The organism is Denitromonas ohlonensis, from assembly GCF_007625205.1.
Lineage (GTDB): Bacteria > Pseudomonadota > Gammaproteobacteria > Burkholderiales > Rhodocyclaceae > Nitrogeniibacter > Nitrogeniibacter ohlonensis.
The window spans coordinates 114,284-171,954 of the sequence record NZ_VMNI01000005.1 but is presented as its reverse complement, the minus strand read 5'-3'; the positions used below and the strand labels follow the sequence as shown (position 1 = coordinate 171,954).

At 66.1% G+C, this 57,671-nt stretch carries 43 protein-coding genes and 1 tRNA gene (1 of these 44 cut by a window edge); 10 read left to right on the top strand and 34 right to left on the bottom strand.

The window, feature by feature from the left end; translation table 11 throughout:
* Positions 1-117: 117 nt before the first annotated feature.
* On the bottom strand, positions 118-2,079 hold the full coding sequence (gene acs / locus FHP89_RS05485) for an acetate--CoA ligase (RefSeq protein ID WP_144179574.1): 1,962 nt from the start codon (positions 2,077-2,079) through the stop codon (positions 118-120).
* Between the two features lie 309 nt (positions 2,080-2,388).
* Here acs and FHP89_RS05480 point away from each other — a divergent pair, with 309 nt between their 5' ends.
* Positions 2,389-3,921 (top strand): fumarate hydratase, encoded by a 1,533-nt coding sequence (locus FHP89_RS05480; RefSeq protein WP_144179573.1) that lies wholly within the window; start codon positions 2,389-2,391, stop codon positions 3,919-3,921.
* A 93-nt stretch (positions 3,922-4,014) separates the two neighbouring features.
* Here FHP89_RS05480 and FHP89_RS05475 read toward each other — a convergent pair whose 3' ends face one another.
* The 23 genes from FHP89_RS05475 to gspG form a co-directional block, all read right to left on the bottom strand.
* Entirely contained in the window at positions 4,015-4,611 is a 597-nt protein-coding gene (locus FHP89_RS05475; protein ID WP_144224965.1) for a hypothetical protein, read from the bottom strand.
* A 47-nt stretch (positions 4,612-4,658) separates the two neighbouring features.
* Positions 4,659-6,353: a putative porin gene (locus tag FHP89_RS05470; RefSeq protein WP_222105319.1), complete on the bottom strand. Its 1,695-nt coding sequence runs from the start codon at positions 6,351-6,353 to the stop codon at positions 4,659-4,661.
* 18 nt (positions 6,354-6,371) lie between these two features.
* Positions 6,372-7,064: an energy transducer TonB family protein gene (locus FHP89_RS05465; protein WP_144179571.1), complete on the bottom strand. Its 693-nt coding sequence runs from the start codon at positions 7,062-7,064 to the stop codon at positions 6,372-6,374.
* On the bottom strand, positions 7,061-7,465 hold the full coding sequence (locus FHP89_RS05460; protein ID WP_144179570.1) for an ExbD/TolR family protein: 405 nt from the start codon (positions 7,463-7,465) through the stop codon (positions 7,061-7,063). Before FHP89_RS05460 ends, FHP89_RS05465 begins: the two co-directional genes overlap by 4 nt.
* On the bottom strand, positions 7,466-7,873 hold the full coding sequence (locus FHP89_RS05455) for an ExbD/TolR family protein (protein WP_144179569.1): 408 nt from the start codon (positions 7,871-7,873) through the stop codon (positions 7,466-7,468).
* A gap of 6 nt (positions 7,874-7,879) precedes the next feature.
* Positions 7,880-9,562, bottom strand: coding sequence for a DUF2341 domain-containing protein (locus tag FHP89_RS05450; protein WP_144179568.1), 1,683 nt, complete (start codon positions 9,560-9,562; stop codon positions 7,880-7,882).
* Positions 9,563-9,698: 136 nt separating this feature from the next.
* Positions 9,699-20,969 (bottom strand): two-partner secretion domain-containing protein, encoded by an 11,271-nt coding sequence (locus FHP89_RS05445; protein WP_144179567.1) that lies wholly within the window; start codon positions 20,967-20,969, stop codon positions 9,699-9,701.
* 50 nt (positions 20,970-21,019) lie between these two features.
* The gene (locus FHP89_RS05440; protein WP_186300397.1) at positions 21,020-22,624 is read right to left on the bottom strand and encodes a ShlB/FhaC/HecB family hemolysin secretion/activation protein; all 1,605 of its coding nucleotides are present in this window, start codon (positions 22,622-22,624) and stop codon (positions 21,020-21,022) included.
* Between the two features lie 134 nt (positions 22,625-22,758).
* A complete protein-coding gene (locus tag FHP89_RS05435) occupies positions 22,759-24,189 on the bottom strand; it encodes a hypothetical protein (protein ID WP_144179565.1) in 1,431 nt (476 codons plus the stop codon).
* A 28-nt stretch (positions 24,190-24,217) separates the two neighbouring features.
* Entirely contained in the window at positions 24,218-25,087 is an 870-nt protein-coding gene (locus tag FHP89_RS21150) for a PEP-CTERM sorting domain-containing protein (RefSeq protein ID WP_260851482.1), read from the bottom strand.
* Between the two features lie 266 nt (positions 25,088-25,353).
* Positions 25,354-26,130, bottom strand: a complete 777-nt coding sequence (epsA, locus tag FHP89_RS05425) for an XrtB/PEP-CTERM-associated transcriptional regulator EpsA (RefSeq protein ID WP_222105318.1) — start codon at positions 26,128-26,130, stop codon at positions 25,354-25,356.
* Between the two features lie 88 nt (positions 26,131-26,218).
* Entirely contained in the window at positions 26,219-27,010 is a 792-nt protein-coding gene (locus FHP89_RS05420) for an ankyrin repeat domain-containing protein (RefSeq protein ID WP_186300396.1), read from the bottom strand.
* A 102-nt stretch (positions 27,011-27,112) separates the two neighbouring features.
* Positions 27,113-27,667: a type II secretion system protein gene (locus FHP89_RS05415; protein WP_186300395.1), complete on the bottom strand. Its 555-nt coding sequence runs from the start codon at positions 27,665-27,667 to the stop codon at positions 27,113-27,115.
* On the bottom strand, positions 27,667-28,032 hold the full coding sequence (locus FHP89_RS05410) for a type II secretion system protein (protein WP_144179562.1): 366 nt from the start codon (positions 28,030-28,032) through the stop codon (positions 27,667-27,669). The genes FHP89_RS05415 and FHP89_RS05410 overlap by 1 nt, the downstream gene beginning before the upstream one ends.
* A gap of 5 nt (positions 28,033-28,037) precedes the next feature.
* Positions 28,038-28,625: a type II secretion system protein gene (locus FHP89_RS21145; RefSeq protein ID WP_313792204.1), complete on the bottom strand. Its 588-nt coding sequence runs from the start codon at positions 28,623-28,625 to the stop codon at positions 28,038-28,040.
* 422 nt (positions 28,626-29,047) lie between these two features.
* Entirely contained in the window at positions 29,048-31,369 is a 2,322-nt protein-coding gene (locus FHP89_RS05395) for a secretin N-terminal domain-containing protein (RefSeq protein ID WP_144179559.1), read from the bottom strand.
* Positions 31,366-31,860, bottom strand: coding sequence for a hypothetical protein (locus FHP89_RS05390; protein WP_144179558.1), 495 nt, complete (start codon positions 31,858-31,860; stop codon positions 31,366-31,368). Before FHP89_RS05390 ends, FHP89_RS05395 begins: the two co-directional genes overlap by 4 nt.
* A complete protein-coding gene (locus FHP89_RS05385; protein WP_144179557.1) occupies positions 31,857-32,420 on the bottom strand; it encodes a hypothetical protein in 564 nt (187 codons plus the stop codon). The genes FHP89_RS05390 and FHP89_RS05385 overlap by 4 nt, the downstream gene beginning before the upstream one ends.
* Positions 32,417-32,941: a hypothetical protein gene (locus tag FHP89_RS05380; RefSeq protein ID WP_144179556.1), complete on the bottom strand. Its 525-nt coding sequence runs from the start codon at positions 32,939-32,941 to the stop codon at positions 32,417-32,419. Before FHP89_RS05380 ends, FHP89_RS05385 begins: the two co-directional genes overlap by 4 nt.
* Positions 32,938-33,642 carry a hypothetical protein gene (locus tag FHP89_RS05375; protein WP_144179555.1) on the bottom strand — a complete coding sequence of 235 codons (705 nt, stop codon included), beginning with the start codon at positions 33,640-33,642 and terminating at the stop codon, positions 32,938-32,940. The genes FHP89_RS05380 and FHP89_RS05375 overlap by 4 nt, the downstream gene beginning before the upstream one ends.
* The gene (locus tag FHP89_RS05370; RefSeq protein ID WP_144179554.1) at positions 33,623-35,281 is read right to left on the bottom strand and encodes a GspE/PulE family protein; all 1,659 of its coding nucleotides are present in this window, start codon (positions 35,279-35,281) and stop codon (positions 33,623-33,625) included. The genes FHP89_RS05375 and FHP89_RS05370 overlap by 20 nt, the downstream gene beginning before the upstream one ends.
* Positions 35,278-36,453, bottom strand: coding sequence for a type II secretion system F family protein (locus FHP89_RS05365; protein ID WP_144179553.1), 1,176 nt, complete (start codon positions 36,451-36,453; stop codon positions 35,278-35,280). Before FHP89_RS05365 ends, FHP89_RS05370 begins: the two co-directional genes overlap by 4 nt.
* On the bottom strand, positions 36,453-36,869 hold the full coding sequence (gene gspG / locus FHP89_RS05360) for a type II secretion system major pseudopilin GspG (RefSeq protein WP_260851489.1): 417 nt from the start codon (positions 36,867-36,869) through the stop codon (positions 36,453-36,455). The genes FHP89_RS05365 and gspG overlap by 1 nt, the downstream gene beginning before the upstream one ends.
* A gap of 413 nt (positions 36,870-37,282) precedes the next feature.
* Here gspG and FHP89_RS20910 point away from each other — a divergent pair, with 413 nt between their 5' ends.
* The 5 genes from FHP89_RS20910 (at position 37,283) to ggt (ending at position 42,066) form a co-directional block, all read left to right on the top strand.
* Complete coding sequence (locus FHP89_RS20910; protein WP_186300394.1) at positions 37,283-37,456, top strand: hypothetical protein; 174 nt, start codon at positions 37,283-37,285, stop codon at positions 37,454-37,456.
* Positions 37,440-38,048, top strand: a complete 609-nt coding sequence (locus FHP89_RS05355) for a lytic transglycosylase domain-containing protein (RefSeq protein WP_260851481.1) — start codon at positions 37,440-37,442, stop codon at positions 38,046-38,048. Before FHP89_RS20910 ends, FHP89_RS05355 begins: the two co-directional genes overlap by 17 nt.
* A gap of 286 nt (positions 38,049-38,334) precedes the next feature.
* Positions 38,335-39,654: a permease gene (locus FHP89_RS05350; protein WP_144179551.1), complete on the top strand. Its 1,320-nt coding sequence runs from the start codon at positions 38,335-38,337 to the stop codon at positions 39,652-39,654.
* 39 nt (positions 39,655-39,693) lie between these two features.
* Positions 39,694-39,924 (top strand): thioredoxin family protein, encoded by a 231-nt coding sequence (locus FHP89_RS05345; protein ID WP_144179550.1) that lies wholly within the window; start codon positions 39,694-39,696, stop codon positions 39,922-39,924.
* 270 nt (positions 39,925-40,194) lie between these two features.
* Complete coding sequence (gene ggt / locus FHP89_RS05340) at positions 40,195-42,066, top strand: gamma-glutamyltransferase (RefSeq protein ID WP_144179549.1); 1,872 nt, start codon at positions 40,195-40,197, stop codon at positions 42,064-42,066.
* A 197-nt stretch (positions 42,067-42,263) separates the two neighbouring features.
* Here ggt and FHP89_RS05335 read toward each other — a convergent pair whose 3' ends face one another.
* Positions 42,264-43,166: an NAD(P)-dependent oxidoreductase gene (locus tag FHP89_RS05335; protein ID WP_144179548.1), complete on the bottom strand. Its 903-nt coding sequence runs from the start codon at positions 43,164-43,166 to the stop codon at positions 42,264-42,266.
* Positions 43,167-43,317: 151 nt separating this feature from the next.
* Positions 43,318-44,151, bottom strand: coding sequence for a PhzF family phenazine biosynthesis protein (locus tag FHP89_RS05330; RefSeq protein ID WP_144179547.1), 834 nt, complete (start codon positions 44,149-44,151; stop codon positions 43,318-43,320).
* Positions 44,152-44,400: 249 nt separating this feature from the next.
* Between FHP89_RS05330 and FHP89_RS05325 the strand changes: the two genes are divergently transcribed.
* Positions 44,401-46,293 (top strand): PhoX family protein, encoded by a 1,893-nt coding sequence (locus FHP89_RS05325; protein WP_144179546.1) that lies wholly within the window; start codon positions 44,401-44,403, stop codon positions 46,291-46,293.
* Between the two features lie 64 nt (positions 46,294-46,357).
* Here the strand turns inward: FHP89_RS05325 and FHP89_RS05320 are convergent, their stop codons facing one another.
* Complete coding sequence (locus FHP89_RS05320; RefSeq protein ID WP_186300393.1) at positions 46,358-47,071, bottom strand: helix-turn-helix transcriptional regulator; 714 nt, start codon at positions 47,069-47,071, stop codon at positions 46,358-46,360.
* 197 nt (positions 47,072-47,268) lie between these two features.
* Between FHP89_RS05320 and FHP89_RS05315 the strand changes: the two genes are divergently transcribed.
* Positions 47,269-49,335: a 3-hydroxybutyrate oligomer hydrolase family protein gene (locus FHP89_RS05315; RefSeq protein ID WP_144179544.1), complete on the top strand. Its 2,067-nt coding sequence runs from the start codon at positions 47,269-47,271 to the stop codon at positions 49,333-49,335.
* Positions 49,336-49,400: 65 nt separating this feature from the next.
* On the opposite strand, the gene FHP89_RS05310 is transcribed toward FHP89_RS05315, so the two are convergent.
* Positions 49,401-49,490: transfer RNA gene (locus tag FHP89_RS05310), tRNA-Ser, on the bottom strand.
* A gap of 55 nt (positions 49,491-49,545) precedes the next feature.
* Positions 49,546-49,896 carry a carboxymuconolactone decarboxylase family protein gene (locus FHP89_RS05305; protein ID WP_186300392.1) on the bottom strand — a complete coding sequence of 117 codons (351 nt, stop codon included), beginning with the start codon at positions 49,894-49,896 and terminating at the stop codon, positions 49,546-49,548.
* Between the two features lie 147 nt (positions 49,897-50,043).
* On the opposite strand from FHP89_RS05305, the gene mltF reads away from it, so the two are divergent.
* On the top strand, positions 50,044-51,483 hold the full coding sequence (gene mltF / locus FHP89_RS05300) for a membrane-bound lytic murein transglycosylase MltF (protein ID WP_144179542.1): 1,440 nt from the start codon (positions 50,044-50,046) through the stop codon (positions 51,481-51,483).
* On the opposite strand, the gene serS is transcribed toward mltF, so the two are convergent.
* Positions 51,444-52,730 carry a serine--tRNA ligase gene (gene serS, locus FHP89_RS05295; protein WP_144179541.1) on the bottom strand — a complete coding sequence of 429 codons (1,287 nt, stop codon included), beginning with the start codon at positions 52,728-52,730 and terminating at the stop codon, positions 51,444-51,446. The genes mltF and serS overlap by 40 nt on opposite strands.
* Before the next feature lie 211 nt (positions 52,731-52,941).
* On the opposite strand from serS, the gene FHP89_RS05290 reads away from it, so the two are divergent.
* Positions 52,942-53,205 (top strand): hypothetical protein, encoded by a 264-nt coding sequence (locus tag FHP89_RS05290; RefSeq protein WP_144179540.1) that lies wholly within the window; start codon positions 52,942-52,944, stop codon positions 53,203-53,205.
* 21 nt (positions 53,206-53,226) lie between these two features.
* Here the strand turns inward: FHP89_RS05290 and FHP89_RS05285 are convergent, their stop codons facing one another.
* The 4 genes from FHP89_RS05285 to FHP89_RS05270 form a co-directional block, all read right to left on the bottom strand.
* Positions 53,227-54,534 carry a replication-associated recombination protein A gene (locus FHP89_RS05285; protein WP_144179539.1) on the bottom strand — a complete coding sequence of 436 codons (1,308 nt, stop codon included), beginning with the start codon at positions 54,532-54,534 and terminating at the stop codon, positions 53,227-53,229.
* A 48-nt stretch (positions 54,535-54,582) separates the two neighbouring features.
* Entirely contained in the window at positions 54,583-55,209 is a 627-nt protein-coding gene (lolA, locus tag FHP89_RS05280; RefSeq protein ID WP_313792205.1) for an outer membrane lipoprotein chaperone LolA, read from the bottom strand.
* A gap of 9 nt (positions 55,210-55,218) precedes the next feature.
* On the bottom strand, positions 55,219-57,510 hold the full coding sequence (locus tag FHP89_RS05275; RefSeq protein WP_144179538.1) for a DNA translocase FtsK: 2,292 nt from the start codon (positions 57,508-57,510) through the stop codon (positions 55,219-55,221).
* Positions 57,511-57,642: 132 nt separating this feature from the next.
* A protein-coding gene (locus tag FHP89_RS05270; protein ID WP_144179537.1) for a Crp/Fnr family transcriptional regulator crosses the window boundary here: on the bottom strand, positions 57,643-57,671 show its 3' end. 643 nt of this gene lie beyond the right edge of the window; only the last 29 of its 672 coding nucleotides appear in the window; its start codon lies beyond the right edge, outside the window; it ends in the stop codon at positions 57,643-57,645.

Sequence of the window (57,671 nt, the reverse complement as noted above, 5' to 3'; positions counted from 1 at the left end):
GAAGGCGCGTTACCGCGCCTTCGTCTCCTCGTATATTGGCCCGCTCTATGGCAGGCTCCCCTCGTTATTCTTTTTGCGGGGCGCCGTCAGTGCGGCGCCTCCGCGGAGGTCAGGCGCTTATCCCTTGAGCTGATCCAGAATGGCCGGATTCTCGAGGGTGGAGGTGTCTTGCGTGATCTCCTCGCCCTTGGCCAGCTGACGCAGCAGACGGCGCATGATCTTGCCCGAACGCGTCTTGGGCAGGTTCTCGCCAAAACGGATGTCTTTCGGCTTGGCGATCGGGCCGATTTCCTTGGCCACCCAGGCAGACAACTCTTTGATAACCGCCGGTGCATCCGCTTCGGACGGACGCGGACCCTTGAGCACCACGAAGGCCACAATCGCCTCACCCGTGGTGTCGTCAGGACGACCCACCACCGCCGCTTCGGCGACTTTCTCGTGAGCGACCAGCGCGGATTCGATTTCCATCGTGCCCATACGGTGACCGGAGACGTTCAGCACGTCATCGATACGACCGGTAATGGTGAAATAGCCGGTGTCGATATCGCGGATCGCGCCATCGCCTGCCAGGTAGTACTTGCCCTGGAAGTCAGCCGGGTAGTAAGACGTCTTGAAGCGCTCGGGGTCACCCCACACGGTGCGGATCATGGACGGCCACGGACGCTTGACGACCAGAATACCGCCTTGGCCCCACGGCTGCTCAAGACCGGTTTCATCGACCACGGCGGCCTGAATGCCCGGGAACGGCAGCGTGCACGAACCCGGCACCATCGGCGTCGCGCCCGGCAGCGGGGTGATCATGTGACCACCGGTTTCGGTCTGCCAGAAGGTATCGACGATCGGGCAACGGCTGCCGCCGATGTTCTCGTAGTACCACTCCCAGGCCGCCGGATTGATCGGCTCACCGACCGAACCCAGAATGCGCAGGCTCGACATGTCGTAACGATCCGGATGCACGGCTTCGTTGGCATCGGCCGCCTTGATCAGCGAACGGATGGCCGTCGGCGCGGTGTAGAAAACACTGACCTTGTGGTTCTGGATCATCTTCCAGAAACGGCCGGCGTCCGGATAGGTCGGCACGCCTTCGAACACCACCTGGGTCGCGCCGCAAGCCAGCGGGCCGTAGGCGATATAGGTGTGACCCGTGACCCAGCCGATGTCGGCCGTGCACCAGAACACGTCGTCCGGCTTGATATCGAAGGTGTATTGCATGGTCAGCATGGCGTGCAGCAGGTAGCCGCCGCTCGAATGCTGAACGCCTTTCGGCTTGCCGGTCGAACCCGAGGTGTAGAGCAGGAACAGCGGGTGCTCGGCACCCACCCACTCCGGCTCGCAGGTCTCGGGCTGCTCGGCAAGAATGTCATTCAGCCACACATCACGGCCCGCCGTCATGTTGACCTCAGTGCCGGTGCGCTTGACCACCAGGACTTTCTTGATCGACTCGCAGCCGCCCATGGCCAGCGCTTCATCGGCGATCGGCTTGAGCGGGAGCGCCTTGCCACCACGGAACTGGCCGTCGGAGGTAATCAGGGCTGCCGCGCTGGAGCTTTCGATACGATCACGCAGGGATTGCGCAGAAAAACCGCCGAACACCACCGAGTGGGTTGCGCCGATGCGGGCGCAGGCCTGCATGGCCACGATGCCTTCGATCGACATCGGCAGATAGATCACCACGCGGTCGCCCTTGGCGACGCCGACGCTCTTGAGCGCGTTGGCCATCTTGCTGACGCGGGAGAGCAGATCCTTGTAGGTCACCTTGGTGACCTGGCCGTCATCGGCTTCAAAAATGATCGCGACCTTGTCGCCCAGACCATTGTTAACCTGACGGTCAATACAGTTGTACGAAACGTTCAGCTCGCCGTCGTCGAACCACTTGAAGAACGGGGCGTTGGACTCGTCGAGCACCTTGGTGAAAGGCTTCTTCCAGTCGAGCAGATTGCGGGCGTGGTTCGCCCAGTAACCTTCGTAATCGGTTTCAGCCTGCTTGACCAGGGCCTGATAGGCCTCCATGCCGGGAACAGCAGCATTCTTGGCCAGCGACTCGGGGGGGTAGTACAGCTTCTGGGCGTTGTCGGACATCTCTCACCTCTCCTCAATTCACGGAATCGAAATTCGGTTACTTGCTCCAGTCTGCGCCGGAACAATCAACAGACATTACCATCAGCGGCGACACTCAATAAACCCGGCCACTGAGAACAGACCGCATTAAATGAAATCTATCTTACACAGGACTTACACCTTCGTGGCACTGCAACACAAAGTAGTAGCTCACGCCGCGGTGTTAGAATCTCGCCCGACGCCACGACGCCAGTCAAGCGATTCGTGGACGCATCATGGCAGGGGCTGCTTTGCCCGCGGCGCCTGCCTTTCTCTGTGAGGGAGCCCACCATGAGCACAATCAAGCAGGAAGACTTCATCCAGTCCATCGCGGACGCATTCCAGTTCATCAGCTACTACCATCCGCTGGACTACATCCAGGCGCTGGGCGAAGCCTATGAGCGCGAAGAATCGCCCGCCGCGAAAGACGCCATCGCGCAGATTCTCACTAACAGCCGCATGTGCGCCGAAGGGCATCGCCCCATCTGCCAGGACACCGGTATCGCGGTGGTCTTTCTCAAAGTGGGCATGAATGTGCGCTGGGACAGCACGCTGAGCGTCCAGGAGATGGTCAACGAAGGCGTGCGTCGCGCCTACACCGACCCCGACAACAAGCTGCGCGCCTCGGTCCTGCTCGACCCCGCCGGTGCCCGCAAGAACAGCAAGGACAACACCCCGGCCGTGGTGCACTACGAAATCGTGCCGGGCGACACCGTCGACATCACCTGTGCGGCCAAGGGCGGCGGCTCGGAGAACAAATCGAAGCTGGTCATGCTCAACCCCTCCGACTCCATCGTCGACTGGGTCCTCAAGACGCTCCCGACCATGGGCGCCGGCTGGTGCCCGCCGGGCATCCTCGGCATCGGCATTGGCGGCACGCCTGAAAAAGCCATGCTGCTGGCCAAAGAATCGCTGATGGGCCATGTCGATATTCAAGAACTCCAGGCCCGCGCCGCCAAGGGCGACACCCTGAGCCGCGTCGAAGAGCTGCGCCTCGAGCTCTTCGACAAGGTTAACGCGCTGGGCATCGGCGCCCAGGGCCTGGGCGGCCTCACCACCGTGCTCGACGTCAAGATTCTCGACTACCCGACCCACGCCGCCTCGCTACCGGTTGCGATGATCCCCAACTGTGCCGCCACCCGTCATGTGCATTTCGAGCTCGACGGCTCCGGCCCCGCCCACCTGCAGGCACCCCGCCTCGAAGACTGGCCGGCCGTCACCTGGCAGGCGGATACCGAAGTCGCCACCCGCGTCGACCTCAACAGCCTCACCACCGAACAAGTATCTTCGTGGAAGCCGGGTCAGGTCCTGCTGCTCAACGGCAAGATGCTCACCGGCCGCGACGCCGCCCACAAGCGCATCGCCGACATGCTCGCCAAGGGCGAGAAGCTGCCGGTCGACTTCACCAACCGCGTCATCTACTACGTCGGCCCGGTCGACCCGGTGCGCGACGAAGTCGTCGGCCCGGCCGGCCCCACCACCGCCACGCGCATGGACGGCTTCACCCGCATGATGCTCGAAAAAACCGGCCTCATCGCCATGGTCGGCAAAGCCGAACGCGGCCCCGTGGCCATCGAAGCCATCAAGGACAACAAGGCCGCTTACCTCATGGCCGTCGGCGGCTCCGCCTACCTCGTCTCCAAGGCCATCAAGGCCTCCAAGGTCGTAGGCTTTGCGGACCTCGGCATGGAAGCCATCTACGAGTTCGACGTGGTCGATATGCCGGTCACCGTCGCGGTCGATGCCTCGGGCGAGTCGGTTCACAAAACCGGCCCGAAGCTGTGGCAGGCCAAGATCGGCAAAATCCCGGTCGTGACCAGCTGATCGCCACAGACGACACGCAGACAAAAATGCCCGGCATATGCCGGGCATTTTTCTTGAGCCGCGCGCCGCGCGCGCCCAACCACGCTGGCATGGTCAGCGCCCCGCCGGGGCCGACTCCGCCACGCGCTCCGCGGCTGCATCCACCTTGTCGCGATAGGTTTCCAGCAGGTTTTCCAGGCGCACCCGACCAATGCCGGTAAAGGGCTCGCCCTCCCCCAATATATCGAACACGCCCTTGTGCTGGTAAGCGATGAGCAGCTCATCCGCGACACCCACCAGCTCGCCGTTGTGCGCCCGGCAGGTCGCCAGCGCCGCGTCGATATCGCGCAAACCGGCCTCAGCCGTTCGCCGTCCGGCCACCTGGGTGTTCAACTCGGTGCGCACCGCGGCCAGCAGTTCCCGGGTTTCCGTCAGGGCGGATTCAACTGTCGTCAATTTACCCTCCAGCGTCCCTTTGTCCTGCCGCAGACGCGACGCCGACGCCGCCGCTGCATCACGACGACCCAGCGCCTCATCCAGCGCGGCCTGTAATTCGGCTTGCCGGGCCCGCGCCGCTTCGGCGTCGGCCTTGGCAGCATCCGCGGTTTGCTGCGCATCGCGTGCCGCCTGCATGGCTTGGCGCACCTGCAGGCGCAGCTGGCGCAATTGAGCATCAGCCGAACTCTGGGCGACCACCGGACCCGCACACATTACGAGGCACATCGAAAGAAGAAGTCGTCGCAACATCATCCCATGCCTCAGAACTTGACCGCGAGGTCGAGTTGGAGGGTGTCGACGCCGAATTGCTCCCCGCGCAGCAAGGTCGGACTATCCACTGTCTTGGCTGAGCTGTACTTCAGGCCGAGTGAGGTCCGGTTGTCGAGTCCATAAGCGAAACTAAGCGTGTAACCCTTCATGTTGGTGCCCCCGAGACCGAAATCGGAATCCGTGAAGGCGTCCACGACCGAGTCCGAGCCGACGTTGCGGTAGGTGATCGACGCATTCCAATCGCCGACTTCCTTGATCGATGGCATGCCAACCGCCAAGCGCAGCAGATAAGCGCGGTCACTGCCGTCGCTCATGCGCAGGCCGGTGCGGCGGAAAATTTCGTCGCGATCAAACGCCAGGTTCTTGACGTATTCGGCGGAAACCATCACATGCACTGGGTCGAAGCTGGCCAGATCCGCGGTGGCGGTCAGGACCAGCGGCTTGAACTTCGAAGCAAGACCCCAGATCGGATTGCTGCCGGATTGCGCCGGAAACGCGGTGCCGTCGAGGCTGCTGTTCGTAGTGAACAAAGTATTGCCCTTGGCACGCAACCCCGTTTCATAACCATACTGGCCGTATGACGCACCGGCGCCAACCCCCAGCGTGTAAGCGTTGTCGACGCGTCCCTCGATGTTCTGGTAGTCATACTGGGCCACGCCAAAGCGAAAGCGCACGTCCTCCGCCGCCCGCAGGTTCAGACCGAACTGCACGCCCTGCAACGAACGGTCCTCGCGCTGCCCCGGCGTTTCGGGACGCAGCGGGAACCAGCCTGCCGTCACGAACGGGCTGATCCGACCGCCCTTGAACGGGTAGCTGGCAGTTGCGGCGACCCCCTCGAAATTCAGGTCGTCGTCCCACACCAGATCCGTGGCAAACCAAGGATTGGGGATGCGCCCGCCCGACAGCTTGAGCCACTCGAAGGGGGCGTAGTTGATATAGGCCCGGTCGAGCACGAAGCTGTACTTGTTGAGGTTCTGGCCCAGCGTCTGGTTGGTGGACACCCGGTCGCCGGTGCTGCCGGTCGCCATTCGCACCCCGGCGCTCACGCTGTTCGACAGCCGCGCCAGCACGCCCAGCCGCGCCCGCACCCGCCAACGATTGACGTCATCGGTCACATTACCGATCGCCGTTCCATTGTCTGATACGTCCGCCGCACCCGCATTGCGGGTGACATACGGTGCGCCACTGCCGGACACCGCGGGTATGCCAGTCCCGGGGGTGATGCCAAGCGCATTCGCATAGTTCGATGCAGAGGTATTGTCGTCTGCGTAGCGGTCCGACTGGAAGCGCAGCCGCACATCGCCTTCCCACTGAATTCGAGACACCCATTCCGGAATGGCGTTCGGTGCAGCCCAGCGGTCTTCCCTGGCCTCGGCCAGCACCTCTTGCTTGATCTCATCGCGGATCTGGTCACGCACAATCTGCGGCACATACGGAATCCGGAGGGCGCCGGCGGACGGCACCTCGGCTGCCTTGCGCGCCACGTCCTGCGCGGCACGGCGCTGGGCTTCCTGCACCATGGCGTCGGCTTGCTCACGCTTGAGCACGCCGTTTTCGACCAGCACATCGATCAAGCGCATGGTGGTGTGCTGCAGCGCCTCGAGCGACTGCCGCTCATCGGCGAGCACGGTCGAACTGCCAAGCGCCAGGGCGATCGCGAAAGTGAGTGTTTTCATCGGGGTCATGGCAAATGTCGTCAAGGCTTAGCCGGTCACCCGATTGGTGATCCGGACGGAAATGGGTTGGGGGAGTTTTTCCGGCGGCGACTCGGATACGGGCGGCAGATCCGTCAAGGCCGTCCGCAGCTTCGTGTCCATCTCGGCGCTGCCGGTACTATCGATGAGCTCGGCGCGGCGGATCGACCCGTCGCCCGCCAGCCAGACGCGCAGCTTGACGCGGTAGTCCATCCGCTTGATCTCCGATCGACGCGCCAGCGCTTGCTGCAGATGGCGCTGCAGCATCCGGCTGTAGAAGGCGTATTGCATGGCGTTGTTGCCGCCGCCGATATCGCCCCCGATGTAATCCTGAGATACCTCACCCGAGGCAAACGGGCTCGGCCCATCACCCGCCTCGCCTTCCATCTTGATCTGCTCGGCATCCTGCGGTTTCGGCGTGTCCACCGGCTTGGGCGCATCCAGCTTGGCCTGCTTGGGCACGTCCTTCGGCTCCGGCCTGGGCTGTTCCTTGGGCGGCGGAGGCGGGGGCGGCGGCGGCGTGTCAGGGAGGATGGTGATCTTCGTGACCTGGCGCGCCGGGCGCTGGGCGTCGCCGCCCAGGCCCTGCACCAGCAGCACCGCGCCGCCAATCAACGCAGCCACCACCACCGCCAGACCGAGCTGGCGCGCATGACGACGCCACGGCGCCTCGAAGAGCTCGTCTTCGGCCAGACCACTCATGTGCCGATCCGCGCCGTGATCAGGCCGAGGCCGTCGATCTGCAGGCGATTGACCAGGTCGACCACCTCGATCACCTTGGCGTACTGGGTCGCCGGGTCGCCCTTGACCATCACCGCCAGCTTGGGGTCACGCGCCTTCGCCGACAGCAGCTGGGCTTCCAGTTCGGCCGGCGTCACGCCCACGCCGTTGATCATGAAGCGCCCCTCGGGCGAGATCTGCACGATCTTGGTCTCGTGTTTTTCCTCGCTCGGTGTGTTGCTCGGCTTGGGCAGGTTCATGGTCAGCCCCTGCACCGAGGCGGTGGTCATGATGATGAACACCACCAGCAGCACGTAGGCCAGATCGAGCATTGGCGTGACGTTGATCGAGTCGTAGGGTTCGGTGTCGTTCTGGATCTGCATTTACTGAATCCGTTTGGTGACGAGGCCGATTTCGGTGATGCCCAGCCGCTTGCACACCTCCAGCGCCAGCATCACCTTTTCGTACTGCGCGCTGGCGTCGCCCTTGAGCACGATCGGCAGCGCCGGGTTGAGCGCCTTCATCTGCGCCAGACGGGTTTCCAGCTGCGCCATGTCGACCGGGTAGGCATCGAGAAACACATCGCCGTCGCGGGTGATGGTGATGGCGCGGGTCTGCGGTTTGGCGAGGTTGTTGGCCGCGGTGGTCTGCGGCGCCTCGACCTTGATACCCTGCACCGAAGCGGTGGTCAGGATGATGAACACCACCAGCAGCACATACGCCAGATCAAGCATCGGCGTGACGTTGATGTCGTCGTAAGGCTGGTTGTCCTCGCGGATATCACCGGACATGCGCGATCACCGGTCGTACACTTCGGCGATACGGGTGACAAACTCATCGACGAAGATGTGCATGTCCGCCGAGATGTTCTTGATCCGTCCGGCCAGGTAGTTGTAACCAAACAGCGCCGGAATCGCCACGGCCAGGCCGGCCACCGTGGCCAGCAGCGCGGCGGCAATACCCGGTGCGATGGCGTTCACGTTCACATCGCCGGCCGCCGCAATCGCCGCAAAGGTAATCATCACCCCCACCACCGTGCCGAGCAGACCGAGAAAGGGGCCGCCCGAAATGGCAATGGTCAGCAGCACCATCTTGTCATTAAGACGGTGCGATTCACGCACCAGGTCGGCATCCACCGAGGCCTTGATGGCATTGAGCGAAGCGCCGGTCAGATGACTGCGACCGTCCTCCACCCGCTTGTTCACTTCACGCACCCCCGCCGAATACAGCCGGAACAGCGACGAATGCGCATGCGTCTTGCCCTGCGCGATCGACAGAAAATCGTCTTTCGCCTCGCGGAAATGATGCAAAAAGACGCGATTGTGGCGATCCACCTTGGCCACGAACTGCGCCTTGGCCACCATCACCAGCAAGGCGATGGCGAACATCACCATCAGGATGATGATCACCACCCAGGCGTCGACCGTCAGGTTATCGACCAGCACCCCAAAGTAGGAATGCCCGCCCTCCTCGGCCACCTCGCCGCTGTCTTCAACCACACGCAGCAAACGCCCCTCGGGCCCCTGCGCCGCCACCGCCAGTTTCACCCAGTCGGCACTGCGCACCGCCGTGCTGATCTGCAACTCGTCGAGCAGGCCGGCAAAGCCCTCGCCGATGCGCACCGGCGCCTGCAGCAAGGGCAGTTGCGCCTCGCCCGCGGCCACATGCTGGCCATCGACATAGAACACCACCTTGCCGCCGCCGACGCTCAGCGCCACGTGATGCCATGCGCCAGCCGACACGCCGCCACCCGTCGCCTCGCCGTCGGGCGTGCGCAGCACCAGCGTGCCATCAACCAGATCCAGCCGGACGCCATCCTGCTGGTACAGCGTCCCGCTCGTCACGCCCTCGTCGGGGCGCAACCACAGCGACAGCGTCATGCCGCGCGAGCCATCCAGCGCCAGCGACGCCGACGGCGCGAGCTCCATCACCTGTGTGCCGTCGAATCGGGCGCTGGCGCCGAGCAGGCCCGCCTTCTCGATCGCCACCGTTCCGGCAGCCACGTTGGCGTTCTTGCTCGAATCCACCGGCGGTGCATCGGCCTGCCCAAAGTGGAATACCGCCGCCGTGCTGGCGTCGTAGCTACCGGCCGCGTCCTGCTCGCCGGGCGCGCCCACATTGCCGAAATAGACAAACACCTTCTGATCGGCCATCTGCGGCGCCACCTGCGGCACCTGCACCCAGGCCAGCGCCAGCTCGTCGGTGCCGTCATAACGTTCGATATGAAACTTGAGCGGCGTCAGATCATCCGCCGCCATGAAACGCAGATCGCTGCCGTCGAGCTTGGCGCCGAGAAAATCAAAGTTGCCGCTGTGCAGTCGCACCGGCACCGTCACCATCGACGCCGCCGGCACTGCAACGCCGGTCTCGGCGGTGGTGTCGATGACCACCGCGCGCCGCGCGGTCCAGGCTTCATTCCACCAGGCGTGTGCGCTAACCGGCAGGGCCAGCGCGAGGACGAGGGCAAACAGTTTCTTCATGGCAATTCGGGCTCCAGACTCAGCCCGTCATGATGGTGATGGCGTGTTAAGCGGACGGTAGCCCGGCGCGCCCCGGCGGTAGTCCGAAAGAACTACCGCCGGGAACGATCCGCAGGCAAGCGGTCAACCCGCCGAGCTACTCCTTACACTCGCCGCGTTGACGTGCCTCGTCATCGCAGGGCGCTCCCATCGCCAACACCTCGACCGTCAGCAAGGACGCGTCCCCGGACGGCCCGGCGGCCGGCGGGTCATTTTCGAGCGCGGCATTGGCCGCATCCACGGCATCGGTCGAATTCGACGATGCGGGCGCGACGGCAGGCGCTGCGGGTGGCGGCGCGGAGGCCGAACTGGACAGGCTGCCGCCCACCGAGATGTTGTCGGCACCGATGATCTGCTGCGCGCCGATTTCCAGGTTGCCACTGACCCGGATCCCGGCATCGCCCGCATCGACAACACCATTGGGCGCATACAGCCTGACCGGCGCATTGCGAACCGTCGGCGTTTTCTTGAGTGTGGCTATTCCGCCGCCCGACACACTGGCTGACACATCGAGTTCAAAACTGTCGCCCTTAGGCAGAAGCGTCGGCTGCGGAGTCGCCGCCGCCGTCTTCGGCGAACTACCGCCGTCGATGTCCGCCAGCGTACTCCAGGCCTGGATAGCACCACCGCCAAGCGTAAAGACCCGGGACGGCCCCACCTCCACGCTGTCGCGCGCGACGATATCGACGTTGCCCTTGCCGATTGCCACCACGCCGGTGCGCGTCGGATCTCCCGCGACACCGCCCGGCACCCCCACGTTCACCGCGCCATTAGGTGCGATCAATGCAATCGCGGAGGCGTGCTCTTGCTGCTCGGGGAGCAGTCCGGCCGAAGCAAGCGAATAGACACTCTCAACGTCCTGCACCGTCTTGAATTGGCTGAGGAAACCCTCGATATTCCCTTCTCCACCCGCAGGGAAGGTCGACGCCAGCACCTGGAAGCCCGCGGCATAGCCACCGGCCCCGGCCCCCAACGCGTCACCCATGCGGCCGGTATAGCGCAGCGACGCGAAGAGGATTTCGTTGAGCACCGGACGCTGCTGCTGGAAGAAAGCCTCGCGGTCGGCGCCGGGCAAGGCGGCAAACGCAGCCTCGGCAGCGGACTGATCCATACCGGGGTTGCCGGTCTCTGACCGCATGTGGCTCAACAAGGCGTCGTCATAGCGCCCAAACAACACCTGCAGTTCCGCCCGGCTGATGTCGCGGCGCGTGTTCAGCGTGGCATTGTCAGTGTCCGCCAACAAGGCCTCTAGCGAGCCACCGCCGAGAATACCCAGCATGGTGCGATCAAACAGGTCGGTGCCGGCCGTATCGCCCGGGCGAGCGCTGGCAATGAGCGCGGCATAATCCGCTGCACGGGTTCCCGCCAGTACATCGATCGCCGCCGACAGTTCCGGCAGATACGCGTTATCGACATTGCCGCGGGAGACAATCCCCAGACTGTTACCGAGGTCCACATCGCCACCCGCGGTGACGGCCAACCGGCCCGGACCGTTGACGATCATGCCAACTGTCGATGTACTCTCCAGCGCCCCGGTCGAGGGGTTGAGCTTGGGCGAGAAGACCACATCGCCCAGCGCCGTCACCGTCGACACCTGGTCCAGGCGGCCGTGCGTTGAAACGAAGCCGAAGTCTTTCACGTCGCCGCCCGAATACACCGCCACCGGCAGGGCCGACACCAGCGCCGGGGTAGCGCCGCCCGTGCGATGATCCGGGCCGATGACATCGCCCTGCGCGGACACCACCGCGACTTCACGCGTGCTGGTGAGGGCCACAGGCTGTGGCGCGGCAGCCCCCACCAGGAAGGACGCATTGTTGCTCACCGGGCGCACCGGGAGGGCAATGCTGTCCGAATCCAGGCTGGACAGCGTCAGCGTTCCGGTGAAAACGATATCCTCATTCGCCAGCAGACTGACAGCCGTCAGCGCGCTCGGCAACAAGGTGCCACCGGCAATCTCGATGTCGCCTGCGGGCGCCGACAACCAAAGTTGCGCCGGACCGAAGCTAAAGCTACCGAGCGAGATTCCGCCGACTAACGCATTGATGTGCAACGCCGATGCGGCACCGTAGGTCGAAAAATACGTTCCGGTCGCACTGCCTTCGAGCGTCGGGTTGAAGACATCCTTCAGGATCACATCCCCGCGCGCCGACACCTGGAAGCGGGCATCTCCCATCGCAACTCGAACCGCCTCGCTCGCCGCGGTCGACCCGACATCGCGGCCGGCATCGATTCGCGCCTCGCCTGCACCCGCGTATAGGGTGCTCCCGATCACATCGCGCCCGGCGACCACCGTGAGGTCACCGCCGCCGGTGACGCGCAGGTTTTCTGTGCTGGCCAGGTCGCCGATTGCCCCTTCGATACGCCCGGCGGTAGCCGTCGCCAGGACCACATTGCGCACATCCTGGCCCACGCTCACATGCAAGTCGCCACCGCCCAGCGTCGCCACGCCCTGACCGAAATTGTCAGGCTGAACAAACCAGGTCGGGTTGCTCGCCGTCGGCCCGTCGGCGTAGATGCGCCCGTCCCCGTCTATGCTGCCTTGCCGCTTGAGCCAGGCCGATACATCCTGCACCGCGCTGCCTACCGCCGTCAGGCTGCCGCCAGCGCGAATCCGGACATCGCCGCCATCACGGCCGAAGCTGTCGCGGGCCCGGCTCAGACGCGCATCGTCGCGAAAATCGGTCGCCCCGACGTCCATCGTGCCGACGGTGTATACCGCCGCCGTGCTGCCACCGAGTACCACGTCGCCTTGCGCCGCCATGTCGATCTGAGCGGCGCCGGTACGAACCACCGCATCACGGGCCACCGTCACGCGGCCACTGCCGAAGGGGTCCGCCGCCATCACGCCCATCGGGTCGGCGGCAGTGCCATCGGCGCCGGCCACCACCCGGATCGCCCACGAGGGCGTTCCGGCCAACGCAAATTCACTCTGGCTGTCGGGCCGGAAGGCACCGCTGGTCGCCGACGAAACATAGCGACGGGTCTTGCCGTCCAGCACGCTCTTGTTGATGTTCACGTTGCCAGCCGCGACCAGGGTCAGCATGCCGGCGTGATTGCCCGACTGCCACACCGGCAGGATGCCGGTGCCAATGTTGCCGAACGGACTGCTCGATACCGCCACATTGCCAAAGTCGAGCACGTCGTCCACCCGCAGATCGCCACTGCTACGCACCTGAAGTTCGGCACGCGCGCCCACGTTGGCAACGCCCGCCAGACCGAGCGAGGCGATCATCGCGTCGGCATGGCCGATGAAGCGCTGGGTCGACGCAAACACGCGATAGCGCCCGGCATCCGGGTTACCGAGCGACCACACCTGATTCCCCAGCGCGGTGGCCTGAGCCGCCGTCAATGCCCGGTTGGCGCCGTAACTGCGCTGCGTGCCAAATGAACTGACGGCCAGTTTGACCGCTGATTCAGGCGTCGCCGCCTGCCCCGCCGCACCGGCGGCCTGAGATACCACCCGGGCCGCATCGACCAGATCGGTCGTCGTACCGCTCAGGAACGTCTCAGCGGCAGTTCCTGCCCCAAAACCATGCTGCGCGAGCACCGCGCGCGCAGAGGCCAGCGCCGCGGCATCGCTGCTCCCGGCGATCAGCGAGGTTTCCAGATCGCTGCGCACAGCGGCGGCCGCCGCAGCGGAGGTGCCGAGTTGTTCGAGCCCGGCCGCCAAGACCGCTGCCACGCTCCGCTCCGTCCTGTTTGCGCCACCGGCGACCCCACGAAATGCCTGATCGATGGCGCGACCGGCCGCAACCTGGAGCTCGACGTTACCCGCCGCATCGCCCACCAGATCGCCCAGCAAGGCGCCCAACCAGCTGCCGCCATCGATCCGGGCCAGTGCCTCGAAATCGTCGCCGGCGGTCGCGCCCAGCAGTGCCCGTCCGAACACCGCCACCGCCTCCCGGCCGACGACCCGCGCCGTGGTCGGCACGCCGGCGCCTGCGATCGCATCATTGGTCAATTCAAACAAACCGCCCAGATTGAGCGTGCTGGCGCTGTTGTTGCCGCTGATCACGATGCGGCTCGCGTTCTCGCGCGCATAGCCGACCACGTCCACCGCACCGGCACCGACAATCTCCATGACGCGGGTGTCGATGGCGTCCATCGCCACGCTGATGCCATCCGCACCCCGCGGCGCCGACAGCATCACGTCTCCACCAGCACCGTTCACGCTGCTCACATCGACCCGCCCGCGCTGGAGCATCAGTCGCGCAGTGGCAGCGCTACCGTCACTGGCCGACACGCCCAGCTCGATACGACCGCCGTCGCCGGCCGTGCCGGCCCCGCCATCGCCTTGACCCGTGGCCAGCAACTGGGCGCCATCGACGTTCAACACGCCGCTGCCGGCGCGGTTGCCGCCGTTGGCATACACGCGGATGGCACCGCCCTTGTCGCCCGAGGCATCCAGCACGCCATGCAGATCGATCCGGCCGTCGTCGGCAAACAGTCCGATATCTTGCGACGCGATGCGATCCGACGCCCCAAGCCTCATGTCGCCGGCACGCACCCGCACATTGACCGCACGGGTGAAGTCTGCCGACTGTTGGGCCAGACCCGACAGGCTACCGGCGCCTCCCCCCAACTGCGCCACATCGACAGCCAGCGCGCCACCCAGTGGCGCAAGGTCTGCGGTTGCCGACACCCCGGCCTTCAGTTCGCCGGCAAGACGCAGCTCGCCCTGAGTCGCCGTCAAAGTGACCTCACCGGCGTCGGCACCACCCGGTGCCGAGACATCCATCCGGCCGCCGGATCCGACCACGACATCACCGGCACTCGCCTGCAACTCGACATGACCGGCCGAGAAGGCCGCCGTCTGCGGCCCCAACGCAACCTCGACACCGGCCGCCGACACAACGCCGGGCCGGGTCGGATCGACGCTGTCGATCACCACATCACCCGAGCGCGCGGTCAACACCACCTCGCCCGCGCGGGCTTCGACACGGCCGCTCACATCGATCTGCTCGGCGTTCAAGGCCAGCCGGCCACCGACACCGGCCGCCTCGGCCGGCGCGTCACCGCTTGAGGCCACGGTCAATGTCTGGCCGACATCCAGCGTGGTATCAGCGCCGGTGGCTACCGTCATCCGGCCGGTCGTCACGGCCAGTTGCCCGTCCACGACATGGCGGCCCTCGCCCTGCCCGATCACTTCGGTGCTGGCGGACCAGGTGTTCTGGGCTGCCCCACCAAAGCTGAAGACGCCGCTCGCCGGGGTGTCGCCAAGCACGATCCGCTCGGCACTGATGTTCAGCTGGCTGCCCGCATCGGCATTCACCGAGGCGGCCACCGCCGTGCCGGTGTGCATCAAGGTCACGGACTTCGCCAGGATGTTCTGCTGGGCCCCGGCCGCATCACGCGTCACGACACCGGCCGCGTCGATTACCAGCGCGTCCAGCGTGCTCGCGCCGATTGTCGCCGCACCATAGAGATCGACCGTCGAGTAGCTGCGCAGGGCGAGGACCGAAGCGTCGCCCAGTTCGGCCAGCGCCGACGCATCGAGCACCAGCCCGGTAGTGCCCGCAGGCACCTGGCCAAAACCCAGGCGGCTGGCCGAGAAGGTCACCGTGCCGCCCGCCTCGGTCAGATCAAACTGCCGATTGCCAGCATCGACCCCGTCCAGGCGCACGCTGCCCGTCGCGTCGCTGGTGATGCTGCGTCCGGCCAGTGTCGCGTTCCGACCGATGACCAGCGACCCCGAACTACCGCTTGGCGTGTCGCGCTGCACCGTCACACCGCCGCCGGAAGATACATGCAAGAGCGCACCGTCGGCGGCTGCACCGCTGCCCGCCACCACCAGGGTCTGGGAGGTCGTCGTGGCACCCGCCGTCGCCTCGATGCGGGAACCGGCCTCGACGGTCAGGCTATCCCGTGCTGCGAGGATGATCTCCGGCGCCTTGAGCGCATCGCCGTCACGAGTATCAACCCGCACATGGCTCGCCCCGCCGCCTGCCGCATCGGTAGCGATCTGCCAGGTGACCATCGTGGCGTCGTCGCCGACCACGCGCTCGCGGGTAGCCCCGAGCAGCAAGCTCTCGGCATTCAGACGCGCCAGCAATTCCGGGCTCAGCACCACCTCGCCGGCCTGCGCCGGTCGGCCGTCGGCGAGCACGGCCAAGCGGTCGGCGGTCAGGTCGATCTGGCTGCCACGTCCGCCCGCCCCCTTGTTGGCTCGCACGATGCCGGTCACGTCGAGCTGGCTGCCCGCCTGCAAGGCGAGCCGGCCGGCGTCGGCCACCGAGCCGCCGGCGGTCGGGAAAAAGCTGCTGGCAACGCTCTCGAGATACTCTGAGCGCAGGCGGACATCCCGCCCGCTCAACACCTCGAGCCCCACTGTGCGGCTGTCGAATACGGCTCCGCCGGCCACCTTCTCGCCAAAGCGCGCCGCGACCACCGCGATACCGTCCGTACCGACAAACCCGCCACTCGGTGACAGATCCGCCATGTCATCGCGGATGCGAATCGTATAGGCCCCGTCGGCCAGGCCGTAGCGTGCGGGCAGCAAGGTATAGTCGCCCGCCGGCAAGCCGTTGGCACCACCCAGGATGCGCACGATCTGGCCGACCTGGACCGGGCTGTCCGACCAGGTGTCGGCCGCATACGGCGCCGCACCGCTACCGATCGCCGGCACCAGCGCATAGGTGCCCGCGCTGCCGGCCAACAGATCGGTCGAACCGCCCCGACCAGCGATGAACTCCCACGCCTGCAGATCCCCGCCGCCAGACACATCGAGCAGCGCCCCCTGCCCGATGTCGATCTGATCGCCCAACAGCGCGATGCGCTTGTCTGGCGCCGTCTCGAGCGGCTTGAGTTCGGCGCCGGTATCGAACACCCATTCGCGCCCCGCGACCTGCGTCTGCCCGTACGGAACCGTCAAGCCATCCGCGCTCACCGAAGTCACGCTGCCATCGACCAGTTCGACCCGCCCACCCACGACCGGCGTGCTCGTCCGGTCACCCAGTGTCGTCCCGCTATCGGTCAACAGGCCGCTGTTCAGGCTAAGTTCGCCGAACGGCGCACGCAGGCGGCCCGCCTGCACGATATGGGGTGCGATCAGACTCAGGCTGCCGAGCGCCGACCAAGGCGTCCGGTCGGCGCCAATCGCCGCGATGGTCAGCGTCCCCAGCGGGTTGTTGCGCAACTCGACGGAGAAGTCCGAGCCGGAGGTCGGGTAGATGACGCCCGCCGCCAGCGTGAGATCGCCGTTGGTCGCCAGGCGCCCGACATAGTCGCCGCCGGTGTCCTGCCCCGACAAGCGCAGTTCGTGCGTCGCGGCCAGCCGCGTCTGCCCGAATCCGCTCACGGCGACGACGCCGCGCACATCGATTTCGTCGGCCTGCAGCAGCAGCGAGGCGCTACCGGTAGCGCCGGTCGGCGCCTTGGGCGATTTGCGCAAGGCGCTGTTATCGCTCTGCGTCACGGCAATCGACGCCGCCGACAGCGCAACGGTCGAGGCCGCGTCGCCCACGAGATTCGGCGCCTCCAGTCGCAGCCGACCGGGCAGCGCCAGTGTCGTATCCCCCTCGAAGGCGATGGTGTCCGTGCTGGCCAGGCGCAGGTCCTGGAAACCACCGGCTGCCAGTTTGGCGCTATCGATCCGCGCCCGCCCCAGGTGCGACGCACTGGGCACCACGGCCCCGGCGGCAATGGCGTCCGCGCCAGCGCTACCGCCCGTGGCCAGCACCAGCGTACGAGCCGGATTCGGGTCGCCGGCGAAACTCTCGCCAACCACGCCGAACCACTGGCCCTGGGACGACAACGCCAGGGACAATTCGCCCCCGGCCACGCCGGGCTGTCCGGCCCGGGCGCTCAGGTTACCGTCGAGCAACATGCCCTCGCGCGCCGAAACCGCAATGGCGCCGCCCGCGCTGCCTACCACCTGATTGCGTGCCACACCGCCAAACGGCGAGACGATGTCCAGCACACCAACGGCGCCGTCGGCCACCAGGGCGGCTCCCGACTGCATCACCACGTAGCCGCGGCCGGCATCGATCGCGATACGGCCGCCGCCCAGCACCTGCCCCTCATTCCAGCGCGAACCCGGTGTCGCCACCGTCACACCTGACACATCGATCCGGGCCTGCTGGCCGAGATGGATGTTATCGGCCGGATTCAGACGGTCGCGGTTGGTCAGATCGGGGACCACTGGCGCCGTGCTCAGCGACACCTGCCCACCCGGCGCCTGCAAACGGCCGTCGACCGACAGGCGTGCCGCCGCGTCGAGCGTGATGCGCCCGCCGGGAGACATCACGATCTGGCTGCCCTGGGACATCGCGATCATGCCGACCGCCGAGGCGTCCGAGGAAATCGTCATCGCACCCGGACCGCCGACGAACGCGGTGTCGCGGCGCAGGCTTGCCGCGCTCAGCGTGCGTGCGCTGGCGCTCAGTTGCTGCTGCGGTGAAATGGCCAACACCCAGGGCACCGGCGCGATGCTGGCACCCGCGACGATGTCCACCCGCGTCTTGCCGGTGAGCAGGAAGTCGCTGAAGCCGCCCAGGCCAAAGAAACTGTCGTCGAGCCGCAGCGTCCCGACACTCGTGCCGCCGGCCGACACAGATGCCGGCGCCAGCTGCAACGCCGACGCGTCGATCGCCAGGGTGCCGCCATGACCGCTATCTACGCCGTCGAAGCTTGCGCTCGCGTACGCGGTCAGCGATGACTGCGAGCCCAGAACCATGGCACGGCTCGGCGTTGCGCCATCGCCGAAACTGCCGGTCGACAGCGCGATGTGACCACCGTCGCCGGTCTTGACCGCCCCGTTCGCCACCCGCCAGGCACCGGCAGAGGCATCAAGCGCCCCGTTGACTGTCAGATCGGCGTTCGAGTCCAGCCGGATCGTGCCGCCATCGACCGCCACCGCGGCCGGCGACACCGCCGCCGGCGGGCTCAGTCGGTCATTGGTCCAGATACCGGCGGTCGACAGCCGGGCGCCCGAGCCCACCGAGATCCCGTTGTCCTCCGGGCGCTGACTCTGGTCGGCAGCCGGATTCACGGTACTCAGCAGAATCTCACCGGCGGGCAGATGGACCTGCGCCCCCGCGACACCGCCCTGCGCACCCTCCACACGGATCTCCCGCGCCGTGACGCTCAGGCGGCTGCCCACCATCCCGTCGACAACCGTACCCGCCGCCAGCGTGAACGCGCCCCGCCCGGCCAGCAGCAACTGATTGAAGCCACCGCCGTGCAACAGGCCTGACGACAGATACAAGGTATCGGCCGCCCGCGCACTCGCCGCCGGCACGGCACCGGTCAACACGATGTCGCCAACCGCACCGCTGGCCGCGGCATCGGCCAGATTGGCGCGCAATTCCAGTGCCCCGCCTTGCGGCGCCGCCGTTCCGGTCCAGCCCAATCGCCCGGTCTGCACCAGGTTCGCCCGCGTCAGCGGATTGCCGACGTATTGCTCGATGCGGGTGCGGACGCGCTCACGCTCAAGCACCTGGCTTTCGATCCGCTCGATGAACGCATTGGCGTCAGCGGCTTCACCGGCGTAGGACCAATCGAACCAGCGGCTGCTGGACGCGGTGGACGTCCGCTGCTCGATGCCGCGCACCGTGCTGGCCCGCATCTGGCCATCAAGCGAGACATCCTGGCCACTGACGACCACCCGGCCGGCATCGCTGCCCACCACGCGATCGACGGTCTGCTGCAGCACCGTGCGGGTCTCGCCGGTGTAGCGCACATCCGCCCGCGCGTTTTCCACCGCAACCCATGGCCCGGCCTCGGTCTTCAGATACGTCTTGGGCGTCAACTGCGCGCCATCCGAGGTGTAGGTCACACTACCGCCCGACACATCGAACGATGCGTCCTTCGCCAGACTGACGCTGCCCTCCGACTGCACCGCGATCGTCCCGCCAGCGGTCGACAACTCCGCCACGCTGCGCTCGATGCCCTTGCGATAGCCGGAGATGTCCGCCAGCGGGGTAGCGCCATTGTCCACATCGAAGCCCTTGACGACATCGATCGACACCGTCTTGCCATACAGTGGGCGCCCCTCCGCGGTGTCGCGCTGCAAAGGCGAGTCCTTAAGCTCATCCCCGCGCAGCTCGACTTCGACCACATCCCGGTTGCCGGCCACCTTGACGTCGCGCAGACCGGACACATCGATACTGGCCTGATCGCTCAGGCGAATGGCCGCCGTCTTCGCATCATCGGCATCGACGACACCGCCTGGCCCGCGATCGGCCAGCGCGGTCAGCGTGACACTGCCCGCCGTGGCGGAAATGCGCGCCTGCCCCTGCAGGTCGATGGTCTTGCCGACAATATCGACTTCGCTGCGATTGAACGCCGCATCGTCGCGCAGGGTATCGGCGCTCGCAGCCTCCGGATCGATCGCGGTGGTGCTGGTCGCGCCGAGCACCACGGCACCGCTGTGGTTTTGCGCGGTCAGCGCGCCGGTGGCCCCCTCGACACTGCCCCGCGCCTGCAGGTAAATCGAGCCGTTCAAAGTGACCGAGGTGGTCGCCCGTGCCAGCCCCTGCTGCGAGACATTGAGGCCGGCCAGAGTGATGTTGCCGCGTTCGGCCAGTAGATCACCCGCGGTATCGTTGGTCACCGAGCCGGCACCGGTCACTTCGACCAGCACGCCGCGCAAGCGGCTGTCGATAGAGTCGGCGATATACAGCTTTTCACCCGCGGCCAGGATAGTCTGCCCCTCCGGCGTCGATATCTCGCCGGCGTTGGTCACGTTCGGCGCGGCAATCAGCACGCGGCCGTTCTTCGCCGCGACAATGCGCGCGCCCTGCTCGACCCGGATGTCGCCGGCTACGCCATCCTTGGCCAATGCCGCCTCGCCATAGGTGTAGGTGCGCGCCACCGCGTCGTAGCCCGACAAGGCCGACAGCGACTGCTCGATCAGTTTGTCGTTGATCTTCAGGGTCGAGGCCACCAGGCCACCCACATCCACCCGCGCCCCCGGCCCGAACAGGATGCCCGCCTGGTTGAACAGATACACCTGCCCGTTGGCCTGCAGGCTGCCGTAGATGTCGCTGCGCGGCCCGCCCGGCAGCACCACGTTGATCGCGCGGGACTGCGCCGTCGGCTGCTCGAAGCGCACCGTGTGCCCTTGCCCGATATCAAAGTTCTGCCATTGCATGACCACCGGCGCCTGCGAGGTCTGCTGGATGGTCATGGTCGTGCCGTTGACCGTCGGTAGATTGGCCGTACCCGGAGAGTCAGCACGTACAAAAGTCGGCGCCGGCGTGGGTAGATTCGCCCCCGCCAAGGCGCCACCACCGAGCAGGGCCAGGGCGCCGGCGACCGCTGCACGCACGCCGCTGGCGCCTTTCGGACACGACGACAGATGCTCTGCCACCGGGATCCGGAAACCCAGACGACGACTTAAGACAAGACGATATCGATCGCGATTCATGACTTTCTCCCGGTCGCGGGCGCGCCATGTGCGCGGCCCACGCACACTGCTCAGAATTCGTACTTCACCCGGATCAGCGCCTGGCTATCGCCATCACCGGTCCGCTTGGGGCCATCCGCCCCCGCGTGGAACACATGGGCCCAGGCCAGTTCGGCCTTGAGGCCGCGCCCCTCGCCAACGCGTAGCCCAAGCCCGGCGCTGGACAGCACGGCAGAGGCATCCTGCCCCGCCAGGGTGTCCTGGGTTTCCAGATGGGCCCAGTCATAGAAAGAGAACGCGGTCACCGGATACCGCTCGGCAATCACCCACAGGGCGGGTGTTGCCAGCTCCGACGACCACTTCAGCCCGTCATCGCCCTGGCGTTCGCCCTCCAGGTAGCCGCGGACCGAGTCCATGCCGCCGGCGGAGAACTGCTCGGTATTGACCAGCGGCCCACTCGCCCGCTGCACATCAATCCGCGACTTGCCAACCCAGCCGGCGCCGAACGGTCGCGTGTATTCCAGATCGAGACGCAACACGCTGAAGGTCGGCTCGGCACCGGGTCGCCGGCACTCGAACTGGTCCACCGTCACGCCGTTGCAGTCAATGTCCTTGCGGTTGAGTCCGTCGAGACCGAACGAGAAGCCCGCCCCCAGGCGCCACATTCCCGGCCCGCGCTGCCAGCCGGCGTTGTACTGGACCACCGGGGTCCAGTACTTGATCGGCTGGCTCAGCGAGAAGCCGCCCCCCAGTTCGGTGCGCTGCGCGTTGTCCTTGTAGTCGGCGCCAAGGCTCAGGGAATGGAAGAAGCCGGGCAACGCGGGCAAGGGCCGGATCCAGCGAAAACCCATGGTGTCGCCGTTGCCGATCGACTGCGTGTCGAAAGCGGTCGGCACATCGCTGGTCGAGCGTGCGAAGAAACCGGCCACGGTCGCCTCACCAAGCGGCGCGGCGTAGTTGACGCCCCATACTTCGACGTCATCCCGGTTCGTTGGCGACACAAAATAGTTAATACCGATCGAGTGGCGGCGCTGCCACAGGTTGTCATAGCGCACCGCGCCCTCGAGGCGGCCGGCATCGGTGTCGGCGCTCTTCTTGCTGTTCAGCTCGAGGCTACCGTGCAACGGCGACTGGTCGTCCATCGCCAGCTCCACCTCGATCGACCCCGGTCGCGCCGAGGGGCGCAACAAGGGGTTGATGCGCAAGTCCGGATTACGCCCGAGGCGGGTCAGGTCCTCCTGCACATCATTGAAATTGGGGACTTCACCTCTCGCCATCGAAGGCGTCTGCTCGCGCACTTTGCTCGGCAGCGTGTACTCCGCCCCGCTGACCTTCAGTCGCTCCACACGCCCCTCCACGACCTGCAAGCGCACCAGGCCGCCATCGACCTTCTGCTGCGGCACCTCGACGGTCACCGTCAGATAGCCCGCGTCATGGTAGGCACGCTCCAGCGCATCGCGCGCGGCATTCACCGCCGCCACGCCGCCGCCCGGCCCGAGCTGCGGATACACCGCCCGCTCGATCGCCAGCGTCGGCAACACCGTGTTGCCTTCAACGACAAATTCCAGCACGTCGAAGCCGCCTTCCTGCGCGGAGACAACCGAAGCGCCGAGAAAACACAGCGCAGCACACAGGCAACGCAAGCAAAAACGAATCATGTCGAGAGAGAGTTTCATCGGTTGGTTCAGGCCACGCATCGGGGTGCATCAAAGGAAATCAGCCCCCTACACGACAAAATGCCGCGAGCCCGTTGCCGGGCCCGCGGACCATCGAACAGCCCGGCTTTCGCCGGGCCGGTCGCAAGCAACGCTTAGAACTTCTTCAGCGGAGCGCAGGAGTTGGCCAAGCGGGTGTGGCGCGCCACCAGGGTCGGCTGGGCCACGGCATCGCCGATCTGCGGCAGGGTGGCGAAGGCGTTCGGCACCGTGGTGAAGGTGCCCGTGGTGTCGCCCGTGTAGGTGGTCGAACCGGCGCGGCGGACCATCTCGCTGAACACCGCCTTTTTCACGCCGGTGAGGCCGGCATGCTGCATCGACAGCTCGAGCACGAAGTCATACGCCCCCGACACCAGGTTGGCCTTGCTCGGCGCCACGCCGGTAGCACCGACCGAGGCGGTATTGGTGGCGAGGTTGTAGGTGCCCGCACCGTCCAGCATGCGGAAGGCCCAACCCGATTCCTTGCCATAGCTGTCGGCCGACAGCACACCGATCGCCCGGTAGGGCTTGGTGCCGTTCTGGAACTTCACGGTGTACCAGAAGCCGTCGGCCCCCTTGGCCGTGTGCTCGGTGCGACCGTTGGCGGCCTTCAGGCAGTTGCGCACATCACCCGAACCGGAGTTCTCGATCACGACCTTGCCGGTGGCCAGGCTCGGGTCGATTTCAAAGGGGCTGGCTTCGGAGCCGTCGCCGTTGCCGTTGAAAGCGGCGAAATCGCTATCGAACACACCGGCGATCGGCGTCGTGGCGTTGCTGGCGCTACCGCACGGGAAATTGTTGAAGTACATGTTGTACGAGGCCTGGGTGCCCGAGCCCGGTACGCGACGGCAGACCACCACATTGTCTTCAGCAGCGCCGTCATTCAGCGAGGCCGAGAACTGCCCCCAGGTCTCGTACTTGCCCGACAGCAGGTTGCCGTAGCCGACACGCGACAAGTGGGTGGTGGCCGGGATGGAGTTGGTGGCCACGATGCCGAACATCAACTGGTTCACCGGCTGCACTTCGGCAAACAGGTTGGCCGGGGTCTCGGCACCGTCGCTCGGCACGTTCACGCCGAGGCCGACGAACATCGCCGGTTCAACGTCGGACACGCCCATGTCGGGTACCAGGCCGCCCACACCGGCTTGATCGTCACCCATCAGCTTGCAGGTCTTGGCAACCAGGTCGCAGTCGTTCAGGTCCATGGTGCGGATGTTGAGCTGCTGGCCGACCGGGCCCACGCCGCGCTCGGAGCCCCCCTCGGAACGCTTGATAATGGCCAGCTTGGTGCCGTTGGCCACGCCCGGGATGTTGTTGGCTTCGCCAACAAAAGCGTTGTAGTTACCGTTGATGCTGTTGTCGCCATTGACGCCACGGTACTGCACGGCGCCGGTCAGGACCGAGGTGGAGATATCGGCCATGAACTTGTCCGGGGCCGAAGCGCCGGAGAAGAAGATGACGGTGTGGCCGTTGATGGCCGAGGCGGCCTGGGCACCGATGGCGGCCGCGGCGAGCGCGCAACCGAGCGCAATTTGCTTGATTTTCATGATGACTATCCTTTAGATCAAAACGGGATCAGATGGAACGACGGCGGGCGATGGCGCCGACCAGACCCAGGCCAGCCAGCAGCATGGCGTAGGTCTCGGGCTCCGGCACGGCCGGCACGGCGGCGATCTGCAGGTGGTAACCGTCCTGCGCCAGGTAGGTCGAGGCCTGGAGGGCGTCGCCATTGAGCGTGAAAGCTTTGGCTTCGGCAGCGACCGTGTTGTTGCCGTAGAGCACGGCCACGGCGATGGCCTCACCCAGACCAGCATTGAAGCTCAGGCCCGGGTAGAGCGTGGCGTTACCCCAGGCGGCCGAACCGGCATAGGCCACACCATCGGCCGCGGTCGTCACAACAGCGTCGTCGGTGGCGTTGGTACCGGCCATCTTGCCGTTCACCGCATTGACATAGCCAACAAAGGTGTTGCCGACGTCGTCAAAGATGCCACCCGACAGCGCGCCCAGCGGGCTGCCAAAAGAAGCCAGATGCACATCCAGCCCCACCGAGTTGCCGGCGAAGAGGTTGAACTTGACGTCGTTGGCGCCGCCAGTGGCGTTCAGGAAAGCATCAAAGCCAGTGATCTTCATGTCGAAGACCACGCCATTGACACCCGCCACTTTCGATTCGATCGAGGCCGGGCCGGTCAGCGAGGCGGTCTGCTTGGGGTTGGCGTCGATGATATTGAGCAGCTTGGCGTCGCTCACGGCCGACAGAAAGCCGCTGTGCTCAACGTCCCAAGTGAAGCCGGTTTGAGCCGTATCGCTCCAGGCGGAGAACACGAGCTCCGACTGAGCGCTGGCAATCGGCGTGGCGCCAATGTTTGCGTTCTGAATATCGGCGTGTGCCACACCGGTCATGGCGACGGCGGCAGCGGCCACCAGCGCTTTCATTTTGAAGTTCATGCTCTAACACTCCTTGCGTTGAATCGGGTTTGGTCGGGAGGGGTCCCGGCTCCATGTCGAAGCCGAATGCATTGTCTCGGTCGCGTTTTACGCCCGGGCACCGCGCCAAAGCGCATTTGGTAGGCTGATTGAACTACTGCGATGGGCCGAGCGACCGACACATGAATTCTGGGCAGGCGAGGTGTCGGGCGTGCTGCGACAGATGACGGGGGATATCGTCCGAACGGACTATGGCGGCGGCCGCGCGGACCACCGCGGCAGGCAGTTCAGTGGCTGCGCGCCTCGCGGCCCTGGCTGTTGCCGAGCAGGCCGATGGCGACGGCCTTGGCCACGGCCTGGGCGCGGTTGCTGACATCGAGCTTGCGCAGGATCTTCTGCACATGGTTCTTGACGGTGAGCGGGCTGATGTCGAGGATCTGGCCGATCTCGGCATTGGTCTTGCCGTCACGCACCCAGCCGAGCACCTGGATCTCGCGACCGGACAGCACCGAGGCCGGGCAGTCGGCCACCGCGCTCTCGCTGTCGAGCATGCGCAGGGTGGCCATGTAGAGGTGGGGCATGAGCAGGTCGGCAAAATAGCGCTCGCGCGCGCCGACCGGCCGGTCGAGACCCAGAAAGGCAAAGAAGGCCCCGCAGCCACCACGCACTTCGCGCGCGCCGTGGCACAGGTTGTTGCGGTAGTTCATGCGATGGAGCATGGCATGCAGACCACCGGACTCGCCGGCTTCTTCGCAGATGGCGATGGGGCCACGATCGACGGTGTGCCACTGCGACAGCAGCGGCGCAATGAAGCCGCGGACCGGGTCTTTGGCCTGCGACTCGAAGTCATTGGGCAAGGTCGCGCGAGAGAACACATCGCTACGCAACTGGAGCGTGCCCAGATCGCCGGTGGTGCACACCAGCGTCTCGTGCGGAATGAAGCTTTGCAATGTGCCCTGGGCCCACAGGAAAAACTGGAATCGCTTGTTGATCTTGATCGAGGTGTCGATCAAGAACAGCAGGCGCTCGCGGTCTTCACTCGTCAAGTTGACGACGTCGGTCACTTGACTGTCTCCCGGTGGACATGGCGTGCGTAGCCTACGGGCGGCGTGTGACAGGCCGATGCCATTCGAATGGCAGTTCGTCGACGCATCATTTGACACGCACCGTGGTGGCGGCATCGGCGCCGGCGGCGAGCAAGACTTCGCTGACGGCCTGCTGGCGATACAGCCCGGCCCAGAAAAAGGCGGTACGCCCTTCCCCGTCGCGGGCGTCAACATCCACACCATGCGCGAGCACCTGGCGCACCATGCTCACATCGCCGCGCGCAGCCGCCATGCTCAGCGTGTGGTGGCCGTGCTTGTCGGCCAGCGTCGGGTCGGCACCGGCCGTGAGCAGAGCGCCAACCACCGCGGCATGCCCCAGGCGCGCGGCGTTGACCAGCGGCGGAGCGCCGTCGGCGCTCTTGCGGTCGGGGTCGGCGTCGTGGCGCAGCAACTGCGTGACCACCCCCGCATGCCCCCGCAAGGCGGCAACACCGAGTGGGGTGAAGCCGGTCTCGCCCCGCTGATCGGGGTCGGCGCCGGCCACCAGCAGCTTGCGCACCACTTCGGTCTGACCGTCGGCCGCCGCCAGCGCCAGCACCCCGCCGCGTAGCTCGGCATCGACCACGTTCGGATTGGCACCCGCCTTGAGCTGTGCCGCCACCGCCGGCCAGTCGAGCGCGCGGGCCGCCGCCAGCAACGCGACGGACGAAGCATCCGGTGTGGCGGGCAGCCAGGTGTTGCCGGTCTGTCGAATCGCGTCGAAAGCGTGTTTTGGCGGCACCGGCTTACCCCGCTCGGCCTCGGGCGCCGTCACGAACGCGGCATGCTCCTGGGGAATATCGTAGGCCTGCGCGCCGAGACTGGTCACGGTCGCCGCAATACAGATCAAGTGGCGCATGATCACCCTGTCGAAACGCATCAAAGCGGTTGACGATAAGCGCCACGTCTTTCAGGGCGATGCGCGGGCCATAAGCCGAACGGACTATCGCGAGAACCGGATTCAGTCGTCGCGGTCGAAGATCCCGGGCCGCGCGCCCCGTGCACTGCGCACATCGGGCGCCAGAGTGTTGATCGGGGGCGTCGGCCCGGCCGCGCCGGCACCGGGGCGGAACACCCACTCGCGCACCGTCTTGGCCTCTGCCGCCTGTTCACCCAACTCGGGGGGCAAGTTGGCGCGGCGAAACGGTGGTTTGTCGCTCAGGCTGTGGATGCCGACAATGCGGCCTTCCTCGCGCTCCAGCCCCCACTCGGTCGTGCCGGTCATCGGGTCGCGGTAGATGCGTCGCAGATGACGCATCGGCTCGGGAAAACGGCGGTCCTCGAGCAACACGGCGAGATCGGCCGGCCAGGTCTTGGCAGCCTCGGGCGACGCGTCGTGGTAGTGCCTCAGCGCGCGCGCCATCTCCACGCCCACCGCCAGCAGCTCGGCCTCTTTTTCACGCTGTGCGCGCGCCTGCCAGGTCTGCCCGGTGCCGGCCATCAGCAGGCCAACGCCGGCGACCAGGAACAGCACCATCAAATAGGTATAGCCGCCCTCGCCCCGCTGCATCGCCATCACCAGGCGCCGTAGGGCTCGCCCGCCCCGCTGCGAATGTTCCAGATGCCGCCCAGCGGATCATCCGGTGGCGGCTCGACCACCCAGGTGGCCACGCTCTCGGTGACCGGGTCCTCGGGGATGCTGCGCAGATAACGTTTGTCGACCAGTTCGTCGAGCGTTTCGGGGGGGCGGCCGACATCGGCGGTGTATTTGTCGATCGCATCGCGCATCACCGCCAGCGTCTGGCGCAGGCTGTTTTCGCGGGCACGGTCGAGGTGATCGAAATAGCGCGGCGCGGCAATCGACAACAAGGTGGCGATGATCGCCATCACCACCAGTAGTTCGATCAGGGTGAAACCTCGGGGGCGGAGAGGCTTAAACATGCGCATCACCACTCCCGGTACGGCAAGCCGTTGAGGCCGGTCTTCTCGCTTTGCGAGTAGACGTCGAACACATCGTCGCCGGGCGCCGGGGCGTCGGGCGGGCTTTCGTAGCTGCGCAGCGCCCAGGTCTCCTCGGCGGGCGTGTCGATATCGGGATAAAACGGATCACGCGGCAGGCGGCGAAGAAAGTAGATCAGCTTCGGCTCGGCCGACTTGATGTCGGCCACCCCACCCGCCAGCACCCGCAGCGACGGCGGGTAACCCGAGGCATCGGCCTGTCGCTCGATCTGCCCGGCATCGCCCGCCACCTTGTAGGCATCGATGGCATCGCGGATCTGCCGCAGCGCCACCCGCAACTCCGACTCCTTCGCCCGCTGCGCGCTGATCTGCGCCAGTGGCAGCACGGTGGCTGCCAGAATGCCGACGATTGCGACAGTCACCACCAATTCGATCAGCGTGAAGCCGCGGCAAAGCGCGCGGCGCGCAGCGCCATTCCGCCCAGCCAAGCCGGCGTCGCGTCCGCCGCGCGCAGGGCCGGCTTCAGCCGGCCATGGCGGGTTGAAACCCGCCCTACAGGAGGTGCCGTCCAGCACGGCCCCCTCGGGGGGGTGAAGCGGGGGTTTCGTGGCGCACTGCGCCGCGCCCGCTGAACGGGTCGGCTGTGCAAAGCCGACCCTCCGCGAGCACAGCGACCAAGTGAGCCACCCGCCCGCCCGCCCGCCGGGCCGCCCCAAGGACGGGCGCCGCCCCCTCGGGGGGGTGAGGCGGGGGTTTCGTGGCGCACTGCGCCACGCCCGTCGAACGGGTCGGCTGTGCAAAGCCGACCCTCCGCGAGCAAAGTGAGCGTGGGGGCAAAAATCTCCCCGCCGGGCCGCCCCAAGGGCGGGCGCCGCCCCCCCGGGGGGCAGCGAGCAAAGCGAGCGTGGGGGCCCGACGCTTCGCCGGGCCGCCCCAAGAAGCGTCGCCGCCCCCTCGGGGGGCAGCGAACGCAGTGAGCGTGGGGGCCTTTCTCCACTCATGGCTTGATCGTCAGACTCACGCTACCCGACGGCGAGACGGTTTCCGTGCGGCCGTCGCGCTCGACGCTGGCCGACACCGGCGCGATGCGCACGGTGCCAATGCTGCCGGCGCGGGTGGTGAACGAGGCGCTGGTCGACACCGTATCCTGCCCGGCCGGGATGGCTACCGTCACGCTGCCGGGGGTGGTGGCGCCGGCCGCTTCGATGCGGCCCGGATCGTACTGCAGCGTGACCTCGCCTCCGGCAATGGCACCGCCGCCGCTGATGGCGACGCTCACTTCGACCGAGCCGCCGGCGGTGACTTCGGACGGGCCGCTGACACTCACCGCGAGCGGTCCGGCGGATGACTCGGGGGACTCGGATTCACGCTCGCCCTCGTCCGGCGCCGCATCGCCGGGATTGACCGCCTCCGGCGCCGCCGCAGCACGCGCCGCCAGCGCTTGCGCCCGGCGTTGCGCCATCCGCGCCGCCAGCGCGCCCGGCCCGTTGCCACCGAGCACCGGCGAGTTGTCACCCGACAAACTCAGACTACCGGGCGCGGTCGGGCGCAGGCTGAGCGGCTCGGCGCCAATATTGGTTTCGGTGCCGGCCGACATCTCGGCCCGTGCCACCGTCGGCACCACCACATTGCGGATCACCCGCGGGGTGATCAGCAGCACGATCTCAGTGCGGTTGTTGGTGTCTTTCTGACTCGAAAACAGCCGCCCGATCAGCGGGATGTCGCCCACCCCCGGCACCCGGTTGCCGACCATCCGGTCTTCTTCCTGCAACAGCCCGGCAAGGATCTGGGTTTCGCCATTCTTGAGGCGCAGCACGGTGGCGGCGGTGCGCGTGCCGACCTGATAGGCCAGCGAGGCCGACGGGCCGGTCACTTCCTTGACGATATTACTCACCTCCAGCCCCACCTTGATCTCGACATCACCCGAGAGCAACACCTGCGGTTTCACGTCGAGCTTGAGCCCCACATCGAGATAGGTGACCGAGGCCGACACGCCAACGTTGGCGGTGGCGGTGGTGGTGAACACCGGCAGCTTGTCGCCGATGTGGATCTTGGCCTCTTCATTGTTCTTGACACGGATGCGCGGGTTGGCCAGCAAGCTGGTGTCGCCGTCTTCCTGGCGCAGATTGAGCAGCAGCGCCGGGTTGGCCACATAGGGGCGCAAATCGCCGCGGCTGCGCAGGTCGACCACGCCGCTGGCCAGCGTGCGCGCCACGCCGGTGCCATCCAGTGCGCCCAGGCCGACCTGGTCGGGGAAGTCGAGGCCGAGTTCGATCACCTTGTTGCGGCTGACCTCCAGCACCTCGACCTCGAGCATCACCTCCGGCTCGGCCACATCCAGGGAGCTGAGGAGGCGCTCCGCCAGGGCCACCGCCTCGGGCGTGTCCTTGATTACCAGCAGCCGCAGCTTCTCGTCGGCGAACACATCGCGGCTCTTGGTCAATGTACGCACCAGCGCCTGCGCCTGCTTCACGTCGGCGTTCGACAAGTAAAAGCTGCGCGTGACCAGCTCGCGATACTCCTTGGTCTTGGCCGGCGTCGAGGGGTAGATCAGCACCGAGTTGGCGTTGAGGATCTTGCGTTCGATTTTCTGTGTGGCGGTGAGCAGCTGCAGCACCTCATCGACCGTGCTGTTGCGCACGAACAGCGTCACCTTGGCCTCGGCCCGCACATCGCGGTCGAACACGAAGTTGAGCCCCGCCGCACGCGACAGCGCCTCGAACACGATGCGCAGCGGCGCATCGCGAAATTCCAGCGTTACCGGTTTGGCGAAGGGGCCGCGCAGGGCCACGTCGGGCGCCGGGTTGGCCTCGGCCGAGGCCGCCTGGAGATGCCCGTCCAGCGCCCGCGCGGCGGCATGCTCGGGGTCTTCGGTCAGCACGCGCGCCACCTCGGCCCGCGCCGCCTTGGCGTCGCCTGCCTTGAATGCCGCCTGGGCCGTGCTCAGCATCGCCGCATGACGTGCCTCGCGCGCCAGCGCCCGTTGCCCGGCCTCGGCACGCGGGTCGCCCGGCGCAAAGCGCTCGATGTCCTCATACAAGCGGGCCGCCTCCCCGGTCTGGCCCGCCCGGTTGGCGCGCTCGGCGGCGGCCAGCCGTTGCAGGATCACCCGCTCGCGCTGGCGCAGATAAAAGGCGCGCAGCTCGCGATTCTCGGGCTTGGCCGACACCTCGGCGGCCAGCCGGCCCAGCGCCGCCACTTCGTCGCCGGTGGCCAGATCGGTACGCGCCTGCTCCATCGCCGGGTTGCTGGCGCACCCCGCCAGCAACACGAATGACAACAACAAAAACACGCGGGGCATACGGGCAGGCAGAGTCATGGGGCAGTCGCCAGATGGATTCGTTGGATTTCTTTCAGCGGCAAGTAGGTCAGCGTCACGGAGTCTTCATCAAAGGCATCGATGCGATAGCGCCCCACCACCTCGCCCACCCGCGCCATCACCAGACGCTCGCCGTCGAGCAAGAACAACGTGCGCGCGCCGTCGGCGTCGATCAGCGAGCCGGCGTAGGTGTAAGGCATGGCGGGTGCGCGCGGTTTGGGTGGGGCCACGCGCGCCGTCTGACGAGCCGACGGCGGCGGAGGCGGCACACCAAACACCGAAGGTGCCTCAGCGGCAAAAGCGGGCCGCTCGGCCGCCAGTGCAGACAGATCGGCCTTGGCCGTCACCACCGGCCGAGCCGCACGCGTGGGTGCGCTGCGCAGCTCGCGCACCGTTGTCGGCGCGTCGTCGGTGTCCACCGTTGACGCCCACCAGGTGGCCGCCAGCGTTGCCGCCAGCGCGCCCCACAGGCCGAGTTGGCGCTTGTTCATACGCCCCCCCGCACAAACACCGACACCCGAACATCGGCGCTGACCTGCCCGGCGGTGGCCTGCTCGCGCTTGATCGACAGCTGCTCCACCGCCGCGCCCGGCTGCTCGGCCAGCACCTGCCCGAGCCAGGCGTAGAGATCATCAAAACTGCCCCGCATCGGCAGCGTCGCCGTCACCCGCACCAGCGGCGTACCCGACACCAGCGCACTGCGATAGTCGCCACGCTCGGGCAGCAGGCCGTGTTCGGCTGCCGCCACATGCATTTTCGCCAGCACCGATGACAGCTCCGAGGCCGGCGCAAAGCGCGTATAAAACGCCGCGAGCCGATCGCGATCACTCAACACCGGCTGCACCGACACATCCGCCACCTTGAGCAAAGCCGCGCGCTCCGCCGCCAGCGACTCGGCCTGCGCCGCCTGTTCGCTGCCGGTCGACAGGCCGAAAGCCAGCGCAAAAGCCAGCAAGGCCACACCGACCGCACCGGCCCAACCGGCACGCATCACGGCGCGCAAAGTTCGCTCGCGCAGGCGGTCGAGGCGGGGCGACGTGATCGTCGTCATCGGCTCACCCACTGACCATTGAGATTGAACACAAAACGGCCGCCCTCATGCTCATAGCTCACCAGCTCGACCGCGGCCAACGCGTCGGCGGCTTCGAGCCGGCCGAGGAAATCAAACATGCCGTCCAGGCTGGGCGCTTCGGCCGAGAGGCTGACCGTGCCGCGCAAGGCATCGGGCGTCAGCGCCAGCACGGCCACGCCATCGCCGGCCGCGGCGTCCACGCTGGCGAACAGCGCCGGCCAGTCGCGCCCGAGTTGGGCGGCCAGCTTGAGCGCGGGGCTCGCCTCTTCGGCCCGCACCGGCGCCTCGGGCGCGCTCACCACATGGCGGCGTTCACGCTGCAACTGATGGCGCAGGCGCTCGACGATCTGCTCGCGTTCATACAGATCGGCGCGGCGGCTCAGGAAGTCATTCACCTCCAGCGCGGCCATGCCCAGCCCGAGCGCCAGCAACACCCATCCCAGCAGGCCGGGCCAGCGGCGCCGGCGGGCAAAGTCGAGGGCGATCGGTTGCGGGCTCATGCGGCCGGCTCCAGCGCCACGGGCTGCCAGCCGTCGGGCGCCGTCTGTTTTGCACCCACGGTGTACAGCACGCCGCTCGGCGCGGCCTCGCCGCTGGCACACAACTGGGTCAGCATGCGGCGGGCGGCGTCTTCGTCGCCGGGCGCGACCACTTGCGAGCGCAGCGCACACCAGCGCCCGTCACGCCACACACCCAGCGTCAGACGCCCATCGGCCGCGCACAGCAAGGCGCCATCGGCCGCCGAGCATTGCCGGCGCAGGCGGTTGAACTGGGCAACAAATGCCCCGGTCAAGCCAGCCAAGCGCGCCTTGCGCGCCGCCAGCAGGCTGTGCAGCCCGGTGATCAGCGCAGTCGGCGCGGCGCAAACAATGCGCGCATCGTCGACCGGGTCAGTGTCCATGGCCACGGTCCAGGCAGTCATGTCGATGCCGTGCACTGCCTTGAACTGGTGCGCCAGCCAGGCCTCGCGCTCTCGCGGCGCGCGCACCGCGGCGGGCCAGCGCGTGACCAGATAACGCAGCCAGTGGTCGGCCACGCACACATCCACCTTGGCGCGCGCCGGCAGCAAGTCGCCCAAGGCCGCCGGCCAGGGCTGCGCGCCGGCCGCCAGCGCCAGGCGATGCGTCTGGCCGCCGACGACCAGTTCACAGGCCTCGGCGTGCAGGTGCAGACGAACGGGTTCAGCCCAGAAGCGTGACACGGTTCAGCTCCTGCAAAGTGGTTTCGCCAGCGGCCACCAGCGCGGTGGCGGCGTCGCGCAGGCTCACGAAGCCGCGCGAGGCGGCCAGCGTCTTGAGTGCGCGCACCGGGGCGCGGGTGACGATCAGCTCGCGGATCTCGTCGTCCAGAATCAGCACCTCGGCAATCGCCCGTCGCCCCTTGTAGCCCGAGCCACGGCACTGGCCGCAGCCGTGGCTGGCGCGAAAACGGAAGGCGCTCACATCGTCAAGCCGCGATTCGGCCACCTGCGCCGGATCGGGCGTAATGTCATCCACGCAGTGCGGGCAGTTGATGCGGATCAGCCGCTGCGCCACCACGCCGTTGAGCGCGGCGACCAGGTTGTGCGGGTCGATGCCCATGTGGGTGAAGCGGCCGATGACGTCGAACACATTGTTGGCGTGCACCGTGGTGAACACCAGGTGGCCGGTGAGCGCGGCCTGCACGGCGATCTCGGCCGTTTCGCCATCGCGGATCTCGCCGACCATGATCTTGTCCGGGTCGTGACGCAGGATGGAGCGCAGGCCGCGGGCGAAGGTCAGGCCCTTCTTTTCATTCACCGGAATCTGCAGCACGCCGGGCAACTGGTATTCGACCGGGTCTTCAATGGTGATAATTTTGTCCAGCCCGTGGTTGGTTTCGGCCAGCGTGGCGTAGAGCGAGGTGGTCTTGCCCGAGCCGGTCGGGCCGGTCACCAGCAGCATGCCGTAGGGTTCGCTGGCGAGGCGGCGCAGCGTGGCGCGCACCGCATCGTCGAAGCCCAGGGTTTCGAGCGACAGGCCGGTCATCTCCTGCGTGAGGTGTTCTTTGTCGAGCACGCGCAGCACGGCGTCTTCGCCATGGATGCTGGGCATGATCGACACACGAAAGTCGATCTCGCGCCCCGCCGCCTGCGCCTTGAAGCGGCCATCTTGCGGCACGCGGCGCTCGGCAATGTCGAGCTCGGCCATCACCTTGATGCGCGAAATCGCCTGCTCGGCCAGCTCGCTGCCCTGCACGCTGCCCATGCGCGAGAGCACACCGTCGATGCGGTACTGGATCACCAGCCCGGCCGGCACGCACTCCAGATGGATGTCGCTGGCGCCTTGCTTGAGCGCGTCGTAGAGCGTGGAGTTGACCAGCTTGACCACCGGGCTGGCGTCTTCGCTGATGCGCTTGAGCGAGAGGTCTTCCGCCCCGCCGTTTGTCTTTTCGCCACCGCGGGTTTCCGACAGGCCCGCCGCGCGGCGCACTTCGTCTTCATGCCGCGCCAGACAGGCGGCAATGTCGTCATGGTCGGCCAGCGCCACGTCAAAGGGCTCGGTCAGCCGGGCGCCGAGGCCGTCGACCAGCGCACGGTCAAAAGGATCGGCCAGCACCAGCGTCAGCGCGCCATCGGGCCCGCGCAGCGCGATGCACTCGCGGCGCAGCGCCTGCTCGAAAGGCATCACCGCAAAATCGGGCGTGCGGGTCATCAACTCGGCATGGCCCATCAGCGGCAGATCAAAGGTACGCGCCAGGCGCGCCAGTCGCGGTGCGGCCTCGGTTTCGATGCCCGCCAGCGCGTCGAGCATGCGCCCGCCGGCGGCGCGTGCGGCGGCCAGCTCGTCGGGCGAAAAGGGCTGGATCTGCGGCGCATTCATCCCACGCTCTCCGCCAGTTGAAAGATCGGCAGATACATCAACACCACGATGCCGCCAATCGCCACGCCAATGAACAGCATCAGCAACGGGCCGATCAGGCGGGTCAGCCACTCGACCTGACGCGCCGTGTCTTCTTCGTGAAACTCCGCCGCGCGGGTCAGCATCTCGCCCAGATTGCCAGCGCGCTCGCCCACCCGCAGCATGCGCAGCGCCACCGGCGTGGCCAGGCCCTGCGCCGCCAGCGTGTTGGCAAAACCGGCGCCCTCGCGCACCCGGGCAATGGCCAGCTCCAGCGACGTGCGCAGCGTCGGCGTCAGCAGGCCGGCGACCATGCCCAGCGCGGTGACCACCGGAATCCCGCCCGACAGCAGCATGCCCAGCGTGCGGTAAAAACGCGCCAGCTGAAACACCCGCAGTCGTTCGCCGATCATTGGCATCTGCCACATCAAGCGCCCCGCTGCCGCCGCCGTGGCCGGCTGACGCACCAACGCCACGACGCCGACAATCACCACCAACACACCGCCCGCCACGATCAGCGCATTGGCCTCGACGAATCGCCCCCACTCCATCAGCAGGCGCGACATGAAGGGCAGATCGCCGCCCACATCTTCATAAATATGCGAGAAACGCGGCACCACGTAGCCGAGCAAAAACAACACCACCAGACCGCCCACACTGAGCAGCAACACCGGGTAGATGGCCGCGCTCACCAGCTTGCTGCGCAGCGCCTCCACCTGCTGGCGATACGCAATGAAACGCGCCACCGCCGGCACCAGATCGCTGGTGCGCTCGGCCGCGCGGATCATCGCCACATACAGATCGGGGAAGGCATGCGGCGCAGCCTCAAGTGCCGCCGACAGCGGCCGCCCCTCGCGCAACGCCTTGCGGATATCGTCGAGCACGCCGCGCACTGCGGGGCGCGATTCCTTCTCGGCCAGCGCGTCCACCGACTCCGCCAGCGGAATGCCCGCGCCCAGCAGCGCCAGCATCTCCTGATTGAACAGCAGCAACGGAAAACGCGCGCGCCGCCCACCCTGACGCTCGGCGCGCATCGCCAGCACCGTCAGCCCACGCGCGCCGGCCAACTGGCGTGCCTCGGCCTCGGTCGACGCCTCAAAGGCCGTCTCGACCACGTCCGCGCCCTGCCCAATGGCCTTCACCCGGTAGCGCATTACCAGTTCACGATATCGGCGGCCTCGCCCTCACCACCGGGCTGGCCGTCCTTACCGAAAGAAAACAGGTCGAACTCGCTGTGCTCGCCCGGCGACCGATACTGGTAGGGCTTCTCCCACGGATCGTCCGGCACCGCCTTGCGCAGGTAAGGCCCCTGCCATTTGCGCTCGCCCGTCGGCGCCGTGTTCAGCGCGGCCAAGCCTTCTTCGGTCATCGGATAACGGCCGACATCCAGGCGGAACTGATCCAGCGCCTTCTCCAGCGCATTGATCTGCGCCCGCGCCGTCTGCACCTCCGACTTGCCAATCTGCGAAAAGAAACGCGGCCCCACATAGCCCGCCAGCAGCCCGATGATCACCATCACCACCAGCAGTTCGAGCAGCGTGAAGCCGGCCTGACGCACCCGCGCACGCACAAACGACTCCGTCGGCGCCGACGCCGGTGGCGCAGCACGCAAGGCCGACGCGCCATCCACCGCGAGGCGGGTTGAAACCCGCCCGACGTCATCCGGCACGCAGCAGCCCCCCCGTGGGGCGGGCTTCAACCCGCCAAAACGCGCATCCGAAGGCACACCCGGCCCCCGAGCACGCACCGCCGCGACAAAACCACGCATGGAAGAAAACACAAACCCGATGGGCAAGAAACGCATGAACTCGAACACTCCCGGGCAGGCAGGCTGCCCCATAAAGGCGATCAGAGTAGGCGGGCAATGTGACACCGCGTTGACCTGCCAAACGGTACATCAAACCCCCGCCCAGGTGAAACGCTCCCGTCATCACGCCGCGGCAGACTAACTGCTTCGGCCACATCCACCAGCGAGCACACCCCATGATCGACGATCTCGACCTCGACTTCGCCCTCAGCGGCACCCGCCGCGCTTGGGTCTCCGACGAAGTATCCACTACCATCAATCCCGATACCGATTGGGACATGCCCTATGACGACGCCGACCTCGACCCGCTCGACGACGACGGCCCCATCTCATGTGACTGGATTAGCTAAGCACCTCGCCGCCAGCCTGCTCTGCGCGGCGCTTTGCGCACCGCTGGCCACACACGCCGACACGCTCTACAGCTTTGTCGACGAGCACGGCGTCATGCACTTTTCCGACAGCCCCGTCACCGACACCCGCTACCGCCGCATCGCCGGCAGCCCCCCACGCGCCGCCTCCACGGGTAAACCCCAGCCCCGCCTCGCCCCCGCCGCGCTGCGCCCCCACATCGAACACGCCGCCCGCCAAACCGGCCTCGACCCCGCCCTGCTGCACGCCGTCGCCCAGGTCGAAAGCGCCTTCAATCCCCGCGCCCAATCCCCCAAAGGCGCGCTCGGCCTCATGCAACTCATGCCCGCCACCGCCAAGCGCTACGGCGTCACCAACCCCCTCGACCCCGCCACCAACCTCCTCGGCGGCGCCCGCTACCTCAGCGACCTGCTCCGCCTGTTTGACGACGACCTCGAACTGGCGCTTGCTGCCTACAACGCCGGGGAGAATGCCGTCATGAAGTACGACAGGCAGATTCCGCCGTACCGGGAGACGCGGGCGTATGTGCCTAGGGTGTTGGCGCGGTATGCGCTCGTACGGAACACGCGCTAACGCCAAGATGGGTCGAGTCCTGCGCCCTACCCGCCCGGGACACCGGGTCGTGCCTGGCTGACGCAGCCGCCCAAAGAAAGAGTGTGCCGCCGACGCAGATCATCTGGGCAGAAACACCCAGACATAAACCTTGGTCACCCCCTGTTTTCGGTCTATTTTCGAGAAGCACGAGCAGACCTGCGGCGACGACGCTCGATGCCAGATTGTTTTTCTGCATCCTTTTGCGAGCGCGTTCGTCTCCAAGAATGAATTGCTTCAACCGATAGCCCTGCCAAGGAGTGTTCAGATGACCACGCGATTGCGCGAGCTGTACGCCAGCAACACTCGTGAAGGCAACTTGCTGTTCTTCATGCTGGCGGCCTTTGTGCTGATCTATTTTGTTCCCGCCGGAACGGCACGCTTCGATAACGCCGTCCTGGAGGCGGTGCGCCTGACCAATTGGTACGCCAGGGAGCACGTCATTCTGTGTTTGCTGCCGGCCTTCCTGATTGCCGGCGCGATGTCGGCGTACATCAGCCAGGGGGCGGTGATGCGCTACCTGGGGCCCGAGGCGTCCAAGCCGGTGGCGTTTAGCGTGGCATCGGTATCCGGCACGCTGCTGGCCGTGTGTTCGTGCACCGTGCTGCCCTTGTTCGGTGGCATCTACAAGCGCGGCGCGGGCCTGGGGGCAGCCATCGCCTTTCTGTATTCGGGGCCGGCCATCAACATCATGGCCGTCGTCGTCACCGCGAAAGTGCTGGGTGCGGAGATCGGCATTGCCCGCGCGGTCGGCGCCATCCTGTTTGCACTGGTCATCGGCACGATCATGCACCTGCTCTATCGCAAGGAGGAGGCGCAGCGAACGGTCAAGAACACGCGCGGCTTTGGGGGCGATGACGCCGACAAGCCGACGAGTGCGATTGTGGCTTTTTTTGCGCTGATGGTCGGGGTGCTGGTGTTTGCCAACTGGGCGGCCGCCGACAGCGACACCTGGATGCAGATCTATGCGTGGAAGTGGCAGATCACGGCGCTGCTCTCCGCCATGCTGGCGGGCCTGCTGGTGTGGCGCTGGCACTGGCCGGCAAGTCAGCTGCTGATGCTGGCTGCCGTGGTGGTGGCTGCCGCCGTGATCGTGCCCGGCGCACCTGAGCTGCCCTTTGCGCTCGGCATTGCCGGCCTGATGATCATCTCGGCTTTGCGCGAGCAGGATCGCGAGTGGTCTGCGCAAAGCTGGGATTTCGCCAAGCAGATTCTGCCGCTGCTTCTGGGTGGCGTGTTCGTTGCCGGCTTTGCGCTGGGTCGGCCCGGTCATGAGGGGATCATTCCCTCGGAATGGGTCGCGGTAGCGGTGGGCGACAACACATTGAGCTCGACCATCATCGCCTCAGTCTTGGGCGCGCTGATGTACTTCTCTACCCTGACCGAGGTGCCCATCGTTGATGCGCTGATGGGCGCCGGCATGGGCAAAGGGCCGGCGCTGGCACTGCTGCTGGCAGGGCCTGCGCTGTCTTTGCCCAACATGCTGGTGATCCGCACCATCCTGGGCACGCAAAAAACGGTGGTCTATTGTGCGTTGGTTGTGGTGATGGCCACCATTACCGGCTTTGCCTATGGCAACTGGTGGTAGTTCAATCAACTGAATTTACGTAACGAGTGAGGAGAGACCATGAAATTCACGATCTACGGCAGCGGCTGTGCCAAATGCAAACAACTGACGGCAAATGCAGAAGACGCGGCAAAGGCCAAAGGGATTGACTATGACATTGAGAAAGTGACTGACACCAACGCCATCATTGACGCTGGCATCATGCGCACGCCGGCGCTGGCGATTGACGATGAAATCGTCATTGAAGGCAAGGTTGCCAATGCCGACGAGATCCAGAAATTGCTGGCTTGATTGAAAGCGACCGAAGCGCCATGCATAGCATGGGGTAAAACCACTCTATGCCGGATTGCACACCGCGCAGTGAGAACAGGCGTGGCGCATCCGCCCCCAGGTGAGGCAGATGCGCTTTCGCTTTGGCCGCCAGATGCCGCGCTGCAAAAAACCCTGCTGCCGTCAGGGCGACAACATTCTTCGTGGACACTGGCGGATCACTCGACTACGTTTCCTCATGTGAGATGAACGTCATTCTCATTCCTGTTTTTCATATTGAGGAGATGCGCAATGCACGGATCACCCTTGAACCCCACAGCGTTGTTGGAGCGGCCACCCTTGAAGGCCCGCCTGCTTGGCGTGATTGCCGCGGCGGGCTTGCTTGTGTCGGCGGTGCCAGCCGGCGCGCAGGCGCTGGCGCAGGCGGTACAGACTGACCGCGAGATGATTGTGACGGCCAACCCGCTGGCAAGTGCGGCGGGGGCCAAGGTGTTGAAGAACGGCGGCACGGCGGCGGACGCGATGGTGGCGGCGCAGGCGGTGCTGGGGCTGGTGGAGCCGCAGGCGAGCGGAATTGGCGGGGGTGCGTTTGTGGTGTATTACGATGCGGCCACACGCACGACGACGACATTCGATGGCCGCGAGAAGGCGCCAGCGGCGGCGACGGAAGACCGGTTTGCCGGCCTGGGTTTCACCACGGCGTGGCAGAGCGGGCTGTCGGTGGGGGTGCCGGGTACGCCGCGCATCATGGAAGTGGTGCATGAGCGCTATGGCCGGCTGCACTGGCACCAGCTGCTTCAACCGGCGATCACGCTGGCCCAGAAGGGTTTCGAGCTGACCGGGCGCACCTCAAGCCAGGTGGCCGGGCTGCTAGCGGCGAACCCGTCGTGTACCAACCGCTTGTTCTTCCGTGACCCGGTGGCTTTTGCCTATTTTGCCAACCCGGATTGCACGGCCAAGCCGGCCGGCACCAAGGTCAAGAACAAGGACTACGCCCGCACACTCAAGGCCATGGCCCGGCATGGCGCCGATGCGTTCTACAGCGGCGACATCGCGGCGGACATCGCCGCGGCGGTGCAAACCGACCCAGCCATTCCGGGCGACATGACGGTGGCCGATCTGGCCAACTACGAGGTGATCGAGCGCGCGCCGGTGTGCTTTGACTACCGCGGGCACAATGTGTGCGGCATGGGGCCGCCCTCCTCCGGCGCGCTGGCGGTGGGGCAGATCCTGGGCATTCTCGAAAACTTTGACCTCAATGACGATCCGCTGAACGAGCGCAATGTGCACCTGTTTGCCGAGGCCGGTCGGCTGGCCTTTGCCGACCGCGGGCTGTACGTGGGCGATACGGACTTCGTCACCGTGCCGGTCGAAGGCATGCTCGACAAGACCTACCTGTCCACGCGCGCCGCGCTGATCGGCGAGCAGGACACCGGCACCGCCCAGCCGGGCACCCCGCCGGGGCCTTTTGACCCGAGCGCACCGGACAACCGCGCCAAGCTCAGCGGCACCAGCCATATCTCGATTGTGGACCGCTACGGCAATGCGCTGTCGATGACCACCACCGTCGAGAGCTCATTCGGCAACGGGGTGATGGTGCGCGGCTTCCTGCTCAACAACGAGCTGACCGATTTCTCGTTCAGCGCGGTGAGCAACGGCCTGCCGGTGGCCAACCGGGTGCAGCCCAACAAGCGGCCGCGCAGCTCGATGTCGCCGAGTATCGTGTTTGATGATCAGGGCCGGGTCGAGTTGGTGACCGGCTCGCCGGGCGGTTCGCGCATCATCGGCTACACGGCGCAGTCGATCGTGAACCACATCGACTTCGGGCTCGATCCGCAGGAATCGATCAACACGCCGCATTACCAGAACCGCAACGGTTCAACGGAGATCGAGCGCACCATTGCCGGCATCACCGAGCCCTACGACGCCGACGCGCTGGCGGCGCAACTGCAGGCACGCAATCACCCGGTCACGGTGAGCAATGTGATGGAGAGCGGGCTGTCGATCATCCATGTGATGCATGACGACGATCACCACCACTACCGCGGCCGGCATGGTCATCACAAGCACCACAAGCACCGCTGGCATCACAACAAGCGCGACGGTCACACACTGATCGGTGGCGCCGACAAGCGCCGCGACGGGACGGTGGCCGGTCGCTGAGACGGCCGTGTGCAGCATTCTTGAGTGCCGGCGCGCCGTGTAGGGTCGGCTTCAGCCGACCATGGCGGGTTGAAACCCGCCCTACGCGGTGACGCGCATCGCACCTCAGAGCGCCAGCAACAACAAGGGACCGACAGGCGAGCCTGTCGGTCCCTTTCTCATTGATTGCCCCACGCGTCCGATGCGGGATGTCTGGCTTACTTGAGTCGCCGGATCAGGCTGGATGTATCCCAGCGCTTGCCGCCCATGGACTGCACGTCGGCATAAAACTGGTCGACCAGCGCGGTGACCGGCACACGAGCGCCGTTGCGGCGGGCTTCGTCGAGCACCAGACCGAGGTCCTTGCGCATCCAGTCCACCGCAAAGCCAAAGTCGAACTTGTCGTCCACCATGGTGGCGCCGCGGTTGTCCATCTGCCAACTCTGGGCGGCGCCCTTGCCGATCACGTCCAGCACCTGCTTCATGTCCAGCCCGGCTTTCTGGCCAAAGGCGATGGCTTCGGCCAGGCCTTGCACCAGCCCGGCGATGGCGATCTGGTTGACCATCTTGGCCAGCTGCCCGGCGCCACTGTCGCCCAGCCGGGTGAAGGCGCGGGCAAAGGCCATGGCCACCGGTTTGACGGTGTCAAAGGCGGCCGCGTCGCCACCGCACATGACGGTGAGCATGCCGTTTTGCGCGCCAGCCTGGCCGCCGGACACCGGCGCATCGATGAACTGCAGGCCCAGCGCTTCGGCGGCGGCCGACAACTCCCGCGCCACATCGGCCGAGGCCGTGGTGTGGTCGACAAAGATGGCACCCGCTTTCATGCCGGCAAAGGCGCCATCGGGGCCGAGGGTGACGCCGCGCAAGTCGTCGTCGTTACCGACACAGCAGAACACGATGTCTGCCCCCGTGGCGGCTTGCGCCGGCGTGGGCGCCGAGGCGCCGCCAAACTCGGCCACCCAGGTCGCCGCCTTGGCCGGGCTGCGGTTATAGACCGTCACCGCATGGCCGGCCTGAGCCAGATGCCCGGCCATGGGCAAGCCCATGACGCCAAGGCCGAGAAAGGCAGTTCGGGCGGCCGGGGAGGATTCGTAGGGTTTCGCGTTAATGGACGACATGGGCGTTCTCACGAATGAATGAAGAAAAACAACGAGGCGTCGCCCGGTCGCATTCGGCCACCGGCGCCGGTCTCGCGCTGACACGCCATCCTAGCGCAGCGCGCCGGCTTCGTGAGCACGACGCCAGCCGTTGCCCCCTGGATGATGCGCCTCACTCCGCCATCAGCCGCGCCGTTCCGTAGACCCGAATCGAACTGCCCGGCGCCGACAGGATGTCAGCCGCCAGCAGCGAGCGCATGCCCATGTCTTCGCCCTGCACCACGTCGATATGCCCCCCATGCGGCCAGCCGATGTCGCGCAGATAACCGGCCAGCGCGGCCGTGGCAGCGCCGGTGGCGGGGTCTTCGTACACGCCGCCCGACGCAAAGGGATTGCGGGTATGAAAGTGCTGAGGGCTTTCGGCCCAGGCGATCAGCACGGTGACCAGGCCGTGGGGGTTCATGAAACGCCGCCCGGCGTCGAGCGCGTAGTGCATGGCCGCCAAAGCCTCGCGATGCTTGAGCGCGAGCAGCAGATGATCGGCGCCGCCGTGGATGCGCGCAGGCGGCAGGCGCGGGTCGAGGTCGTCGCGCGCGTAGCCGAACACGGCCAGCGCTTCGTCGACCAAGGCATCCTCGGCCGGTGCGCTGTGGGTCGGCGGCGATTGCAGCGCAGCGCTGAGGGTGTCGCCCTCATAAGCACCTTCGACCGTGATGCCGGCCTGATTGAGCGTCAGCGCGAAGACACCGTTGCCGTGGCGCAAGGCCAGCGCCGCGCCAAGGGCGATGGTGGCATGACCACAGAACGGGACCTCAGATTCGGGGGAAAAATAGCGCACCCGCCAGCCATCGCCCGCGGGCGCGGCAAAGGCGGTCTCGGAAAACCCGACCTCGGCGGCAATACGCTGCATGTCGGCAGCAGGCGGGAGTGCGTCGGCGATCAGCACACCGGCGGGGTTGCCACCGGTGTTGCCGTCGGAGAAAGCGGCAATTTTCTGGAGTGTCATCACACATACCTCGGGGCTGGAATAGTGATCACCCTACCGCGCGCCGGCCCACTGCGCCCGGTACAAAGCTGGCGCCAACGGCACGACGGTGGCCGATGCCGCGGGCAGAATGCGCGCCTTCTTGGTGGCGACAATCCGGCCAGCATCGTTTTGTCATCTGCCGGGACAAATTCCCGTAATGTTTCACCGCTAGCGTCATGTCCACGCCCGTGCCGACGGAGCGATCGAATAACGACAGAGGACTAGACCATGAAACACGATGAAGGCATTTCGAACCCCTCCGGCAACCGTCCGTTCGAGGACGTGCTTGAGGTGAACATGCAGCGCCGCAAGGTGCTCGCCGGTGGCCTGGCGGGCGCAGCGATGGGCTTTTTCTCCTCGCCCGCACTGGCCGGCATGAAGGGCTGGGGCGACGACTCGAATGCGCGTGGCCGTGGCCGCCGGTCGAGCCGTCTGCTCGGCTTTGCGCCGGTGCCGGTGGCCGAGGGCAACGGCCCGTGGCCGGTGATTTCGTCGGACTACGACTACCAGGTGCTGATCCCCTGGGGCGAGCCGCTGGAGCCGGGCGGCCCGGCCTACCAGTGGCCGCCGACTGCCGCCGATCAGGCGCGTCAGATCGGCATCGGTCATGACGGCATGTGGTTTTTCCCGATCGAGGACAAGGGCTGTCGTGACGACGACGATCGCGCCCACTGGGGCCGCCACAAGGATATCTGGCACGGCGGCGAGAACCGCCACGGCATGCTGGTGATCAACCATGAGTTCGGCGAGAACATGCACGTGTATGGCAAGGCCGCGCCGGAGAGCCTGGAAGATGTGCGCGTGTCGCAACACGCCCATGGCGTGGCCGTGGTCGAGATTCAGAAAAAGGGCCGTACCTGGCGTGCCGTGGAGAGCGACAACGCCCGCCGCATCCATGTGAACACCCCGGTGGCCTTCAGCGGCCCGGTGGCCGGCCATGCGCTGCTCGACACCCCCAACGGCAACATCCCGCTGGGCACGGTCAACAACTGCGCCAACGGCCACACGCCGTGGGGCACCTACCTCACCTGTGAGGAGAACTTCAACGGCTACTTCGGCGCCGCCGGTAGCTGGAGCGCTAACGACGCGCAGAAGCGCTACGGCTTCTCGGCTGGCGGTTTCGGCTACGGCTGGCATCTGTTCGACCGCCGCTTCGACCTGTCGGACGAGGACTACCGCAACGAAGAACACCGCTTTGGCTGGGTGGTCGAGATCGACCCCTTCGACGCCACCCAGACCCCGGTCAAGCGCACCGCGCTGGGCCGCTTCAAGCACGAGGGCGTGGCGATCACCGAAGGCCGCGGCAAACGCGTGGTGGCCTACATGGGCGACGATGAGCGCTTCGACTACATCTACAAGTTCGTCTCCGAAGACAACTGGAAAAAGATGCGTCGCGCCGGCAAGAGCCCGCTCGACCACGGCACCCTGTATGTCGCCAAGTTCAACGACGACGGCACCGGCGAGTGGCTGCCGCTGAGTATCGACAACCCGGCGCTGGCCGCCCGCTTTGCCGACCAGGCCGAAGTGCTGACCTTCGCCCGCATGGCCGCCGACGTGCTCGGCGCCACCCCGATGGACCGCCCCGAGTGGACCACCGTGGCACCCAACGGCGATGTGTACTGCACGCTGACCAACAACAGCCGCCGCACCGTGGCTGACGCCGCCAACCCGATGGCGCCCAACCCGGACGGCCACATCATCCGCTGGCGCGATGCCGACCAGCATGTGGGCACCACCTTCACCTGGGATATCTTCCTGATCGCCAAGGACTCCCATGGCACGGAAGACAGCTTTGCTTCGCCCGATGGCCTGTGGGCCGATCCGGATGGCCGCCTGTTCATCCAGACCGATGGCGGCCAAAAAGATGGCCTGAACAACCAGATGCTGGTCGCCGACACGATGACCGGCGAGCTGCGCCGGATCTTCACCGGGGTGACGGGCGACGAAATCACCGGCATCACCGTGACGCCGGATCGCCGCACCATGTTCATCAACACCCAGCACCCCGGCGAGGGCGATCCGACCGTCACCAACTTCCCGGCCGAACTCGATGGCGTGACCGTGCCACGTGACTGCACGATCGTCATCACCCGCAAGAACGGCGGCATCATCGGCTCCTGAGCCCTGACGCCAGTCCGACACAAGCCCGGCAGGTCACGCCTGCCGGGCTTTTTTGCGCCCGGTCTCAGCCCAGCAGTCGCGCGCGCAGGGCGATTTTGTTGTGCACCTCGAGCTTGCGGAAGCTGCTTTGCAGGTGCGTGCGCACCGTGGCGGGCGACACCGCCAGCTGCCGGGCAATAGTCTTGTAGTCGGCGCCCTCGGCATAAGCGCAGGCCACCTCGTGCTCGCGCGTGGTGAGCAGTTCAGTCACCTGCGGAGCGGGCTCGGGCGGCGCGTCGGGTTCGGCCAGCAGCACAAAGGGAATCGCAAACGCGGCCTGGCGGGTTTGCCCCGGCGTGAAAGGCCGGCCACGGTCTTCGCGATAAAGCGTGAGCCAGCGCAGGCCACCGGCGTCGCTGCTGCGCACACCGCACAGCATCAGCTGGCTGACATCATGCGCACGCAGGCACTCGCCGACGGGGGCTGTGTCACCGCCAACCAGATCGCGGTCTACCACCACGTTCTGCAAGCTGCGCGGCTGCCGGGCAAAGCGCCGCGCCACCGGGTCGAGATGCGCGACCGCGCCATAGTCGACCAGGATGCGCTCCGAGCGCCCGCGCAGCTCGGCGCTGTGGATATGCACCACGCCATCGGCATGCTGGCGCCCCTCGCCCCACACCACGCCGTCGAAGCCCAACTCGCGGTCAAGCCAGGCGAGGGCCTCGCGCCGATAGTCGGGGCGGCTGCCGGTCCGCCCGAGTTCCATCAATGAGAGCAGACGTCTGTCATGACTGTTCATGCCGCTTTTCTCCCTGCCGCGCGCCGCGCGCCTCATGCATCTGCATGATTCAATCTGCCCGCGTTTGTGAGTAGCTTAGTCTGGCAAGTGCAGTGCTCAATGCGGGTTTCCCCGATCGCACCGCATTCGCACATGCTAACGTAGCGCACCGACAGAAAACACAATGACATGTCGGGACACCCACGCAAGGAGGAAACATGAAACACGAACTGCTGTTCGGTCTGGCCGGGGCGTTGCTGCTCGCGCCGGGCGTCGCCTCGGCCACCTCGGGTTTACCCGGAGGCGGCCACCACAACATCACCATCACCACCCATGAGGGCAACGACGACCTGCTCAGCGCCGGCCTGGGCAAGACCGGCCTGGCCTCGGCTGTCGCACCCGCCATCGCCAACCCGCTCGCGCCCACCGCGGCCGAGCTGCGCCGCCTCAACATCTGGGCCAACTACCGCGCCCTCATCGACACCACCAGCAATGGCGGCTATGGCCGGCTGTTCGGCCCCAACATCGACCTCGACGGCAACGACACCCTCGGCGAAGGCCTGATCCCCGGCACCGAATACCGCACCAGCCAGCATGTTCGCGGCGTCAAAAGCGTGACCCTGCTGGTGCAGGTGCCCGCGCACTTCAACCCCGAGCAGCCGTGCATCGTCGCCGCCCCGTCGAGCGGTTCGCGCGGTGTGTATGGCGCCATCGGCACCACCGGCGAATGGTCACTCAAGCGCGGCTGCGCCGTGGCCTACACCGACAAGGGCACCGGCGCCGGCGGCCATGAGCTGGACACCAACATCGTCACCCTGCCCGACGGCACGCTGGCCGACGCCCGGGACGCCCGCCGTAGCGCCCTCTTCCGCGCCGAGATCAGCGAACCGGCCCGCCAGGCTTACATCGCGCAGCACCCCAACCGTTACGCCATGAAACACGCGCACTCGCAGGACAACCCGGAGCGCGCCTGGGGCGACGCCACCCTGGCCGGCATCGAGTTCGCCTTCGATGTGCTCAATCGCTACCACCAGCCAGAGCGTGGCAAGCATCACCGCGGCAAGCACGCCGGCTATCGCCCGCAAAACACCCTGGTGATCGCCGCCAGCGTGTCCAACGGCGGCGGCGCGGTCATTGCCGCCGCCGAAGCCGACCACCGCGGCCTGATCGACGCCGTGGTCGCGCAGGAGCCGCAGATCAACGTCGACATGCGCCGAGGCGTCACCGTCAAGCGCGGCGGCATGCCCGTGCCCGCCAGCGGCCTGCCGCTGTACGACTACACCACCTACGCCAACCTGGTGCAGCCCTGCGCCGCGCTCGCCCCCTCAGTCGCCGACAGCCCCTTCGTGAGCTTCGTGGTCCCGGCCTTCGGTGCCAACCGCTGTGCCGCACTGGTCGCCGCCGGAGAGATCTCGGGCAACACCCTGATTGAGCAGTCCGAAAACGCGTTGGCCAAACTGCAAGCCCATGGCTGGGAAGCCGACAGCAATCTGCTGCACGCCTCGCACTTCGGCTTCGCGGTGAGCACCGCCGTCAGCCTGACCTACGCCAATGCCTTCATGCGCGCACCGGTCACCGCCAACCTGTGCGGCTACTCGATGGGCACCACCGACGCCGCCGGCCTGCCCGCCGCACCGGCTGCCAGCCCCATGCCGACGCTGTGGAGCCTGAACAACGGCGTGCCGCCGTCCACCGGCATCAACCTGATCGCCGAAGGCGCCGCCAACGGCCCGATCCGCGAGGCGCTCGCCGTCTCCGCCAGCACCGGTCTGGCCGACTACTACTGGGATGGCGCCCTGTGTCTGCGCGAGCTGCTCGACGAGAAGCGCGTCCGCCACAGCATCGCCCAGACCGAGGTCAACGGCCGCCTGCATGGCAAGCCGACGCTGATCGTGCATGGCCGGGCGGACGCGCTGGTGCCGGTCAACCACACCTCGCGCCCCTACCTCGGCCTGAACAGCCTGGCCGAAGGCAAGCGCAGCCAGCTGAGCTACATCGAGGTCACCAACGCCCAGCACTTCGAAGCCTTCCTGCCCTTCCCCGGCTACGATACCCGCTTCATCCCGCTGCACTACTACGGCGGTGTGGCGCTCGACATGATGTGGAAGCACCTCACCGAAGGCGCCGCCCTGCCGCCCTCGCAGGTGGTGCGCACCACCCCGCGCGGCGGCTCACCCGGCGCCGCGCCCGCCATCACCCTGGGCAACCTGCCGCCGATCCAGATGCACCCTGCATCCGGCGACCGGATCGCAGCCCATCGCGGCACCGTGAGCATCCCCAACTGAGGTAAGCCTTGCAGGAGGCGCACCCAAACAAAAAGCGGCCCGAAGGCCGCTTTTTGTTGAGTTACTGGCGGAGAGGGAGGGATTCGAACCCTCGGTACGCTTGCACGTACGCCTGATTTCGAGTCAGGTACATTCGACCACTCTGCCACCTCTCCGCTCGAAGGACGGCATTATAGAAAGGTTCTGGAAAAAAAGCACCTCTGACGTGCGTCAGGCGTGTTGAGGAAGCATTTCATCATAGGCACGGACCGCTTCAGCGGCGTACATCAGGGTCGGACCGCCACCCATGTAGGTGCAGATGGCGAGGGTTTCCATCAGTTGCTCGCGGCTCACGCCCAGACGGATCAACGCCTTGATGTGGTAGCCGATGCAGGCGTCGCAACGCGACGATACGCCGATGGCCAGCGCGATCAGTTCTTTGTGAAGCGCGTCGATGCTACCCCCGGCGAGCGCTGCCTTGGCCATGGCGGAGAAGCCCTTCATGGTGTCGGGCACCTCTTTGTGCATGGCTTCGAGGCCTTTGGATACATCACTGGTGATCTGTTTGAACGACTTGCTCACGGCCAACTCCATTCATAAGCGTTTTCGAATATTCATTTTATCGAATTTTTCGAAAACATACCACCGCGTATGGATTGCCTTGATCCAGTCGATTTGCGACTCCCACACTCTCCGGCGACAATCAGCTCCCTGAACGGGAGTTTGTCCATGCGCGCCCTGCTGCTTGTGTTGATCGCCTTCCTGCTTACCGGCTGCCCGCGCGGCGAGGCGCCGGTCATTGTCGACTTCCGAACACTGGGCGAGCTGCGGGTGGCGACGCGCGTCGATGCGGTGACCTACCGCAAAGAGCCGGATGACGGCGCGAGCGGGTTTGAACATGATCTGCTCGAAGAGTTGGCCGCCGAATTGGGCGTGCCGGTGAAATTCATCATTTATCCCAGTGCAGCCCGCGCGCTGGAGGCTGTGCAACGCGGCGATGCCCATATGGCGGCAGCCGCGCTGGGCCGAAACGACAAGGCCCGCCATGTGCGCTGGTCGCCCATTGTGCGAGAACTCAAATTGCTGATCGCGGGCACTGGCGAGGCGGCATCGAGCATTCAGTCGATTCAGGATCTCGCCGGCAAAACGGTGACGGCCCGCAAAGGCACGCTCGCGGCGCGCCGCCTGCGAGAGCTTCAGCACGAAGTGCCGTCGATGCGCATCAACACGGTCGCCGGCCAACCCGATCAGGTCTTGCTGGCCGCGGTCGCCGACGGGCGCATTGCCTTGCTGGCCACCGATGAAGCACACCTGGCGCTGGCCGCCGAGTTGCGCCCGGAGCTACAGCAAGTGAGCGCCTTGCCGGGCACGGCCGCGATGGCCTGGGCGCTGCCCGACACTGCGGCATCGGCCGAACTGTTCGACACCGTCGGACGCTTCCTTATTCGATCGCATGAAGACAACACGATTACCCGGCTGGAAGATCGCTACTTCGGCCATATTCAGCGCCTGAGCGCGATCGACATCGCGGCCTTTGTGGACCGCATCCAGACCCGGCTACCGCGCTATCGCGCCATGTTTGAAGCCGCCGGAGAGAAAACCGGGCTCGACTGGCGACTGCTGGCCGCCATTGGCTACCAGGAGTCCCAATGGGATCCGTTTGCCATCTCACCCACCGGCGTGCGCGGCTTGATGATGCTGACCGAAGAGACCGCGACACGGATGAAAGTGCGCGACCGGCTGGACCCTGCACAGAGCATCATGGGCGGCGCAAAAAACTTCAAGCTGATGCTCGATTCGATTGACGCTGACGTGCAGGCGCCCGACCGCACCTGGATGGCGGTGGCGGCCTACAACCTGGGGCTTGGGCACCTGCGTGGCGCGCGCCAGATCGCCAACACCATGGGGCGCGACAACCTGACCTGGGTGTCGCTGCGCACGCTGTTGCCGCTGATGTCCCGACCCAGCTTTGCGCGTCGCCTGAAGGCCGGGCCGGCGCGCGGCGGCGAGGCCGTGCACATGACGGAAAACGTGCGCGCCTTTTTCGACATCCTGCGCCGTCTGGACACCGCGCCGGCCGGCGCCGAGGCTTTACTCCCGCCGACCACGCCGGTGCCCAACCGAGGTGCTCAGGCCGCCGGCGTCAGCACCTCCAGCCCGCCCATGTAGGGGCGCAGCACCGCCGGCACCACCACCGAACCATCGGCTTGCTGGTAGTTTTCGAGCACGGCCACGAGCGTGCGGCCCACCGCGAGGCCCGAGCCGTTGAGCGTGTGCAGCAGGCCTTTCTTGCCCTGCGCATCCTTGAAGCGCGCCTGCATGCGACGCGCCTGGAAAGGACCGCAGTTGGAGCAGGACGAGATCTCACGATAGGTCTGCTGGGCCGGCAGCCACACTTCCAGGTCGTAGGTCTTGGTCGCGGCAAAACCCATATCTCCGGTGCACAGCACGATCTTGCGGTACGGCAACTCAAGCTTTTGCAGGATGGCCTCGGCGTGGCTTGATAGCTCTTCCAGCGCAGCGGCGGAGTTGTCCGGATGCTCGATACGCAACAACTCGACTTTGTCGAACTGGTGCTGGCGGATCATGCCGCGGGTGTCACGCCCGTATGAGCCGGCTTCGGAACGGAAGCACGGGGTGTGGCAGACGAACTTGAGCGGCAAGGTCTCGGCGGCAAGCATTTCGCCCCGCACAACGTTGGTGACCGGCACTTCGGAGGTCGGGATCAGGTAGAACTTGCCACCATCGGCCTTGGGCACGGAGAACAGGTCCTCTTCAAACTTGGGCAGCTGGCCGGTGCCATACATGCTGTCGGCGTTGACCAGGTAGGGCGTGTAGATTTCGGTGTAGCCGTGGTCGGCGATATGCGTGTTGAGCATGAACTGCGCCAGCGCGCGGTGCAGGCGCGCCACGCCGCCGCGCATCATGGCGAAGCGTGCGCCGGAGATCTTGGCCGCGGTTTCAAAGTCCAGCCCGCCCAGCCCCGCGCCGACGTCGACATGGTCTTTGACTTCGAAGTCGAACTCGCGCGGCGTACCCCAACGCGACACTTCCACGTTGGCCGATTCGTCCGCCCCGACCGGTACATCGTCGGCCGGCAGGTTGGGTAACGCGGCCATGAAGGCGTCGATCCGGGCCAGCAAGTCGGTCAGCGCCAGTTCATTGGCCTTGAGCTCATCGCCAATCCCACCGACCTCGGCGAGCACGGCGGAGGCGTCTTCGCCCTTGCCTTTGAGCATGCCCACTTGCTTGGACAGCGCATTCCGCTTGGCCTGCAGCTCTTGCGTACGGGTCTGAAGCTGCTTGCGCTCGGCCTCCAGGGTGTTGAAGGTGGCGGTGTCGAGCGTCACGCGGCGGCTTGCCAGCACGGTGGCCACGGTGTCGATGTCGGAGCGGAGTTGTTGGATGTCGAGCATGTCTTCAGCCCGCGCAAAGCGCAGGACGCCGGAATGGAAACGTCTATTCTAAACCGCTGCGACGCACCATTGAAGGGTGCTATGGCAGGAAACAAACCGAGAGAAATTCGGAATTTGCCATGTCCGATCGGTGGCTTATCCTGAGTAGATAAGAACCAAAAAAGAACGGGCCAGGTCAGAGTGCCCAAATAAAGGACTGGAGGAGAACGCCATGCTATCCATGCGTGACTGCTTGGACTATTGCGATATCACGGACGATGAGGTCGCCCTCATCGCCGAACACGAAGGCATCCCGGACGTTGCGGCCGCGCAGGTCGCTTGCGGATTGGTGCAAACCCCCGAAGGTGTCTTGCTGCTGTCGCGCTATATGGCCGATCTGGTGGATCGGGCCGAGCGCACCGGCCAGGTCGATAAGGCAGTGCGAGCCCGCGCCGTCATCGCCCGCTTCATTGCCGACCATCCGACAACGCATTGAGCCTCGCCACGACGGCGCGGATCAACCGCGTTCAGACTTGCCTGCGCCGCGATCGAGTGCGCGCAGGCGATCGAGCTTTTCGCGAATGCGCGCTTCCATGCCGCGGTCGGTGGGCTGGTACCACGGCTGCGCGTCGACGCCATCGGGCAGATACTGCTCGCCCGCAGCGTAGCCATCGGCCTCGTCATGCGCGTAGCGATAACCGTCGCCATGGCCCATGCTTTTCATGAGCTTGGTGGGGGCATTGCGCAGATGCATGGGCACCGGGCGTGAGCCGTCTTCGGCAATAAAGCGGCGCACCGCCTTGTAGGCGGTGTACACCGCGTTCGACTTGGCCGCGCAGGCCAGAAACACCGTGGCCTGCGCCAACATCAATTCGCCCTCCGGCGACCCCAGCCGCTCGTAAGCGGCACAGGCTTGCAAGGTCATTTCCAGCGCGCGCGGGTCAGCCAGTCCGATGTCTTCGCTGGCCATGCGTACCAGGCGCCGACCGATATAGCGCGGATCGGCGCCGCCATCGAGCATGCGGCACAGCCAGTAGAGCGCGGCATCGGGATCCGAGCCGCGCACCGATTTGTGCATGGCCGAGATCTGGTCGTAGAAGGCATCGCCGCCCTTGTCGAAACGACGCAGATTGCGCGACAAGGCCTGATCGACAAACTCGGTCGTCACCGGATTGACCGCGGCGGTCTGCGCCGCAATCGCCAATTGCTCGACCAGGCCAATCAGCCGCCGGCCGTCGCCGTCGGCAAAGCCGATCAGGCGGTCGCGTGCGGCGTCTTCGATCGCCAGCGCGGCATCCGCGGTGTGGCGGGCGCGCTCGAACAACACCATTTGCTCGGCCTCGTCGAGCGACTTGAGCACATACACCGCGGCTCGCGACAAGAGCGCGGCATTGACTTCAAACGAAGGGTTTTCGGTGGTGGCGCCGATGAAGGTCAGCAGCCCCTGCTCAACGAAGGGCAGAAACGCGTCCTGCTGTGCCTTGTTGAAGCGGTGCACCTCATCGACGAAAAGAATCGTGTGGCGGCCAAGATCGCGCGCCACTTGGGCTTTTTGCACCGCTTCGCGGATGTCCTTGACGCCCGAGAACACCGCCGACAAGGCGATGAAGTCAGCCTCGAAGGCCTCAGCCATCAGGCGCGCTAGCGTGGTCTTGCCTACGCCCGGCGGCCCCCACAGGATCATCGAATGCAGCCGCCCCGAGGCAAAGGCGAGGCGCAGCGGTTTGCCCTCGCCCAGTAAATGCGCCTGGCCGACGACGTCGTCCAGCGTCGCGGGGCGCAGGCGCTCGGCCAGCGGGATGCTGCCGGTCGGCGGCTGAGCCATGACCGGCTCGGCGGAAAACAGATCGCCGGAACTCACCGCGCGCGCCGCTTACTCGCCAACCACATCCACGCCCTTGGGCGGGGTGAAGCTGAACAGGCTGGCGTTGAGCGCCGGGTTGGTCTTGAACTCGGTAAAGCGCAGCAGCGTGGTCTGGCCAAAGTTGTCCTGGATTTCCATCGCCACCAGCTGGCCGTTGGCAAAACCCATTTTCATGCGCGCAAAGCTGCTGTCGGCGGCGCGCGGCGTGGCCACGGCCCAGTCGAGCTCGTTCATCCGGCCGCCGTCTTCGAGAGTGAAGTTCTTGTCGAGCTCATCCTTGCCAGCCAGGATCGCGGCGGGCGTGGCGCCCAGCGCGTCGCCCAGCGTCTGAATGGTCACCTGCTGAAGCTCGGGGTCGTAGGCCCACATCTTCTTGCCATCACCGACCAGCAACTGCGGATAGGGCTTGGTGTATTCCCAACGGAACTTGCCGGGGCGCTCGAAGGCAAAGCTGCCGTCAGACTGCTCACCGCGGCCGCCGTTCTGCCGATACACCGACTGCACAAACTGCCCCTCGGCGCGCTCGGTCTGCTGCACGAAACGCTTCAGCAACACCACGCCCGATTCGGCCAGCGCCGCACTCGACAGCCCGACGGCCATCGCGGCCACGAGCCAGCGGCTCGCGCTTCTACACACGTGCTTCAATCAATTCTCCTCGCGCGCCGGGGCGAGCACTTCACGGTTGCCATTGCTCCCCATCGAGGAGACCAGCCCGGCGCGTTCCATTTGTTCAATCAGTCGGGCCGCCCGGTTGTAACCGATACGCAGATGACGCTGTACCAGCGAAATCGACGGGCGACGTGTTTTCACCACCACTTCGACCGCTTGATCGTACAAAGGATCCGCTTCGACATCCTCGCCGTCGACGCTGCTCATGCCGTCGCCAGATTCTTCCTGCGCATCGAGAATGCCGTCGATGTAATCGGGCTCGCCCTGCTTCTTGAGGAATTCGACCACGGTGTGCACTTCATCGTCGGCCACGAAGGCGCCATGCACCCGCATCGGCAGGCCGGAGCCCGGCGGCAGGTAGAGCATGTCGCCCATACCCAACAGGCTTTCGGCACCCATTTGGTCGAGGATGGTGCGCGAGTCGATCTTGGACGACACCTGGAAGGCCATGCGCGTCGGGATGTTGGCCTTGATCAGGCCGGTGATCACATCCACCGACGGGCGCTGGGTGGCGAGAATCAAATGGATGCCGGCCGCCCGCGCCTTTTGCGCCAGACGGGCGATCAGCTCTTCGACCTTCTTGCCGACCACCATCATCATGTCGGCCAGCTCGTCGACCACCACCACGATGTGCGGCAAGGTGTCGAGCGGCTCGGGGTTGTCGGGGTTGATGGCAAAAGGATTGGTCAGCGGCTTTTCGGCCTTGCGGGCCTCGGCGACCTGTTTGTTGAAGCCGGCCAGATTGCGCACACCCACGGCGGCCATCAGCTTGTAGCGTTTTTCCATCTCGGCCACGCACCAGTTGAGCGCGTTCGAGGCATGCTTCATGTCGGTGACCACCGGCGCGAGCAGGTGCGGGATGCCCTCGTACACCGACAATTCGAGCATTTTCGGGTCGACCATGATCAGCCGCACCTTGTCCGGCTCACTCTTGTAGAGCAACGACAGGATCATGGCGTTGATACCCACCGACTTGCCCGAACCAGTCGTACCGGCCACCAGCAAGTGCGGCATCTTGCCCAGATCGGCCACCACCGGATTACCGGAGATGTCCTTGCCCAGGCCGATGGTCAGCGGCGAGTGCATGTCGTGGTAAGCCTTGGAGCCCAGAATCTCCGACAGGCGCACGGTCTGGCGTTTGGGGTTGGGCAGCTCGAGCGCCATGCACGATTTGCCCGGCACGGTCTCGACCACGCGGATCGAGATCAGCGACAGCGCGCGCGCCAGATCCTTGGCCAGATTGACCACCTGCGCGCCCTTCACGCCGACCGCCGGCTCGAACTCGTAGCGGGTGATCACCGGGCCGGGATAGGCCGCAATCACCTTCACCTCAACGCCAAAGTCCGCCAGCTTCTGCTCAATGAAGCGGGAGGTAAACTCCAGCGTTTCGGCGCTGGGCGGCGTCACGTCCTGCGAAGCTTCGTCCAGCAAGGACACCGGTGGCAAAGCGCCGTCGCCGGCCGCGCCAAACAGATTCTGCTGGCGCTCTTTTTGCACCCGCTCGGACGGCACAACCACCGCCACCGCCGGCTCGATACGCACCGGCGAGGCGGGCGTACGCTCGGCCTTTTCGCGGCGCGTCTTGACCACCGCCTCGCGCTTTTGCGCCAGCTCGCGGCCAGCGCGACGATCACGCCAGGCCTGGCCACCGCGCTGCAAGGTCAGCCAGGTTTGTTCAAGCCACAGCCCGAGACGCTCGGTCGCCGACAACCACGAAATACCGGTAAATAGACTCAAGCCACCGGCGATCAGCGCCAGCAACACCAGCGTGCCGCCAGTAAAGCCAAGGTAGCGCAATGCAGCAGCGCCAAGCTCAGAGCCCAAGAGGCCGCCCGGTGCCAGCGGCAAGCCGGCGCCCGTGGAATGAAAGCGCAGCGCTTCGAGCGCGGCGCTGGCGAGCAGCACAACGAGAAAGCCCGCCATCACGATGAAAAATGAGCGCTTGTCGGTGTTGAACTCGTGCCGGAAACGGCGGAAGCCCCAGGCAATGCCATAGCCGAGAAAGATCACCAGCCACCAGGCCGAGCCGCCAAACAGGTAGAGCAGCACGTCGGCCAGCCAGGCGCCAAAACGCCCGCCAGGGTTGGTGACCCGCGCCACTTCGGTGGCATGCGACCAGCCCGGATCGGCCTTGTTATAGCCGAGCAGGATCATCGCCACATAAATGGACACAACGCCCAGCACAATCCAGCGGGTTTCCTGGAGCAGATGGGCAATACGCTCAGGCAGCGGCTGATTGCGGGAACGGGTTTGAGACGGAGACGCCATGGGGGAGCACACACACGCTGTGCGACACAGCGGCCAGAAGACACTGCCGCATTATACGAAAACGGCCCGCCTTATGCGGCGGGCCACGAAACGAAGCGTAACGGGGCGTAAGCCCGATACGGCGACCGGCGATCAGAGTTCCTGGATGCGGTCGCGCAGAA

Bases quoted from the DNA above. Each gene is read 5' to 3' on its own strand.
- FHP89_RS05335 (WP_144179548.1), bottom strand. From the start codon at position 43,166: ATGTCGTCCATTAACGCGAAACCCTACGAATCCTCCCCGGCCGCCCGA.
- FHP89_RS05330 (WP_144179547.1), bottom strand. From the start codon at position 44,151: ATGACACTCCAGAAAATTGCCGCTTTCTCCGACGGCAACACCGGTGGC.
- FHP89_RS05470 (WP_222105319.1), bottom strand. From the start codon at position 6,353: ATGACCCCGATGAAAACACTCACTTTCGCGATCGCCCTGGCGCTTGGC.
- ggt (WP_144179549.1), top strand. From the start codon at position 40,195: ATGCACGGATCACCCTTGAACCCCACAGCGTTGTTGGAGCGGCCACCC.
- FHP89_RS05420 (WP_186300396.1), bottom strand. From the start codon at position 27,010: ATGCGCCACTTGATCTGTATTGCGGCGACCGTGACCAGTCTCGGCGCG.
- FHP89_RS05440 (WP_186300397.1), bottom strand. From the start codon at position 22,624: ATGAAACTCTCTCTCGACATGATTCGTTTTTGCTTGCGTTGCCTGTGT.
- FHP89_RS05435 (WP_144179565.1), bottom strand. From the start codon at position 24,189: ATGAAAATCAAGCAAATTGCGCTCGGTTGCGCGCTCGCCGCGGCCGCC.
- FHP89_RS05285 (WP_144179539.1), bottom strand. From the start codon at position 54,534: ATGGCTCAGCCGCCGACCGGCAGCATCCCGCTGGCCGAGCGCCTGCGC.
- FHP89_RS05325 (WP_144179546.1), top strand. From the start codon at position 44,401: ATGAAACACGATGAAGGCATTTCGAACCCCTCCGGCAACCGTCCGTTC.
- FHP89_RS05350 (WP_144179551.1), top strand. From the start codon at position 38,335: ATGACCACGCGATTGCGCGAGCTGTACGCCAGCAACACTCGTGAAGGC.
- FHP89_RS05460 (WP_144179570.1), bottom strand. From the start codon at position 7,465: ATGCAGATCCAGAACGACACCGAACCCTACGACTCGATCAACGTCACG.
- FHP89_RS05475 (WP_144224965.1), bottom strand. From the start codon at position 4,611: ATGTGTGCGGGTCCGGTGGTCGCCCAGAGTTCGGCTGATGCTCAATTG.
- FHP89_RS05410 (WP_144179562.1), bottom strand. From the start codon at position 28,032: ATGTTTAAGCCTCTCCGCCCCCGAGGTTTCACCCTGATCGAACTACTG.
- FHP89_RS05390 (WP_144179558.1), bottom strand. From the start codon at position 31,860: ATGAACAAGCGCCAACTCGGCCTGTGGGGCGCGCTGGCGGCAACGCTG.
- FHP89_RS05385 (WP_144179557.1), bottom strand. From the start codon at position 32,420: ATGACGACGATCACGTCGCCCCGCCTCGACCGCCTGCGCGAGCGAACT.
- FHP89_RS05290 (WP_144179540.1), top strand. From the start codon at position 52,942: ATGCTATCCATGCGTGACTGCTTGGACTATTGCGATATCACGGACGAT.
- mltF (WP_144179542.1), top strand. From the start codon at position 50,044: ATGCGCGCCCTGCTGCTTGTGTTGATCGCCTTCCTGCTTACCGGCTGC.
- FHP89_RS05445 (WP_144179567.1), bottom strand. From the start codon at position 20,969: ATGAATCGCGATCGATATCGTCTTGTCTTAAGTCGTCGTCTGGGTTTC.
- FHP89_RS05450 (WP_144179568.1), bottom strand. From the start codon at position 9,562: ATGAAGAAACTGTTTGCCCTCGTCCTCGCGCTGGCCCTGCCGGTTAGC.
- FHP89_RS05365 (WP_144179553.1), bottom strand. From the start codon at position 36,453: ATGCGCTACCGGGTGAAGGCCATTGGGCAGGGCGCGGACGTGGTCGAG.
- FHP89_RS20910 (WP_186300394.1), top strand. From the start codon at position 37,283: ATGATCGACGATCTCGACCTCGACTTCGCCCTCAGCGGCACCCGCCGC.
- FHP89_RS05380 (WP_144179556.1), bottom strand. From the start codon at position 32,941: ATGAGCCCGCAACCGATCGCCCTCGACTTTGCCCGCCGGCGCCGCTGG.
- FHP89_RS21150 (WP_260851482.1), bottom strand. From the start codon at position 25,087: ATGAACTTCAAAATGAAAGCGCTGGTGGCCGCTGCCGCCGTCGCCATG.
- FHP89_RS05345 (WP_144179550.1), top strand. From the start codon at position 39,694: ATGAAATTCACGATCTACGGCAGCGGCTGTGCCAAATGCAAACAACTG.
- FHP89_RS05465 (WP_144179571.1), bottom strand. From the start codon at position 7,064: ATGAGTGGTCTGGCCGAAGACGAGCTCTTCGAGGCGCCGTGGCGTCGT.
- FHP89_RS05455 (WP_144179569.1), bottom strand. From the start codon at position 7,873: ATGTCCGGTGATATCCGCGAGGACAACCAGCCTTACGACGACATCAAC.
- acs (WP_144179574.1), bottom strand. From the start codon at position 2,079: ATGTCCGACAACGCCCAGAAGCTGTACTACCCCCCCGAGTCGCTGGCC.
- FHP89_RS05480 (WP_144179573.1), top strand. From the start codon at position 2,389: ATGAGCACAATCAAGCAGGAAGACTTCATCCAGTCCATCGCGGACGCA.
- serS (WP_144179541.1), bottom strand. From the start codon at position 52,730: ATGCTCGACATCCAACAACTCCGCTCCGACATCGACACCGTGGCCACC.
- FHP89_RS05415 (WP_186300395.1), bottom strand. From the start codon at position 27,667: ATGGCGATGCAGCGGGGCGAGGGCGGCTATACCTATTTGATGGTGCTG.
- FHP89_RS05370 (WP_144179554.1), bottom strand. From the start codon at position 35,281: ATGAATGCGCCGCAGATCCAGCCCTTTTCGCCCGACGAGCTGGCCGCC.
- FHP89_RS05395 (WP_144179559.1), bottom strand. From the start codon at position 31,369: ATGACTCTGCCTGCCCGTATGCCCCGCGTGTTTTTGTTGTTGTCATTC.
- FHP89_RS05320 (WP_186300393.1), bottom strand. From the start codon at position 47,071: ATGAACAGTCATGACAGACGTCTGCTCTCATTGATGGAACTCGGGCGG.
- FHP89_RS05315 (WP_144179544.1), top strand. From the start codon at position 47,269: ATGAAACACGAACTGCTGTTCGGTCTGGCCGGGGCGTTGCTGCTCGCG.
- FHP89_RS05275 (WP_144179538.1), bottom strand. From the start codon at position 57,510: ATGGCGTCTCCGTCTCAAACCCGTTCCCGCAATCAGCCGCTGCCTGAG.